Annotated in this window: 34 protein-coding genes and 1 pseudogene; 17 read left to right on the top strand and 18 right to left on the bottom strand. The window is 64.8% G+C overall.

What is annotated here, in order from left to right; genetic code table 11:
• Nucleotides 1-75 (bottom strand): annotated as a pseudogene (locus AS156_RS44320) (spermidine synthase); the annotation flags it as partial.
• A 208-nt stretch (nucleotides 76-283) separates the two neighbouring features.
• Here AS156_RS44320 and AS156_RS12925 point away from each other — a divergent pair.
• The gene (locus AS156_RS12925; RefSeq protein WP_430641795.1) at nucleotides 284-709 is read left to right on the top strand and encodes a nuclear transport factor 2 family protein; all 426 of its coding nucleotides are present in this window, start codon (nucleotides 284-286) and stop codon (nucleotides 707-709) included.
• 164 nt (nucleotides 710-873) lie between these two features.
• On the opposite strand, the gene AS156_RS12920 is transcribed toward AS156_RS12925, so the two are convergent.
• The 5 genes from AS156_RS12920 to AS156_RS12900 all read right to left on the bottom strand — a co-directional run bounded on the left by AS156_RS12920 (nucleotide 874) and on the right by AS156_RS12900 (nucleotide 7,940).
• Complete coding sequence (locus AS156_RS12920) at nucleotides 874-4,107, bottom strand: bifunctional cytochrome P450/NADPH--P450 reductase (protein ID WP_066504270.1); 3,234 nt, start codon at nucleotides 4,105-4,107, stop codon at nucleotides 874-876.
• Between the two features lie 159 nt (nucleotides 4,108-4,266).
• Nucleotides 4,267-5,262: an alpha/beta fold hydrolase gene (locus AS156_RS12915; protein ID WP_066504268.1), complete on the bottom strand. Its 996-nt coding sequence runs from the start codon at nucleotides 5,260-5,262 to the stop codon at nucleotides 4,267-4,269.
• Between the two features lie 12 nt (nucleotides 5,263-5,274).
• A complete protein-coding gene (locus tag AS156_RS12910; RefSeq protein WP_066504265.1) occupies nucleotides 5,275-6,825 on the bottom strand; it encodes a WS/DGAT/MGAT family O-acyltransferase in 1,551 nt (516 codons plus the stop codon).
• Between the two features lie 60 nt (nucleotides 6,826-6,885).
• Nucleotides 6,886-7,677 carry an esterase/lipase family protein gene (locus AS156_RS12905; protein ID WP_066504264.1) on the bottom strand — a complete coding sequence of 264 codons (792 nt, stop codon included), beginning with the start codon at nucleotides 7,675-7,677 and terminating at the stop codon, nucleotides 6,886-6,888.
• Nucleotides 7,678-7,685: 8 nt separating this feature from the next.
• Entirely contained in the window at nucleotides 7,686-7,940 is a 255-nt protein-coding gene (locus AS156_RS12900) for a DUF6489 family protein (protein WP_066504262.1), read from the bottom strand.
• Between the two features lie 411 nt (nucleotides 7,941-8,351).
• On the opposite strand from AS156_RS12900, the gene AS156_RS12895 reads away from it, so the two are divergent.
• From AS156_RS12895 to AS156_RS12840, 12 genes are all read left to right on the top strand, one after another.
• On the top strand, nucleotides 8,352-9,947 hold the full coding sequence (locus tag AS156_RS12895) for an ABC transporter substrate-binding protein (protein ID WP_066504260.1): 1,596 nt from the start codon (nucleotides 8,352-8,354) through the stop codon (nucleotides 9,945-9,947).
• A 103-nt stretch (nucleotides 9,948-10,050) separates the two neighbouring features.
• Nucleotides 10,051-11,031, top strand: a complete 981-nt coding sequence (locus AS156_RS12890) for an ABC transporter permease (protein ID WP_066504258.1) — start codon at nucleotides 10,051-10,053, stop codon at nucleotides 11,029-11,031.
• Between the two features lie 16 nt (nucleotides 11,032-11,047).
• A complete protein-coding gene (locus AS156_RS12885; protein ID WP_066504255.1) occupies nucleotides 11,048-12,019 on the top strand; it encodes an ABC transporter permease in 972 nt (323 codons plus the stop codon).
• Entirely contained in the window at nucleotides 12,016-12,999 is a 984-nt protein-coding gene (locus AS156_RS12880) for an ABC transporter ATP-binding protein (RefSeq protein ID WP_066504251.1), read from the top strand. Before AS156_RS12885 ends, AS156_RS12880 begins: the two co-directional genes overlap by 4 nt.
• Nucleotides 12,996-13,991 (top strand): ABC transporter ATP-binding protein, encoded by a 996-nt coding sequence (locus AS156_RS12875; RefSeq protein ID WP_066504250.1) that lies wholly within the window; start codon nucleotides 12,996-12,998, stop codon nucleotides 13,989-13,991. The genes AS156_RS12880 and AS156_RS12875 overlap by 4 nt, the downstream gene beginning before the upstream one ends.
• A 100-nt stretch (nucleotides 13,992-14,091) precedes the next feature.
• A complete protein-coding gene (locus AS156_RS12870; RefSeq protein WP_066504249.1) occupies nucleotides 14,092-15,897 on the top strand; it encodes a gamma-glutamyltransferase family protein in 1,806 nt (601 codons plus the stop codon).
• A 117-nt stretch (nucleotides 15,898-16,014) separates the two neighbouring features.
• Nucleotides 16,015-16,725, top strand: a complete 711-nt coding sequence (locus AS156_RS12865; RefSeq protein WP_066504245.1) for a DUF1028 domain-containing protein — start codon at nucleotides 16,015-16,017, stop codon at nucleotides 16,723-16,725.
• Nucleotides 16,722-17,711: an ABC transporter ATP-binding protein gene (locus AS156_RS12860; RefSeq protein WP_066504242.1), complete on the top strand. Its 990-nt coding sequence runs from the start codon at nucleotides 16,722-16,724 to the stop codon at nucleotides 17,709-17,711. The genes AS156_RS12865 and AS156_RS12860 overlap by 4 nt, the downstream gene beginning before the upstream one ends.
• On the top strand, nucleotides 17,708-18,814 hold the full coding sequence (locus AS156_RS12855) for an ABC transporter ATP-binding protein (RefSeq protein WP_066504234.1): 1,107 nt from the start codon (nucleotides 17,708-17,710) through the stop codon (nucleotides 18,812-18,814). The genes AS156_RS12860 and AS156_RS12855 overlap by 4 nt, the downstream gene beginning before the upstream one ends.
• Nucleotides 18,815-18,831: 17 nt before the next feature.
• A complete protein-coding gene (locus AS156_RS12850; RefSeq protein ID WP_066504233.1) occupies nucleotides 18,832-20,343 on the top strand; it encodes an ABC transporter substrate-binding protein in 1,512 nt (503 codons plus the stop codon).
• 112 nt (nucleotides 20,344-20,455) lie between these two features.
• Nucleotides 20,456-21,397: an ABC transporter permease gene (locus AS156_RS12845; protein ID WP_066504232.1), complete on the top strand. Its 942-nt coding sequence runs from the start codon at nucleotides 20,456-20,458 to the stop codon at nucleotides 21,395-21,397.
• Nucleotides 21,398-21,401: 4 nt separating this feature from the next.
• Complete coding sequence (locus tag AS156_RS12840) at nucleotides 21,402-22,292, top strand: ABC transporter permease (protein WP_066504231.1); 891 nt, start codon at nucleotides 21,402-21,404, stop codon at nucleotides 22,290-22,292.
• A gap of 125 nt (nucleotides 22,293-22,417) precedes the next feature.
• Here AS156_RS12840 and cnbZ read toward each other — a convergent pair whose 3' ends face one another.
• The 6 genes from cnbZ to AS156_RS12810 form a co-directional block, all read right to left on the bottom strand.
• Nucleotides 22,418-23,164, bottom strand: a complete 747-nt coding sequence (gene cnbZ, locus AS156_RS12835) for a 2-amino-5-chloromuconate deaminase CnbZ (RefSeq protein WP_066504230.1) — start codon at nucleotides 23,162-23,164, stop codon at nucleotides 22,418-22,420.
• Nucleotides 23,165-23,305: 141 nt separating this feature from the next.
• A complete protein-coding gene (locus AS156_RS12830) occupies nucleotides 23,306-26,407 on the bottom strand; it encodes a multidrug efflux RND transporter permease subunit (RefSeq protein ID WP_066504229.1) in 3,102 nt (1,033 codons plus the stop codon).
• An 84-nt stretch (nucleotides 26,408-26,491) separates the two neighbouring features.
• Complete coding sequence (locus AS156_RS12825; RefSeq protein WP_066504227.1) at nucleotides 26,492-27,685, bottom strand: efflux RND transporter periplasmic adaptor subunit; 1,194 nt, start codon at nucleotides 27,683-27,685, stop codon at nucleotides 26,492-26,494.
• 1 nt (nucleotide 27,686) lies between these two features.
• A complete protein-coding gene (locus AS156_RS12820; RefSeq protein ID WP_066504224.1) occupies nucleotides 27,687-28,382 on the bottom strand; it encodes a TetR/AcrR family transcriptional regulator in 696 nt (231 codons plus the stop codon).
• A 65-nt stretch (nucleotides 28,383-28,447) separates the two neighbouring features.
• Nucleotides 28,448-29,038 (bottom strand): thiamine pyrophosphate-dependent enzyme, encoded by a 591-nt coding sequence (locus AS156_RS12815; RefSeq protein WP_066504223.1) that lies wholly within the window; start codon nucleotides 29,036-29,038, stop codon nucleotides 28,448-28,450.
• On the bottom strand, nucleotides 29,035-29,568 hold the full coding sequence (locus AS156_RS12810; protein ID WP_066504222.1) for a phosphonopyruvate decarboxylase: 534 nt from the start codon (nucleotides 29,566-29,568) through the stop codon (nucleotides 29,035-29,037). Before AS156_RS12810 ends, AS156_RS12815 begins: the two co-directional genes overlap by 4 nt.
• A 208-nt stretch (nucleotides 29,569-29,776) precedes the next feature.
• Between AS156_RS12810 and AS156_RS12805 the strand changes: the two genes are divergently transcribed.
• Together AS156_RS12805 and rocD are read left to right on the top strand one after the other, a co-directional pair.
• Complete coding sequence (locus AS156_RS12805; RefSeq protein ID WP_066504221.1) at nucleotides 29,777-31,000, top strand: cytochrome P450; 1,224 nt, start codon at nucleotides 29,777-29,779, stop codon at nucleotides 30,998-31,000.
• A 117-nt stretch (nucleotides 31,001-31,117) separates the two neighbouring features.
• On the top strand, nucleotides 31,118-32,332 hold the full coding sequence (rocD, locus tag AS156_RS12800) for an ornithine--oxo-acid transaminase (RefSeq protein ID WP_066504218.1): 1,215 nt from the start codon (nucleotides 31,118-31,120) through the stop codon (nucleotides 32,330-32,332).
• 520 nt (nucleotides 32,333-32,852) lie between these two features.
• Here the strand turns inward: rocD and AS156_RS44315 are convergent.
• Nucleotides 32,853-33,350, bottom strand: coding sequence for a hypothetical protein (locus AS156_RS44315; protein ID WP_245312773.1), 498 nt, complete (start codon nucleotides 33,348-33,350; stop codon nucleotides 32,853-32,855).
• A 30-nt stretch (nucleotides 33,351-33,380) separates the two neighbouring features.
• Between AS156_RS44315 and AS156_RS44310 the strand changes: the two genes are divergently transcribed.
• Both AS156_RS44310 and AS156_RS12790 read left to right on the top strand, forming a co-directional pair.
• Nucleotides 33,381-34,289 (top strand): Spy/CpxP family protein refolding chaperone, encoded by a 909-nt coding sequence (locus AS156_RS44310; RefSeq protein ID WP_245312772.1) that lies wholly within the window; start codon nucleotides 33,381-33,383, stop codon nucleotides 34,287-34,289.
• Nucleotides 34,290-34,418: 129 nt separating this feature from the next.
• On the top strand, nucleotides 34,419-35,111 hold the full coding sequence (locus AS156_RS12790; protein WP_066504731.1) for a potassium channel family protein: 693 nt from the start codon (nucleotides 34,419-34,421) through the stop codon (nucleotides 35,109-35,111).
• A gap of 120 nt (nucleotides 35,112-35,231) precedes the next feature.
• On the opposite strand, the gene AS156_RS12785 is transcribed toward AS156_RS12790, so the two are convergent.
• The 5 genes from AS156_RS12785 to AS156_RS12765 all read right to left on the bottom strand — a co-directional run bounded on the left by AS156_RS12785 (nucleotide 35,232) and on the right by AS156_RS12765 (nucleotide 40,944).
• The gene (locus tag AS156_RS12785; protein ID WP_066504214.1) at nucleotides 35,232-36,095 is read right to left on the bottom strand and encodes a sugar phosphate isomerase/epimerase family protein; all 864 of its coding nucleotides are present in this window, start codon (nucleotides 36,093-36,095) and stop codon (nucleotides 35,232-35,234) included.
• On the bottom strand, nucleotides 36,095-37,303 hold the full coding sequence (locus AS156_RS12780) for a dihydrodipicolinate synthase family protein (protein WP_066504211.1): 1,209 nt from the start codon (nucleotides 37,301-37,303) through the stop codon (nucleotides 36,095-36,097). Before AS156_RS12780 ends, AS156_RS12785 begins: the two co-directional genes overlap by 1 nt.
• A 15-nt stretch (nucleotides 37,304-37,318) precedes the next feature.
• Nucleotides 37,319-38,470, bottom strand: coding sequence for a Gfo/Idh/MocA family protein (locus tag AS156_RS12775; protein ID WP_066504208.1), 1,152 nt, complete (start codon nucleotides 38,468-38,470; stop codon nucleotides 37,319-37,321).
• Nucleotides 38,467-39,867: an enolase-like domain-containing protein gene (locus AS156_RS12770; RefSeq protein WP_066504207.1), complete on the bottom strand. Its 1,401-nt coding sequence runs from the start codon at nucleotides 39,865-39,867 to the stop codon at nucleotides 38,467-38,469. Before AS156_RS12770 ends, AS156_RS12775 begins: the two co-directional genes overlap by 4 nt.
• A gap of 228 nt (nucleotides 39,868-40,095) precedes the next feature.
• A complete protein-coding gene (locus tag AS156_RS12765; protein WP_066504205.1) occupies nucleotides 40,096-40,944 on the bottom strand; it encodes an ABC transporter ATP-binding protein in 849 nt (282 codons plus the stop codon).
• Nucleotides 40,945-41,019 lie beyond the last annotated feature (75 nt).

The following is a 41,019-nucleotide window of genomic DNA, read 5'->3' as shown; positions in this document are numbered from 1 at the left end:
CCCCCGCCGCATCAGGCGCAGCTCGTCGTCGGTGCCAGGAATACGTGCCGTATCGATCTTTTCCCAGGGAATCATGCCTTCGCTTTTAGCACGGTCGATCAACGTGGGCGGCCCCGAACCCGGTCTCCTGGAGGTAACTTTGTGACCGAGGGGTACGCTCTTCCGGTCAACCGGCAGCCCGCCTATACAGGGCCCGCTGCGGGGCGCGAGACCAGCGCCGCCAGCCACCGGGAGCTTCCACATGAACTTCATCCGCCGGCCACAAATGGCCATCGTCGTTGCCATGCTCGCTGCGCTCGCGTCGTCCGCCGCGCTGGCCGCCACCAGCGAGGTTCAGCAGGAGGCCAACCGCAAGGCCGTGCTGGCGTTCTACGAGAAGGGACTGAACCAGAAGGATGCCGACGCCGCGCTCGCCTATGTCGGCGACCGCTATGTCCAGCACAACCCGAACGCCGCCGACGGCCCCGAAGGCTTCCGCAAGTTCATCGCCTTCCTGCGCGAGAAGTTTCCCAATTCGCACAGCGAGATCAAGCAGTCCTTCGTCGATGGCGACTATGTGATCCTGCACGTCCACGCCGTGCGCGAGCCCGGCACCCGCGGCAACGCCATCATCGACATCTTCAAGCTGGAGAACGGCAAGATCGTCGAGCACTGGGACGTGGTGCAGCCGATCCCGGAAACATCGGCCAACAACAACACGATGTTCTGAGCGAGCGTGCGTGCCGAAACTCTCCTAGTCGTCCCGGCGAAAGCCGGGACCCATAACCACCAAAGACAGTTTGGCGAAGGCTGGGGCCAAAGCGTCTTTCCACAACCCGCATTTGTGGTTATGGGTCCCGGCTTTCGCCGGGACGACACGTGGAAATAGCCGGCCTAGCCACCCACCCACACATCGAGCACGTAGCGGTTCTTCGCGCCCATCTCCTCGATCCAGCGCGCCCCAGCATCCGCGTCGGCACCGACCCGTTCGCGATAGATCGACATCAGCGTCGCCTTGACGTCGGGCTCCATCCTGCCGCCGTCGCCGCAGACATAGATGATCGCGCCCTGCTGGATGAGGTCCCAGACCCGCTCCTTCTCCGCGGCGACGAGATGTTGCACATAGGTCTTCGGCCCGTCGGCGCGCGAGAAGGCGGTGCGCAGCTCGCAAACGCCGGCAGCGGCAAACGCCTTCAACTCGTCCGCATAGATGAAATCCTGTTCCGGATGACGGCAGCCGAAGAACAGCATCGCCGGCCCCAGCGTTGCGCCCTGCGCCTTGCGGGCCGCGCGCTCCTGCAGGAAGCCGCGGAACGGCGCCAGGCCAGTGCCCGGCCCGATCATGATGATCGGCACTGCGTTGTCATCAGGCAGGCGGAAGCCCGCCTTGGTCTCTTTCACGGTGGCGTGGACGGTGTCGCCGGCGCGGCGCCGGGCCAAATAGTTCGAACAGACGCCCCTGTAGATGCCGTGACCGGAGCTCGCCGGCGCCTCCACCACACCGACCGTGACGCTGCAGCGCTGCGCCTCGCCCGCCGGCGACGACGAGATCGAATAGTAGCGCGGCGCGAGCAATGACAGCATCTCGAGGTAAAGATGGAACGGCAGCTCGCAGGCCGGATGTTCCTCCAGCAGGTCGAACACCGACTGGCGCTTGGCCAGCACCTCGGTGCGGTAGCGCTCGGCCGATGCGTCGTCATCGCCGACATACGCCATCAGCTTCGGCTTGGTCACCGGGCAGCGGGTCTGCTCGGCCATGATCTGGATCTGCTTGCGGGTCGCGACCTGCTGCAGTTCGACGAACTCGGTGAGCAGGCGTCCGACCGACACCGCATTGCCCACGGGCAGTTGTGCGCGGCGGCCTTCCGAGACCTGCAGCTTGATCTGGTCGGCCGGCAGGAAGCCGAAGCGGCGCGCGACGGAATCGACCAGCGTCGGGTCGTTGCGCGGCACGACGCTGAGGTGATCGCCGACGCGATATTTGAGACTTGCCGGCAGTTCGATCTCGATGTGCCGGGTCGAACGCTCCGACGGATTGGCGCCTTCCCTGTTCTGCAATTCGCTGTTGGCGAACACCTTCATCGGCACCGCGCCGCCTTGCGTGACGATGGTGTTGACCGCACCCTGCGCGACCGGCTCGATCGCGTAGAGCGGGTCGTCCTCGGCGGTGCGGGTGAAATTCCAGTCGATCCCGAATTCCCTGGTCGCGACCTTCGCGGCTTCCGGGAACCATTTCTGGAACTGGCCGTCGAGGTCACTGCGCGCATCGCCCTCGCCGCGCGGATAGACGGCGCGCGCACCATGCGCGGTCAATTGCTCGTCGATGAAGCGCGGCACCGACTGGTAGGTTGCTGCCCAATCACTGTTGCCGCAGCCGAAAACGGCGTAGCGCACCTTGGCGAAGGCATCCTTCGGCAGACCGTCACCGAGCCACTTCACGAATTGCGTGGCATTGTCCGGCGGCGCGCCGTTGTAGGAGGCGCAGATGATCAGCACGCCGCCCTCCTCCGGCAGCTTGCCGACATAGTCATCGAGCGGCCCAAGCCGCGTGGCAAAACCATTGATTTCGGAGAGGTCGGCCATGCGCGTCGCCAACTCCTCGGCCGAACCGAGGTTGGACCCGTAGAGCACGAGCATCGGTGTGTTGTGGCCCGGACGGGTGGTCGGTGTGCGCGGCGCCTTTGGCGCGGCAACCGCCTCGGTGGCGCCAGCAAATGCGCCGCGATCCTTGTCGTCGCGCGGCCGAACCTTGATCTTGAAGCCATCGGGCTTGACCGTCAGCGTCTCCTTCAGATGCATCTGGTACCGATGCACGTCGATCAGCTTGAACCGCTGCAGGATCATCCCGATCGCGAGCGCCGCCTCGTGCATCGCGAAGCCGCGGCCGATGCAGGCGCGCTGGCCGTTGCCGAACGGCTTCCAGGCATTGATCGGCCGCCTGGCCTCGGCCTCGTGGCTGAAATTCTCCGGATCGAACCTGTCGGGGTTCGGCCCCCAGACGCTGGGGTCGCGATGCAGCGCCATCACCAGAACGGTGATGAAGGTGTTCTTCTTGAGCTTGTACTTGCCGCCGATGGTCTCGTCGGCCAGAGGCGCGATGCCATAGGCCGGTGCCGGCGGCCACAGCCGCAAGGCCTCCTTCAGGCATTGCGTAATATAGGTGAGCTGCGTCACCTGCTGATATGTCGGCTTTGCGTTCACGTCAGGGCCGAGAACCCGATCGACCTCCTCATAAGCCTTCTTCAGCACGTCGGGATGCTTCAACAGCGCGTAGATCGTGCACGACAACAGGCCGCTTGTGGTCTCGTGGCCCGCGATCAGAAAGGTGTTGATCTGGTAGCGGATGTTGACATCGTCGAGCTGTTCGCCGGTGGCACGGTCGACGCCGGTCATCATCGCCGCCAGCATGTCCTTCTTGCCGTCGGCAGCAGCATCGGCGTTGCCGCGCCGCTCGGCGATGATCTCGTCGACCATCTTGTTCATGAAGGCGACGTCTTCGGTCAGCGTCTTGCGCCGCTTCTGCATCCACAGGCCTTCGAGCGGCAGGCCGCGGGTCATCATGATGGTCTCGAGCGAACGTACCAGCGACTCCACGAAGGGGTGATAGTCGCGGCGATAGAACGAATTGAACCGGTAATCGAAGCCGCAGAGGCCGATGGTGTCGAGGGTCAGCGCCGTCATATCGTGGACGACGTCGATCTCCTCGTCCGCGTTCATCCGCTCCCATTTCTTGACCAGCTGCTCGGCGATATCGACCATGCTTGGATGATAGGACTGCATGGCGCGGTTGCCGAACGGCTGCATCAATATGTTGTGCGCCTTGCTCCAGTTCGGCTCCTTGGTGTCGGCGGTGAACAGGCCGTCGCCGCCGACCGCGCGCACCCGGCGCAGCGAGCCGCGCACCGCCTTGTCGAACCGCTTCTCGTCTGAGAGCTCATCGACCAGGTCGTGGCCCGAGACGATGACGATCGGCGCGCCCATCATGTCGAGCCAGAAGATCGGCCCGAGCTCCTTCGAGAGTCGTACCAGGTGCTGCACCGGCGCAGTCGAATCCAGCGACAGCATGTTGCCGACCACCGGTTTCGTCGGCGGATGCGGGATCGGACTCAGTCTGTTGCCGGACGCCATCGTCGAATTGCCCCCTCTGCTTGCCCCGAACTACGCCGTCATTACGAGCGAAGCGAAGCAATCCATCGCGCCGCAAGGGGAGAGAATGGATTGCTTCGTCGCTTCAGCGCAAAATTGCTTTGCAATTTTGTCGCGAGCTCCTCGCAATGACGGCAAAAATTACCCAAATCTTCGTTTGCGCCACTCGATCAGCTTGGCACTGACCTCGTCCGGCTTTTCCTGCTGCGTCCAATGGCCGCTGTCGCGGACCAGGTGCTTCTCGAGGTCCGGCACCAGCCTCTCCATGCCGTCGGCAGCCGACGGCGGCAGCACTGCGTCGTTCTCGGCCATGATCATCAACGAGGGCACACGCACGGTATGGTCCAGCCCGGCCGAACGCTCCCAGTTGCGGGTGAAGTTGCGATACCAGTTGATGCCGCCGGTGAAGCCGGTCTTGGTGAAGGTGTCGACGAACACCTTCTTCTCGTCCGCCGACAGGATCGGCGTGCGGGGGTCATGTTTGGCATCGTAGTTCGCAATCATCTGCGGAAACGCCAAATTGGCCCGCGCCGATGCGCCGATACCGGCGATCGGCTGCTCGGCCGGCGTCCCCGCAGGGCGCGCCACCGGCTTGCGCATGAAGGCGTCGAAGGTCTGCTCGACGCGGCCACCGAAGATGCGGTCCGGCTCGCGTGCCGGATCCTGGAACTGGACGATGTACATCTGGTCGCCGAAGCGCTGGCGGAACAGCGCAATCGGATCCATCGGCGCGCGGTCCCAATGCGGCGTGTTGATGCCGACGACACCGGCGACCCGCGAGGGGTGCCGCAGCGGCATCTGCCAGACGACGAAGCCGCCCCAGTCATGGCCGACAAAGATCGCCTTATCGATCTTGAGGTGATCGAGCAGCCCGACAAGATCGCCGGTCAAATGCTCCATGTCGTAGGCCTCAACCGGCTCGGGACGGTCGGTCGCGCCATAGCCGCGCTGGTCCGGCGCGATCACCCGGATCCCGGCTTCGCCCAGTGCCTTGATCTGGTGGCGCCAGGAAAAGGCCAGCTCCGGCCAACCGTGGCACAACACCACAGGCGGAGTGTCGGTCCCGGGGCCCGCTTCGTAGAACCCCATGCGGATGCCGTTCGTCTCGGCGAACTGCAGCGTCGGCATTTCGATCATTGACAGGACCCCTTATTCGGCCGCGCCCTTGATATCCGCTGGCGGAGGCGCGAACGCCGCCTCGAGTGCATCGAATTCGAGCGGCAGCATGTCGCACATCACCTGCACATGAGGAATGATGTTGGCACCGACGATGAAGCCGAAATCGAGCTGGTCCCGGTAGCTCTGCACGGTAATGTTGAGCGCGACGCCATGGGTCGAGATCGACACCGGGAAGATGTGCAACAGCTCCGCGCCGGCGGCATACAGCGTCTGCCGCGGCCCCGGCACGTTCGACACGGTGATGTTGGTCGCCGGCGGCAGCACGTTGGACAAGTCGGAGCGGCTGTACAGCAGCGCCAGGATCTGCACCAGGATCGGCGCACCCAGCAACGAGATGTTCGAAACCTGCGGCATCAGGGCGCGCAGCGGATGCGACATCTCCTTGGACTTGGTGGATTGCGCAATGATGGTCTGGAGCCGCTTCTTGGGGTCTTCGATATCGGTGGCGATCGAGCAGATCATGCCGAACACCTGATTGTTGGATTCGGCATTGCCCTCTTCGCGCAGCGAGATCGGAACGCCCGCAGTCAGCGACTTGTTCGGCAGCGCACCCTGGCTGATCAGGTAGCGCCGCACCACGCCGGAGGCGAGCGCGAGCACGACGTCGTTGAGCTTGCCGCCGGACGCCTTCGCCAGCGCCTTGGCGCGCGACAGCGAGATCGAGGTGCCGGCAAAGCTGCGCTCCGACGAGATCGCCTTGTTGAGGATGGTCGGCGGCGAGGACATGGCCTGCAGGCTCTCGCGCGACTTGGGATCGGCGGCCTTGGCGACCACATCGGACAGACTCTTCAACACGGTCGGCATGCTGCCGGCGAACTTCACCGCGCTCTCGATCTGGAACATGGCGTTGTCGAACAGGATCGAGCCGAGGTCGCTCTTGCCCGAGCGCGGCAGCTCTATCGTTTTCTGCGCCGCGGCCGCCGCCTCGAACGGCTGGGTCCAGAGCTGCTGATAGGCGTCGATCAAATTGGCCGCGATGTCGCGCGGCTCCGGCGCAACCTTCTTTGCACCCGGCGGATCGACCTGCCGCGGCACCGGCGTCAAATCGTAGATCATGCTGGTCAGCGCTGCGCCTGCGCCGCCGTCGATGCAGGCGTGATGCATCTTGGAATAGAGCCCGATCTCGTTGTCCTTCATGCCTTCGAACACGTAGAACTCCCAGAGCGGGCGGGCGCGGTTCAACAGCTTGGCGTGCATCCAGCCGACGATGCGTTCCAACGTCGCGCGGTCGCGCGGCTCAGGCAGGCTGGCGCGGAAGATGTGGCGGTCGATGTCGAACTGGTCATCCTCGACCCATGACGGATGATCGATGTCGAGCGGGGCCTTCTGCAGCCGCGCCTTCAGGATCGGCGCGATGTGCAGCCGCGAGGCGAGCATCGCCTTGAATTCCTCGAAGAAGTCGCCCTTGTATCCTTGCGGCAGGCGAAAGATTGCCATGCTGCCGACATGCATCGGCATTTCCGGCGTTTCCAGATAGAGAAACGATGCGTCCAGCGAGGACAGCTTCTTGGCGTCGCCCATGATTCCCTCCCGAGGGCAAGAACTCGTACGGGCGCCCTGGCGGCGCTTCTCGTTATTCAGTCAGGATTGTGCCTGTTCTGCAGGTCCATAGGCAATGGCAAAGGGGCCGGACCGGTCAAAATGCCGGAATTCGCCCTCCGCCTGCGCCAAACGATCGGCAATCGCCCAGAGGGCGGCAGGATTGACGCCCAGCCCGACATGGCTGGCGAAATGCACCTCGATATTCTCTGCCGTCGCCGACGGGTGCACTTGGGTGGTCCGCCAGTTCACGATGCCGTCGGTGCGGGAATAAATCGAGGTCGCAGGCACCGGCATATCGCCGGCGATCGCCGCGCGGATCTCGGGAATGTCGCCGACCGCTTCGCCGGACAGCAGCTCATAGAGCCGCGTCGCGTTGGTCGCACGGATATCATTGGCGAACGGACTGCCCAGCGTGATGATCGACCGCACCAGTTCGGGCATCTGCACCGCAAGATCGCGGGCGTAGACGCCACCAAGGCTCCAGCCGATGATCGAGACCTTGCGCCCCGACGTCTCGTGGATCCGCTTCAAGAGGTCGCGCAACGCACCGCGTCTGCTGGCGATGCCGCCGAAGTTGCGGCCCATGTTCCAGGCATAGGCGTCGTAGCCGAGTTCCTTCAGATAACGTCGCATCGGCGCCATCGAAAGGTCGCTGGCGAGGAAGCCCGGCAGCGCCAGCACCGGATGGCCGTCACCTTTCGGCGCTTGCATCAAGAGCGGCGACAGCAACAGGCTGGAATTGAATTCGAGCACGCCGCGCGCTTCGGCAAACATCAGGAACAGGCTCGGCGGGCGCAACCGTCGTTCGGTCACATCAGCGCTCCTGTCCATGGCGGCCACTATTTCTTATCTTTCTTGCCCATGCCGCCGAGGCCGGCCATCGCCACGAACATGTCCTGGAAGCGTTCGGCGAGCTTTGGATCAAAGGTGAACCAGCTCTGCATCAGCGACTCCGGCGAGATCTTGTCGATGTTCGACGTCATCTGCTGCTGCAGCTTGTCCATGACGGCGGTTTGCATCGGCGATACGTCAGGCAAACCGAAGAACTGCCGCGCTTCGAGGGGCGTGCAATCTATCTCGACATTGACCTTCATATCCGCCTCCTCAAATGCGCCTTACCGGCGTCAGTATCGCCGCTATGGGGCGAGTCACGCAAGCGACCACAATTTGCCTCAGGACCCAGTCGGCCTCAATCATCTGTTATGGTCAACCAAATCGTTCCGCGGCAAAAGGGCCCGGGATCGGCAAACCGGGGGCTCGCCGGTCGTCATTTCCGCGAGCGTCCGGCCGGTGACCGGGGCAGGACGTCCGGCACTCCGAAAGTTGAATGTCACGCGCTCGCAGCTCCCGCCTATCCTCAAATCCCAGTCGTTGCGCCGCACCTTCGCAAGCCGATTAACCCTTTGGGAAATCGCGCTTGCGCGGCGGGCAAACTCTGGCAACATGGACGACAATATCAGCCGGACGTCAGCAACCGGCGCACAATAACGGGGGACCAGAATCACATGTCGGTACGTTGGAGTTTGTTTGCGGCAACGGTCCTCGCGCTGGCCGTCGCGACGCCGGCATCCGCGCAGACATTGCGCTACGCCAACCAGGGCGAGCTCAAATCGCTGGACCCCTACACGCTGAAGGAAACCACCACGATCGCGCATCACGCCCACGTCTACGAGGGCCTGACCGCGCGCGACAAGGACCTGAAGATCATCCCGGCACTGGCGGAAAGCTGGGAGAATCTGAGCCCCACCAAGTGGCGCTTCCATCTGCGCAAGGGCGTGAAATTCCACAATGGCGATCCCTTTACCGCCGACGACGTCCTGTTCTCCGCCGACCGCGTCCGCGCCAAGGGCTCCAATTTCCTCAGCAACGTTCCGGCCGACGCCAAATTCACCAAGGTCGACGATTACACCGTCGATGTGACGCTGGACTCGCCCAATCCCATCCTGATCTCGCAATGGGATAGCTGGTACATCATGGACAAGAAGTGGTGTGAGGAGAACAACTCCGTCGCACCGACGCCGGCCTCCGCAACCACGCCGAGCTACGCCGCGTTGCACGAGAACGGCACCGGCCCCTTTACGATCGAGAGCCACCAGCCCGGCGTGAAGACCGTGTTCAAGGCGTTTCCGGGCTACTGGAAGAAGCCGGAGCATAATCTCAAGGAGATCATCTTCACCTCGATTGGCTCCGACGCCACCCGCGTTGCCGCGTTGCTCTCGGGCGAGGTCGACGTGATCGAGCCGGTTCCGCTCCAGGACATCCAGCGTGTCAATGCGAGCGGCGTCGCCACCGTGATGACCGCACCGGAGATCCGCACCATCTTCATCGGCATGGATATGGCCCGCGACGAGCTCTTGTACTCGAACGTCAAGGGCAAGAATCCGTTCAAGGACATCCGCGTCCGCGAGGCCTTCCACAAGGCGATCGACGTCGATCTGATCAAGACCCGCGTCATGCGCGGCATGTCGACCCCCTCGGCGCTGATGATCGCGCCCGAGCTTTATCCGCTGTCGAAGGACTTCACCCGGCCGAAGGCCGACCCGGATGCCGCCAAGAAGCTCCTCACCGAGGCCGGCTACCCGAACGGCTTCGAAGTTACCATGGACTGCCCGAACGACCGCTACGTCAATGACGCCGCGATCTGCCAGGCGGTGGTCGGCATGCTGGCCCGCATCGGCGTCAAGGTGGACCTCCTGGCGCAGCCGAAGGCGCAGTATTTCGCCAAGGTGCTGAAGCCCGGCGGCTACCAGACCTCGTTCTTCATGCTGGGCTGGACGCCTGCGACCTCCGACTCGCACAACGTGCTGCATGACATCCTCGGCTGCCGCGACGATCCGAAGGATTCGACCCGGGGCGAGGCCAATCTCGGCGGCTATTGCAACAAGGAAGTCGACGCGCTGACTGACAAGGTCCTGGTCGAGAGCGACACGGCCAAGCGCGACCAGTTGATCAAACAGGCCTATGAGCTCGTTATCAAGGATTACGGCTACATTCCGCTGCATCAGCAGCCGCTGGTGTGGGGCGTGTCGAAAAAGGTCAAATTGGTCCAGCGCGCGGACAACCAGGTCTTGCTCTACTGGGCGACCAAACAGGGTGAATAGTGGCTTTGGCGAATTGGGTCCCGGAAGCGTCTGCTTCCGGGACTTCTCGTTTTCCCGCCGCGCAACGGCGCGCGCCGGATGTCAAAAGCAGTGAAAGGTAGAGATGCTCGCTTTCACTCTTCGTCGCATACTGCAGGCCATCGGCGTCATGCTCGCCGTCGGCGTCATCGCGTTCGCGATGTTCCGCTTCGCCGGCGATCCGGTGAACCAGATGGTCTCGATCGACACCTCCGCCGCCCAGCGGGCCGAAATCCGGCACTCGCTCGGCCTCGACGATCCCGTGCTGGTGCAGTTCGCCCACTACTTCATCAACGCGCTGCAGTTCAAGTTCGGCGTGTCCTACCAGTTCCGCCTGCCGGTCTCCTCGCTGCTCGCGGAGCGCATGCCGGCGACGCTGGAGCTTGCGATCTGCGCGACACTGTTGGCGATGGTGGCCGGCATTCTGATGGGTGTCTATTCGGCGCTGCGCCGTGACACCATCTTGGCCAAATTATTCCAGGCGGTCTCGCTGATCGGTATTTCACTGCCGACCTTCCTGATCGGCATCCTGCTGATCTATCTGTTCGCGGTGACCCTGGGCTGGCTACCCTCGTTCGGCCGAGGCGAGGTGGTGAAGCTCGGCTGGTGGAGCACGGGACTTCTCACCGTGTCCGGCTGGAAGGCGATCATCATGCCGGCGATCACGCTCGGACTGTTCCAGATGACCCTGATCATGCGGCTGGTACGTGCGGAAATGCTTGAGGTGCTGCGGACCGACTATATCCGCTTCGCCCGCGCCCGCGGACTGACCACGCGCGCGATCCATTTCGGCCACGCGCTGAAGAACACGCTGGTCCCGGTCATCACGGTCGCCGGCCTGCAGTTTGGCTCGGTTATTGCCTTCTCGATCATCACCGAAACCGTGTTCCAGTGGCCCGGCATGGGGCTCCTGTTCGTGCAGGCCGTGCAGAATGTCGATATCCCGATCATGGCCGCGTATCTGTTGATGGTCTCGCTGATCTTCGTCACCATCAACCTCGTGGTCGACATCCTCTACACCGTTGTCGATCCGCGGCTGCGCGCGACCGTCAGCCGTGCAACGTAAGGCGAGGGACTGATCCATGTCCGACGCCGTCGTTCCCCATCGCAGCGAAGACAACGCGCAAGCCCCGCGTGGAGGCGCAGGCTGGCTTAGGAGCGCGCTCGACAGCGACATCTTCTATTCGTTCCGGCGCTCCAAGCTGACCATGGTGGCTGCCGCGGTCACTGTGCTGTTCTTCCTGCTGGCGATCTTCGCATCCTGGCTTGCGGTGCAGAACCCGTTCGATCCTGCGCAGCTGCAGCTGATCAACTCGCGGATCCCGCCGCTGTGGGCCGCCGACGGCCAAAGCCCGTTCCTGCTCGGCACCGACGAGCAGGGCCGCGATGTCTTTTCGGCCATCCTCTACGGAATGCGTATTTCGCTCGCCGCCGGCGTGTCGGGCGTGGTCTTCGCCGGCGCGCTCGGCATCGTGCTCGGACTGATCGCGGGCTATTTCGGCGGCGTGATCGATACCATCATCATGCGGATCGCCGACGTGCAGCTCACCTTCCCGGCGATCCTGATCGCGCTCTTGGTCAACGGCGTCGCCAAATCGGTGCTTGGCAACCGGCTCGACGAGACCGCCACGCTCGGCGTGCTCGTGATCGCGATCGGCCTCAGTTTCTGGGTGCAATATGCCCGCACCGTGCGCGGCTCCGTCATGGTCGAGAAGAACAAGGATTACGTCGCTGCCGCGCAGCTGATCGGCCTGCCGGCGCCGAAGATCATGCTGCGGCATGTGCTGCCGAACACGATGGGCCCGATCCTCGTCATCGCCACCATCAATCTCGCGCTCGCGATCATCACCGAGGCGACGCTGTCCTTCCTCGGTTCCGGCATGCCCGACACGATGCCCTCGCTCGGCACCCTGATCCGGATCGGTAACAACTATCTGTTCGCCGGCGAATGGTGGATCGTCGCGTTTCCGGGCATTGCGCTCGCGGGCCTGATCTTGTCCATCAACCTGCTCGGCGACTGGTTGCGCGACGCACTCAACCCGAAGCTCCGATGACCCAGCCCGTTCTCTCAGTACGCAACCTCGAGGTGGAATTCGCCACCCGCCGCGCCACCCTGCGCGCCATCAACGGCGTATCGTTCGACATCGCCAAGGGCGAGGTGCTCGGCGTCGTCGGCGAATCCGGCGCCGGCAAATCGGTGACCGGGCTCGCCGTGATCGGGCTGATCGATCCGCCCGGCCGCATCTCAGGCGGCCAGATCGAGCTGTCCGGAACGCGGATCGATCAGCTTCCGCCCGAGGAGATCCGGCGCGTGAGGGGCAAGCGGATCGGCATGATCTTTCAGGATCCGCTGACCAGCCTCAATCCGCTCTACCGGATCGGCGATCAGATCATCGAGACCATCCGCACCCACACTAGCCTCAGCGAGAGCGCTGCGCGCCAGCGCGCGATCGACCTGCTCGCCGAGGTCGGCATTCCCGCGCCGGAGAAGCGCATCGACGGCTACCCCCACGAATTCTCCGGCGGCATGCGCCAGCGCGTGGTCATTGCGCTCGCGATCTGCGCCGAACCCGAGCTGATCATCGCCGACGAGCCGACCACGGCGCTCGACGTCTCGGTGCAGGCGCAGATCATCGCACTAATCAAGCGGCTCGGCCGCGACCACGGCACTGCCGTGATGCTGGTGACCCACGACATGGGCGTCATTGCCGAGACCTGCGACCGCGTCGCAGTGATGTATTCCGGCCGGATCGCCGAGATCGGCCCAGTGCAGGACGTGGTGCGCAACCCGCTGCATCCCTACGCCAAGGGCCTGATGGGCGCGATCCCAACGCTTGCGGGCGAAGACAAGCGGCTGGTGCAGATTCCGGGGTCGATGCCGCGGCTGTCGGCGATCCCGCCGGGCTGCCCGTTCAATCCGCGCTGCGCGCTCGCCTTCGACCGCTGCCGCGTGGAGCGACCCGAGCCCGTCAGGCACGGCGCCCAATCCGTCGCCTGCCACCTGTTCGAGCCTGCAAAGGAAACCGCGGCATGAGCGCGGCCCTGATAGACGTAAAGAACCTGCGCCGCGTCTTCGACGTCTCGAAGCCGTGGCTCAACCGCGTGCTCGAAGGCGGCCACCTCGAATTCCTCAAAGCGGTCGACGGCGTCAGCTTCGACATCAAGCGCGGCGAGACACTCGCCCTGGTCGGCGAATCCGGCTCGGGCAAGACCACGGTGGCGCGCATGGTGGTCGGCCTGTTGCCGCCGACCTCGGGTGAAGTCATCATCGACGGCGTTTCGATGACCGATCCCAGGCAGGCCCAGGCGCGCCGCCGCCTGCGCCGGCGCATCCAGATGATTTTCCAGGACCCCTATGCGAGCCTCAATCCGCGCTTCCGGGTCGATGCCATCGTCGCCGAGCCGATTCGCGCCTTCGAACTGATCCAGGGCGAGCGCGACATCAAGGCCCGCGTCGGCGAACTGCTGTCGCTGGTCGGCCTGCACCCCGATGACGGCCTGAAATTCCCGCACGAGTTTTCCGGCGGCCAGCGCCAGCGCATCGCGATCGCTCGCGCGCTGGCCTCGGAGGCCGAATTCATTGTCTGCGACGAGCCGACCTCGGCGCTCGACGTCTCGGTGCAGGCGCAGATCCTCAACCTGATGCGCGACCTGCAGGACAAGTTCGGCCTGACCTATCTCTTCATCAGCCACAACCTTGCGGTCGTCCGCCACATGGCGAGCCGGATCGGCGTCATGTATCTTGGCCGCATCGTCGAGATCACCGAGGGGCGACGTCTGTTCGACAATCCGCGGATGCCCTACACAAAGATGCTGCTCGGCGCGGTTCCCGACCTTGCGATGTCAGGCCGTCAGCGCATCCCGGTCAAGGGCGAGATCCCGAACCCGATCAATCCGCCGCCTGGCTGCGCCTTCAACCCGCGCTGTCCCCTCGCCTTCGAGCTGTGCCGCCGCAAGACGCCGGAACTGATCGACGGCGTCGCCTGCCACTCCGTCAACAATCCGGCCGCAGCCATTCCGGCCTGATCACGTGGATGGGAGCCGCCATGTCAACCAGACGGTTGGCATACCAGCCGGCCTGTGATCAAGTGCGCGCGCCACAAGATCCAGCTGGAAGTGAAGCCCTATGAGCAACATCAACCCCGATCCGTTCACGACAAGGCCCGAGATCGAAGGCACTTTCGGCGTCGTCACCTCGACGCACTGGATCGCCACCGCGGTCGGCATGGGGATCCTGGAGAAGGGCGGCAACGCCTTCGACGCCGGCGTCGCAACGGCCTTTACGCTGCAGGTCGTCGAGCCCCATTTGAACGGCCCGGGTGGTGACGTTCCGATCATCGTGCACGATATCAAGCGCGGCAAGAGCGAGGTGATCTGCGGCCAGGGTCCGGCGCCGGCCAAGGCGACGATCGCGCATTATCGCAGCGAAGGCCTGGAGATGGTGCCCGGCACCGGCCTGCTCGCAGCCTGCGTGCCCGGCACATTCGAATCCTGGATGTTGCTGCTGCGCGATTACGGCACGGTGAAGCTGCGCGACGTTCTGGAGCCCGCGATCGGCTATGCCCGCGACGGCTATCCGCTGGTCGAGCGCGCCGCGGCAACCATCAAGACCGTCGAACAGTTGTTCCGGAAGCACTGGACCACGTCCGCCGACGTCTATCTGCCGAATGGAGAAGTGCCGAGGCCCGGCACCATCTTCACCAACAAGCGGCTGGCGGAGACCTATGCGCGCATCCTGAAGGAGGCCGAGAGCGCCGGCAGCGACCGCGTTGCCCAGATCGAGCGCGCGCGACAGGCCTGGTCGAAAGGCTTCGTCGCCGAAGCGATCGACAAGTTCTGCCGTACCCAGGACGTGATGGATGTTTCCGGCTCGCCGCATCGCGGCGTGCTGAGCGCCGACGACATGGCGCGCTGGCAGCCGACCATTGAGGCGCCGCTCACCTACGACTACGGCCGCTACACCGTGCAGAAGGCCGGCGTCTGGAGCCAGGGTCCGGTGATGTTGCAGCAGCTCGCACTGCTGAAGGGTTTTGACCTCGACGGGCTCGATCCAGTCAGCCCGGACTTCATCCATCTGCAGATCGAGTGCGCGAAGCTCGCCTATGCCGATCGCGAGACGTTCTACGGCGATCCGAAGTTCACGGACATCCCGGTCGAGACGCTGCTGTCTGATGCCTACAATGACGAGCGGCGCAAGCTGGTCTCGCGGGATCATGCCTCGCTCGATTTCCGCCCCGGCTCGGTCGACGGATTTGGCGCCGTGGTCAAGCTGCGCCACGCCGAAGGGCACCGCGAGGCCGTCGGCGCCATGGGCGCCGGCGAGCCGACGGTCGGCCGGTTCGGCGAGGTGCGCGGCGACACCGTACATTTCGACATCATCGACAAGGCCGGCAACATGATCTCGGCGACGCCGTCCGGCGGCTGGCTACAGTCCTCGCCGGTGATTCCCGAACTCGGCTTCTGCCTCGGCAGCCGCGCCCAGATGTTCTGGCTGGAGGAGAACCACCCGGCCTCGCTCGCACCGGGCAAGCGGCCGCGCACGACGCTGTCGCCGAGCATGGCGCTGCGCGACGGCGAGCCGTATCTCGCCTGGGGCTCGCCGGGCGGCGACCAGCAGGATCAGTGGATCACGCAGTTCTTCCTGCGGCATGTCCACGCCAAGCTCAATCTGCAGGAGGCGATCGACGCACCAGCCTGGCACTCCGAGCATTTCCCGATCTCGTTCTGGCCGCGCACCGCGCGCCCCGGCGTGCTGGTGCTGGAAAACCGAGTGCCGAAGTCGACCATCGACGAATTGAAGCGCCGCGGCCATGTGGTGGAGATTGGCCCCGATTGGTCGGAAGGCCGGCTCACCGCCGCCTCGAAGGTCGGCCCTCGCCGCCGGGCAGCGGCCAACCCGCGCGGCATGCAGGGTTACGCCGCGGGCCGGTAAAGCGTTTTCGAGCGAAGTGGACCCCGGTTCGCGTGAAGAAAACGCGTCAAACAGAGATAGTAGACCGTGAAGCGATCCAGTCGGATCGCATCATGGTCTAGGACACGAAGGTTTGGGATGACCTGGTCGATCATCGCCCGCGACAGCGCCACCGGCCAGTTCGGCATCGCCGTCGCGACGCGGTTCTTCGCGGTGGGCGCACGGGTGCCCTATATCGCCGCCGGCGTCGGTGCGATCGCGACGCAGGCGATGGTCAATCCCTATTACGGCATCGACGGCATCGCGCTGCTGCGCGAGGGCAAGAGCCCGCACGACGCCATCACCGCGCTGCTCGCCACCGATCCCGGCCGCGACAGCCGGCAGGTGCATGTCATGGACGCCAAAGGCCGCATCGCGGCGCATTCCGGCAAGGACTGCATCGACTGGTTCGGCAACATCGCAGGCGGCGGCTTTTCCATCGCCGGCAACATGCTGACCGGCCCCGCGGTGCTCGACGAGACCGCGCGGGTCTATGCCGCCAATGACGCGCTGCCGTTCCCGCAACGGCTGATCAAGGCCATGCTCGCAGGCGAAGCCGCCGGCGGCGACAAGCGCGGCAAGCAGTCGGCGGCGCTGCTGATCCATGGCGCGGACGAATGGTCGGCGCTCGACCTGCGCGTCGACGACCACACCGATCCCTTACGCGAGCTGGAGCGGCTGGAAGCCGTCAGCCGCGAGCGCTGGGTGCATTTCCGCCGTTTCATGCCGACGCGGGACAATCCCGCCGGCATCACCGATCGCGCCACGATCGACGCCACAATCGAAGCTGCAACCGCGAGCCGGCAATGACGGCCCGTCCGCTGATCGAGATCGAGGGCCTGCGCGTCGTCTTCCAGGGTGACGACGGCCGCACTACCCATGCCGTCGACAGCGTCGATCTCAGCGTCGCCAACGGCGCCACGCTCGGCCTCGTCGGCGAATCCGGCTGCGGCAAGAGCGTGACCTCGCTCGCGATCATGGGGCTGTTGCCGAAGCAATCCGCCGCGGTCTCCGGCGCGATCCGCTTCGACGGTGTCGACCTGCTCGGCGTGCCGGACGAGACGCTGCGCGACCTGCGCGGCAACCGGCTCGCCATGATCTTCCAGGAGCCGATGACGTCGCTCAATCCGAGCTTCACGATCGGCGACCAGATCATCGAGACCATCCTGCGCCATCGTGGCGGCGGGCGGCGCAACGCGCGCGAACGCACCATCGAGCTGTTGCGCCGCGTCCACATCCCCTCGCCCGAGAAACGCATCGACGAATTTCCGCACAAGCTGTCGGGCGGCATGCGCCAGCGCGTGATGATCGCGATGGCGCTGGCCTGCGACCCGCAGCTCCTGATCGCCGACGAGCCGACCACCGCGCTCGACGTCACCCTGCAGGCGCAGATCCTCGATCTGATGCGCGAGTTGAAGGCGGCAAGCGGCGCGGCGATCATCCTGATCACCCACGATCTCGGCGTCGTCGCCGAAGTCTGCGACGAGGTCGCGGTGATGTATGCCGGCGAGATCGTCGAGCGGGCAGCCGTGGACGAGCTGTTCGCCAATCCGCAGCATCCCTATACGGTCGGGCTGCTCGGCTCGATCCCACGGCTCGACCGCCGCACGACCCATCTCGCAACCATCGAGGGCATGGTGCCGAACATGGCGACCCCGCCTGCGGGCTGCCGGTTCGCCGCGCGCTGCCCGTTCGTCGAAGATGCCTGCGTCAAAACCCCGCCGCCGCTCGCGATGCTGAACGCAACCCACGCCTCGCGCTGCATCCGGGCGCCGCTGGAACGGCTGGTGTCATGACCGCGCTGCTCGAGGTCGAAGGGCTGGTGAAGCATTTCGTCGCCGAGCGCTCGATATTCGGCCGGCCGACCGCGCATGTAAAGGCGGTCGACGGCGTCAGCTTCACGGTCGAGGCCGGCAAGACGCTGGCGCTGGTCGGCGAATCCGGCTGCGGAAAATCCACCGTCAGCCGGCTGGTGTTGCGGCTGATCGAGCCCGATGCCGGCACCGTCCGCTTCGAAGGCCGCGATCTCGGCGCGCTCAACGCCGAGCAATTACGCGCGTTCCGGCGCGACGCGCAGCTCATCTTCCAGGACCCCTACGCCTCGCTCAATCCGCGGATGACGGTTGCCCAGATCCTCGCCGAGCCGCTGGCGCTGCATGCGCTCGTGCCGTCTGCGCGCCGCCGCGAGCGGGTCGAGGAGCTGCTGCGCCTGGTCGGCCTCGAGCCGCGCTTTGCACGCCGCTATCCGCATGAATTCTCCGGCGGCCAGCGCCAGCGTATCGCGATCGCACGTGCGCTTGCGGTCGAGCCGAAACTGATCATCTGCGACGAGCCGGTGTCGGCGCTCGACGTCTCGATCCGTTCGCAGATCCTGAACCTGTTGCGCGATCTGCAGGATCGTCTGAAGCTCGCCTACATCTTCGTCTCGCACGATCTGGCCGTCGTGAAGCACATCGCCGACCGCGTCGCCGTGATGAATCTCGGCACCATCGTCGAGACGGCTGATGTGCAGACGCTGTTCGCCACCCCGCGTCATCCCTATAGCCGCGCGCTGCTGTCGGCGATCCCGGTGCCCAAGCCGCGCGCCAAGCGCAGCCGCATCGTGCTGGAAGGCGAGCTGCCGAGCGCGCTCAATCCGCCCCAGGGCTGTCGCTTCCACACCCGCTGCCCCTATGTGATCGCGCGCTGCCGCACCGAGGTGCCGCAGCTGCTGGCGGACAGCGCCGGCCACTCCACCGCCTGTCACCGCACCGCGGAGCTGCCGCCGCCGGAGAGCATCGTGCCTTCAGATGGCGCGCTCTCTCCCGTGCTGGAGAAACTGGTTGCCGCCTTCGGCGTCACGGCTGAAGGAACCGGACGCGCCGGGGTTGGTCAGGTCGAGACGATGCCACGGGCATGAAGATAGGGAGGTGTGTGATGAGGATGCTTCGTTTGGCCACGACCGCGGCGGCACTGCTGCTGTCGCTCGGTGCCACAGTCCAGGCGCAAACCACGCTGCGGATCGGGCTTGCCGAGGATCCCGATGTCCTCGATCCGACCATGGCGCGCACCTATGTCGGCCGCATCGTGTTTGCCGCGATGTGCGACAAGCTGTTCGACATCGACGAGAAGCTCAACATCGTGCCGCAACTCGCGCTGTCGCACGAAACCTCCGCCGACGGCAAAGAGGTGACGATCAAGCTTCGCCCCGGCGTCAAGTTCCAGGACGGCGAGCCCTTCGATGCCGAGGCGGCAAAGTTCTCGCTGGAACGGCATCTGACCTTCCCCGGCTCGTTCCGCAAGCCGGAGCTTGCGAGTGTCGACCATATCGACGTCGTCGATCCCCTGACCATCAAGCTGGTGCTGAAGGCGCCGTTCTCGCCGCTGATCGCGCAGCTCACCGACCGCGCCGGCATGATGGTGTCGCCCAAGGCCGCGAAGGCTGAAGGCGACAAGTTCGGCCTGCATCCGGTCTGCGCCGGCCCCTACAAGTTCGTCGAGCGTGTGCAGCAGGATCGCATCGTGCTGGAGAAGTTCGCCGACTACTGGAACAAGGATAACGTCTTCATCGACCGCATCGTCTATCTGCCGATCGTGGACGCCACCGTGCGGCTCGCCAATCTGAAGTCCGGCGGGCTCGATCTGATCGAGCGCGTGCTGGCGACCGACCTCAAGGATGTCCGCGCGGATTCCCGCCTGAAGGTGTCGAGCGCGATCGAGCTCGGCTATCAGGGCATGACGCTCAACATCGGCAAGGACAAGGCCAAAGGCCCGCTGAGCCAGTCGGCCAAGGTCCGGCAGGCGCTCGACCTTTCGATCGATCGCGAGGCCATCAATCAGGTCGTCTTCAACGGCGAGTTCAAACCCGGAAACCAGTGGGTCAGCCCGGACCATCCCTACTACCAGAAGGAATTTCCGATCCGTCCGCGCGACGTCGAGAAGGCCAAGGCGCTGCTGAAGGAGGCCGGCGTGAAGCCACCCGTCAGCGTCGACTTCATGGTGCCGAAGGGACCGGAGACGGAGGCCACCGCACAGGTGATCCAGTCGATGGCGGCAGACGCCGGCTTCGACATGAAGATCAGGGTCACCGAGTTCGCGACATCGTTGAAGCAGGCCGAGGCCGGCGACTATCAGGCCTACATGCTGGCCTGGAGCGGCCGCATTGATCCGGACGGCAACTCCTATGTGTTCCTGCACACCGATGCGCCGCAAAACTACAGCGCCTGGAGCAACCCCGAGGCGGACAAGGCGCTCGACGACGCCCGCCTCACCACCGACATGGCGCAGCGCAAGGCGATTTACGCCAAGCTGACCAAGCTGGAGCTCAATGACGAGGCGATCCTTTACCTCTACCATCGCCGCATCATCATTGCGCACACCACCAAGCTCGAGGGCTACAAGCAGATGCCCGACGGCCTCGTGCGCGTGGTCGGGCTGAAGCTGAAGTGATGAGCACCCGCATCGGTGCTCTTTCCGCTCCCTCCCCCACAAGGGGGGAGGGAGCGAGGACAGCTCGGCGTGTTGTCACGCGCGATTCTTCGCGCAGGGACGGGCACCGGCCATGCTGAACTTTCTCGCCAGGCGGCTGGTCCAGATCGTCCCGACGCTGTTCTTCGTCTCGGTGCTGATCTTCTCGCTGCAGCACTTGCTGCCGGGCGATCCGGCGCTGGTGATGGCCGGCGAGGAGCGCGATCCGGCGGTGATCGCGCAGATCCGCGCGCAGTACCATCTCGATCAGCCGATCCCGGTACAGTATGTCTACTGGATCAAGGGCGTGCTCTCGGGCGATTTCGGCGAGTCCCTGCGCAACAAGATGCCGGTGCTGGAGCTGATCGAGCAGAAGCTGCCGGTGACGCTGCAGCTTGCAGCCATGGCGATCGTGATCGCATTCCTGATCGGCATTCCCGCCGGCATCGTCTCGGCGGTGAAGAAAGGCACCGCCTGGGATTACGGCGCCAATCTGTTCGCGCTATGGGGCATCTCGACCCCGAACTTCTGGCTCGGCATCATGCTGATCTTCCTATTCTCGATTGAATTGGGCTGGCTGCCCGCCTCCGGCTATGTGCCGCTGACCGAGGACTGGCGCGCCAGTCTCGCCGCCACGATCATGCCGGCCTTCGTGCTCGGCAACGCCATCGCGGCGATCCTGATGCGCCACACCAGAAGCGCCATGCTGCAGGTGCTGGAGAGCGACTACGTCCGCACCGCGCGCGCCAAGGGGCTTTCGGAGCGCTCGGTGATCCTCAAGCACGCGATGCGCAATGCGCTGACGCCGATCATCACGCTCGGCGCGCTCGAGCTCGGCACGCTGCTGTCGGGCGCGGTCCTCACCGAGCAGATCTTCTCGATCCCCGGCTTCGGCAAGCTGATCGTCGATGCGGTATTCAACCGCGATTACGCGGTGGTGCAGGGCGTGGTGCTGACGACAGCGACGATCTACATCACGCTCAATCTGATCGCCGACATCGCCTACATCCTCGTCAACCCGCGGCTGAGGGGCTGACCGGATGACCGACACCGCGCTTCACACCGTTGCCACCCTCGCCGCCTCCGAGACGCTGGAGAGCCCGGCGCGGCGCGCCTGGCGGCGGCTCGTCAAGCGCAAGGGCGCGATGCTTGGCCTCGTCGTGATCGCGATCTTCATCCTGCTCGCACTGTTCGCACCGCTGATCGTGCCTTACGATCCGGTCGCGACGAGCTGGTCGCTGGTGCGGAAAGCGCCTTCCGCGCAACACTGGTTCGGCACCGACGAGCTCGGCCGCGACGTGCTCGCCCGCGTCGTGTTCGGCGCCCGCGCCTCGCTGCTCGCCGGCGTCATCTCGGTCGGCATTGCGCTCCTCATCGGCGTCCCGCTAGGGCTGCTCGCGGGCTATCGCGGTGGCTTCATCGATGCGCTGATCAGCCGCATCACCGATGCGATGCTGGCCTGCCCGTTCCTGATCCTCGCGATTGCGCTCGCGGCTTTCCTGGGGCCCAGCCTCGGCAATGCGATGATCGCGATCGGCGTCTCGGCGACGCCGATCTTCATCCGCCTGACCCGCGGCCAGGTGCTGAGCGTCAAGGTCGAGGACTATGTCGAGGCCGCGCGCGCCATGGGCAATCCGCGCTGGCGCATCGCGCTGGTCCACATTCTGCCGAACATCCTGCCGGCGCTGCTGGTGCAGGCGACGCTGTCGATCGCGGCCGCGATCATCGCCGAAGCCGCGCTCTCCTTCCTCGGCCTCGGCCAGCAGCCGCCGGCGCCGTCCTGGGGCAGCATGCTCAACGCCGCGCAGCGCTTCCTCACCAGCGCTCCGTGGATGGCGATCTGGCCGGGGTTCGCGATCTTCCTGGTCGTGCTCAGTTTCAATCTGGTCGGCGACGGCCTGCGCGACGCGCTGGATCCGAAGGCGCGGTGAGCCGGTCGACCCTCATGGTGAGGAGCGCGACACGCGCGTCTCGAACCATGAGGCCGCATCCGGGCCTCATCCTTCGAGACGCCGCTGCGCGGCTCCTCAGGATGAGGGGATAATACGTCGGCTGCCTAGATCACCACCTCTCGCAACACCCTTCGGCAATCCATCTCGTATTCGAGATCGACCACCGGCGGGCGGCAGAAGTGCCAGGTCAGGCCCGAGCGCGTGGCGCCGTGGCGGACCAGTTCGTCGACGATCACGGGATGCACGTCGTGCACGGTGTAGGCCTGCGCGCTCGTCGTGTCCTTCCAGCCGAAGCCGAACTCCGCAAGGCGGCGCTCCATCTCGCCGGTGGTGAAACGAACTTTTTCCCGCCACGCCTCGGGGCTGAGATCGCGGTAGCCCACGATGCGCTCCGGATAGCTGCCCGCGCCGCCCCGCGCCTCGGCGCCGCCCGCGATCACGAAGGACGGCGACGCGTTCGCACTCGGCCGCGTGAACGAGAATGCGTAGAATGACGGTTCGGATGGCGGATCGATCTCGGGGCAGACATTGCTGCGCGCCACCGGGTTGGTGCCGCCGCCGTCGTAGATGCCCCATTCCGCGAGCGTCTTGACGTAATGCTGGTTGAAGGCGCGGAAGCCGTCTTCGGTGAAGGCAGCCGGCGAACGCAATTCGCAGGCGCAGAACGACGTCAGCGGCCGGCCGGCGGCCTGGATATAGGCTGCGATCCGCGCAAACCCCTCCGCGAGCGGCACCAGCCGGTCGAAGCGCACCCGCTCGATCTCATAGCCGGGGCTCGCCTGCGCGCCGCTCGAATATTGGAAGACGGCGGGAATGAACCGGTAATTCCCGGCCCGAAAGTCGCTCACCATGTCTGTTCCTCCAGATCTTGTCGCGCGAGCTTACAGCGCGTTCGCACGAGCTGGCTACCGGAGCGGGATGTCGCGGACAAAGAAAAGGCGGCAGTGGCTTTCGCCAATGCCGCCTCTTCTGCGAGCATGAGCTTGGAGGGCTCAGGTCGGTTTCAGTGCGCCGCCGCGGCTCTCGAGTTCGTAGTCGGCGATCTGCTTGGCACGATCGGAACGGGCCGCGGCCTGGTGGTCGGTCGCGATAACCGTGTAGACCATCGGCAGCACGAACAGGGTGAACAGCGTACCGATCGTCATGCCCGCCACGACGACGAGCCCGATCGAGAAGCGGCTGGCCGCGCCGGCGCCCGAGGCCGTCAGCAGCGGCAGCAGGCCGGTGACCATGGCTGCCGTCGTCATCAGGATCGGACGCAGGCGGATACGGGCTGCCATCTCGATCGCCGAACGGCGGTCGAGCCCTTCATTGAGCTGCAGTTCGTTGGCGAACTCCACCATCAGGATGCCGTGCTTGGTGATCAGTCCGACCAACGTCAGCAGGCCCACCTGGGTGTAGATGTTCATGGTCGCGACGCCGAAGAACAGCGGAATCAGAGCACCGACGATCGCCATCGGCACACTGATCATGATCACGAACGGATCGCGCAGGCTCTCGAACTGCGCGGCGAGCACCAGGAAGATGATGATGATCGCGAACGCGAACGTCACCATGAGCTGATTGCCTTCGTGGACGTACTGCCGGGAGTCGGCCAGGAAGTCGTAGGTGAAGCCGGACGGCAGCTTCTTGGCTTCGCCCTGCAGGAACTCCACCGCCTGCCCCATCGACACGCCAGGCATCGGCACGGCCTGGAAGGTGGACGAGTTGAGCTGGTTGTAATGGGTCAGCGCGTTCGGATCGACGCCGGTCTCGACCGAGACAACGGTCGACAGCCGCACCAGCTTCCCGGTCGCAGTCGGAACATAGAAGTTGTCGAACGACTCCGGCGCGAGGCGATTAACGCGCGGCACCTGCGGAATCACCTGGTAGGAGCGTCCCTCCAGGTTGAACCGGTTGACGTAGTTGCCACCGAGCAGCGTCGCCAGCGCATTGCCGATCGACTGCATGGTGATGCCGAGATCACTCGCCTTGGTGCGGTCGACCTTCACGCGGACCACCGGCTGGTTGAAGTCGAGATCGCTGTCGGTCACGATGAACAGGCCGCTCTTGCGGGCAGCTTCCTTCAGCTTGTTCATCTGGTCGAACACCTGCTCGAACCCTGCGGTCGAGCTGATGACCATCTGCACCGGCAGACCGCCCGGACCGCCGGGCAGCGGCGGCAGACTGAACGCGAAAGCGTTGACGCCCTCGATCTTGGACAGCTCGTTCTGCACCAGCGGCTGTAGCGTTTGCGCGGAGCGCTTGCGCTCATCCCACGGCTTGAGCAGCATGCCGGCGAAGCCGCCCTGCGGACCGGTGATGCCGTTCAGGATGAACCGCAGATCGGTCTCGGGAAACTTCTGGAACGCCTTGTCCATCTTGTCGCCGTAGAAATCGATGTAGTCGATGTTGGCGTATTTCGGCGCTTTGGTGATCGCGAACACGATGCCCTGGTCTTCCTGCGGCGCCAGCTCCTTCTGGGTGTGCATATAGAGGAAGCCGACCAGGCCGAGAACGGTCAGGGCGAACAGGCCCGTGATCGGGCGGTAGTCAAGCGAGCGGTCGAGCTGGCGACCATAGGCGCGGGTCAAGGCACCGAACACGCGGTTGACCAGCCTGGCGAAACGTCCCTCGTCGGCATGCTTGAGGAACACCGAGCACATCATCGGCGACAGCGTCAGCGCGATGACACCCGACACGATCACCGAACCGGCCAGCGTGAAGGCGAATTCGCGGAACAGCGCACCCGTCACGCCGCCGAGGAAGCCGATCGGCGCATACACCGCGGCGAGCGTGATCGTCATGGAGACGACCGGACCGACAATTTCGCGGGCGCCCTTTAGTGATGCCTGGACTGGTGACAGGCCCTCCTCGAGATGGCGGTGGATGTTCTCGACCACCACGATGGCGTCGTCGACCACCAGACCGATCGCCAGCACCATCGCAAGCAGCGTCAGCAGGTTGAAGCTGAAGCCGGCCGCCAGCATCAGGATGCAGACGCCGATCAGCGACAGCGGAATCGTCACGACCGGGATGATCACCGACCGGATCGACGCCAGGAACAGGAAGATGACGACGACGACGATCAGAACCGCTTCACTGAGCGTCTTCTCGACCTCGTCGATCGACGATTGGATGAACTTGGTGGAGTCGTAGGCCACCTTCATCTTCATCGACGGCGGAAGGCTGCGCTCGAGTTCGGGGAACAGCGCGCGCACGCCCTTCACCAGGGTCAACGGATTGCCTTGCGGCGTCGCCTTGATGCCGATGAAGATCGCATGGTCGCCGTTGAAGGCGACGCTGGCATCCGTGCTCTGCGCCGCGAGCTCCACCGTCGCAATGTCCTCGATGCGAACGAATCCGCCGTCCTTCGACTTCACGATCATTCGCTTGAACTGATCGATGTTCTGAAGGTCGGTATTGGCCGAGACGTTGGAGACGATGAAGTAGCCCTTGGTCTGGCCGGCAGCCGCCTGGAAGTTGTTGGCCGCGATTGCAGCGGCGACATCGTTCGGCGACACACCGCGTCCGGCCATGCGGGTCGGGTCGAGCCAGACACGCATTGCGAAGGTCTGACCGCCGAGAATGTCGGCGGAGGCGACGCCATCGACCGTCGACAGCACCGGCTGCACGACGCGCGTCAGATAGTCCGAGATCGCCGATCCGGTCAGCTCCTCGCTGGAGAAGCCGAGATACATGACCGCGATGGTGTCACCGGTCGCCTTGGTCACGACCGGGTCGAACGCTTCCTTCGGGATCAGGTATTTGACCGAGTTGACCTTGGCAAGCACCTCGGTGAGCGCCTGGTTCGGATCGAAGTTCAGCTTGACGTAGACCTGGATCGTGGAGGTGCCGAGCACCGAGTTCGAGGTGATGTAGTCGACACCCTCGGCCGAGGCGACTGCCTGCTCGATCGGCGTGGTGATGAAGCCGTTGATCAGCTCGGGCGATGCGCCGGGATACGTCGTCGTGATCGTCACGACAGTGTTCGAAAGGTTCGGATATTGCCGGATCGGCAGCACCATCGCAGCGCGAAGGCCGATCAGCAGGATCAGCAGGCTGACGACGACCGACAGCACCGGCCGCTTGATGAAAATATCAGTGAAGGCCATCGCCAACTCTATTCTTGTTGTCTGCCTGCTCCGGCAGCGCGTGGCGGAGGGCCCGATGGCCCTCCGAAATCTAGCTAATGGTGGTTAGTAGCGCGGCGGCTGGGCCGGGACCGGCGGCGGCGGATCGGTCGAGATCGCGACCGGCATTCCCGACTGCAGCTTGATCTGGCCGACGGCGACGACGCGATCGCCGGGCTTCAGGCCCTTGAGGATCTCGACGCGGCCCTCGACGCGGTTGCCCGTCTTCACGAAGGTGCGGTCCGCGGTCAGGGTGGTCTTGCCGTCGTCGCCCTTCTTCTCGTTGATCAGGAACACCGAGTCGCCATACAGCGTGTAGTCGACCGCCGTTTCGGGAACGGTCACGACCGCCGGCTTCTCCGGCAGCACGATCGTGGTGGTCGCGAACATGCCGGGCTTGAGGATGTTGTCCGGATTCTGGATCGTCGCCTGAACGCGGATGTTGCGGGTATCAGTTGCAATCTGCGGCTCGATCGTCGTGATCTTGCCGTCGAAGGTCCGGCCCGGATAGGCGTCGACCGCGACCCGCACGGCCTGGCCGACCTTGATCTGCGAGCTCTGCTTCTCGGTGACGGTCAGGTTCGCATACAGCACCGACAGATCGGTCAGCGACACGATCTGTGTCCCTGCCGTCAGGTACTGGCCGACTTCGACCTGGCGAACGCCGAGATCACCATCGAACGGTGCGCGCACCAGCTTCTGCGAGATCACGGCTTCGGTCCGGGCAATGCCCGCCTTGGCCTGATCGAAGGTTGCCTGCGCCTGGTCGACGGTGGACTGCGGTCCGAACTGACGTGCCGCAAGTTGCTTGGCGCGGTCGAGCTGCAGCTCCGCCACGGTCGCCTGCGCCTTGTAATTGGCGAGGTCGCCCTGTTCAGGCGCGTCGAACAGTTGCACGAGCGGCGTACCCGCCTTCACATGGCTGCCGGCCGTGAACAGGATGTCGGTGATGCGGCCCGACACGTCTGACGTGACGTTGACCTGATGCACCGCGACGAGATCGCCGACCGCGGTCAGGAGATTCGGAATCACCTCGGACTTCGCGGCGACCGCGGTGACATTCGACGGCGGCGGTTTGTTGTTGGCAAAGAACTGAGCGATCATGTGGCTGCGGAAGGCATTGAAGCCGACCAGGCCGCCGACCAGCACGGCCAGCAGCAGCCCCACGATGATGAACCAGCGCACCATGCGGACCGGGCGCTTGACGGCCTTGTCCTTGATGGGTTGCCCCGAGATATGGCTTTCGGTCTGAATATTCATGTCATGCACTTTCTGCAGTTACCGACTGGCTCGGTGACGGCTGGCGGCCCAAATGCGTTGAGATTGCGGCGTCGGTAAGTCCGATACCGCGAAGGATGAACTGGCAAAGCTGGCGCTCGGCGGCGGCGTCGTCGCCGTAGGAGAGACATGGTGTCGCAGGGAGCTGCGTCAGCGCTCCCATCAGCACGGCGTGATGGGCAAACCAGAACAGGTTGAGCGGCTCGGCGCCGACCGGCACCGCGTCGCCTGCGGCGACCGCGCGCTCGATCGAGGCTGCGAAGGTCGGCCCGATCAGCTTGCCGACCTTGTCATAGAGCAGCCGCGCAAACTCGCCGTCGTCGAGATGGCTCGTCACCATCAGCCGCATCCGCTGCGTCTCTTCCTGGTCCGGCGCGTTGCGGAGCTGCATGAAGTGGCCGACTATGCCCTCCACCAGCTCGACCAGCGTGGCGGTCGACGGCTCCTGGCCAAGCAGGTGCGCAAGATCAGGATCCGCCTCGCATTCCTCGGCGAGGATCTCGGCATACAGCGCCGCCTTCGACGGGAAGTGCTTGAACAACAGCCCTTCCGAAATGGCAGCCGCAGCCGCCACGCTCTTGGTCGTGGTGCCGGCAAAGCCGTTGCGGGCGAAACACCGCTTCGCGGCACTCAGTATCAACTGACGCCGCAAGTCACTCGTCATGCGTAAGGTAGACATTTGGGGTCGTGAGTAATCACTCACCTTACCAGATGTCAAGGTTCTATTGCACCGCGAAGGACGTTTTATATCGGAGTGTGTCCGAGAGACCCGCGCATTCGATTCACGATGTACGTGCCGTCGCGGCTGGACAGCACGCGTTCCAGATTGGCACCGTCGATCTTGGCGTTGGCGAACCGAGGTCCCGCCGTAACATCTTGTAAAGACGAGGCAAAAGCCTCGATCTCGGCCATGGTCGTGATGTTCCTCGTATCCTTGATTCCGCAGGCTTTGGCAACGCCGACGAGGTCGGCGGTCGCCCCCGTGTGGCTGGCCTGGCCGCCGGTCTCGCCATAGGCCTCGTTGTCGAGCACGATGATCGAGAGATTTTTGGGCTGCTGCAGGCCGACGGTGGCAAGGCTGCCCATGCCCATCAGCATCTCGCCGTCGCCGGTGATCACGACCACCGGCAGCGTCGGCTGTGCCAGAGCGAGCCCGAGCCCGATCATGACGGCGCCGCCCATGCCGCCCCACAGATAGAAGTTGCGGTCGTGGTCGCCCGCGGCGGCGATGTCGTAGGTGGAGGCACCGAGGCCGCCGACGGCAATGGCGCCTTTGCGATCCTTGAGCAGTTGCGAAACGACGGCACGGCGGTCGAGGAGATTGGCTTTGCTCATTTGGTGAAGACCTTTGCCCCGATCAGGCGCTGTGACAGCAGGACGGCGGTTGGCGTGCAGGCGTTGTAGGCCTGGGAGGCGCCGGCTTCGACGACCTCGCGCACTTCCTCAGGATGCGATGCGCGCAGCACCTTGATGCCGGACAATTCGAAGACGGCCTGGGTGCTCGAACCCATCGGCACCTGCCATGGATTGAACTCGCCCCATTCGCCGCGCATCGTCACCAAAGTGAAGAACGGCAAGCGGAATATCTGCACCAGCGACAGCATGTTGATGCAGTTGCCGACCCCGCTCGACTGCATCAGCAGCGCACCGCGCTGGCCACCGGCCCACGCGCCCGCGAGCAGCGCCACGCCCTCCTCCTCGGTCGTGAGCGCGATGCCGCGCATCGACGGCTCGCCCAGCACGCGCTCGATCAGCTGCGAATGCCCGGCATCCGGCACATAGGGCACCTGACGGACCTCGAAGCGCTGCAATATCGAAAAGATCTCCTCGGGCCACGAGGCCCCGGTCTCGGCACGAGCATGCATTGGCGTTTCCGGTTTCAGACTGTTTGGCTGCGACTGTAGAAGGCCGCGCGCGCTTCATCAAAGCGCAAAACCGCATATGGCTCTGCGATTTACTCGCACCGAAAGAGATGCGGCGTAGTGTCCCGGACGCACCTCGAATTGTATTGCGCGGCGACGGGACGCGGCTTACGATAGTTGCAAATGAAACTAATAAGATTGGACATTCGGCATGGATGTGCAAGCGCGAGAGCTGTCCGATAGTTTCGACCTCGAAAGGCTGACGCCGGAATTCTACGCGGACCCCTACCCGACCTATCGGGCCCTGCGGGAGAACGCGCCGGTCAAGCGGATGCCGAACGGCTGCTACGTCCTGACCCGCTACGACGACCTCATTACGGCCTACAAGAACACCAAGACCTTCTCGTCCGACAAGAAGAAGGAGTTTTTGCCGAAATACGGCGACTCCCCGCTGTACGAGCACCACACGACGAGCCTCGTCTTCAACGACCCGCCGGCGCACACCCGCGTGCGGCGGCTGATCATGGGCGCGCTGTCGCCGCGGGCGATCGCCGGCATGGAGCCCGATTTGATCGCGCTGGTGGACTCCCTGCTCGACCGGATCGCCAGGAAGGAGCGCTTCGAGCTGATCGGCGACTTCGCCTCCGCGATTCCCGTCGAGGTGATCGGCAATCTGCTCGACGTGCCGCACGAGGAACGCGAGCCGCTGCGCGACTGGTCGCTGGCGATTTTGGGGGCGCTGGAGCCCGTGATCGGCAAGGAGGTCTTCGACCGCGGCAACAACGCGGTGAAGGACTTCCTCGCCTATCTCGAAACCCTCGTCGAGCGCCGCCGTGCCAGGCCGGGCAATCCCGATCGCGACGTCCTGACCCGGCTGATCCAGGGTGAGGACAATGGCGAGCGGCTGACTGCCAAGGAGCTGCTGCACAACTGCATCTTCCTGCTCAACGCCGGCCACGAGACCACGACCAATCTGATCGGCAACGGTCTCGTCGCGCTCGACAACTACCCTGACGAGAAGAAGCGGTTGATCGCGCAGCCCGACCTGATCAAGTCCGCGGTCGAGGAGATGCTGCGCTACGAGAGTTCGAACCAGCTCGGCAACCGCATGATCGTGGAAGACACCGAGCTCGGCGGCACCAAGATGCCGGCCGGCACGCTCGTCACGCTTTGCATCGGCGCCGCCAACCGCGATCCCGCACAATTCCCCGACCCCGAACGCTTCGACATCGCGCGCACGCCCAACCGCCATCTTGCTTTCGGCACCGGTGCGCATCAATGCGCCGGCATGGCGCTGGCGCGGCTCGAAGGCGCGATCGCGATCTCGCGCTTCCTGGCGCGCTTCCCGAATTACACGCTCGATGGCGAACCGGTACGCGGCGGCCGAGTCCGGTTCCGGGGCTTCCTCAGCGTGCCCTGCAGCATCAATGCGTAGGGCATTTCCGGCTGCATTGGCCGGCCGGGCACTTCCCCGCGGGCGGGCTGATGCCCACATCAGGTTCATGAGCGCGCCGGCGTTCTGTCCAGCGTGCCGCAGCGGGAGTGACGCAGGATGGATTCATCGGTCACCGATTTCCTCGCAACCGAAGCGCGCCTTGGCACCCACAATTACGAGCCGATCGGGGTCGTGCTGTCCCGCGGCGAAGGCGTCTGGGTCTGGGACACCGACGGCAACCGGTATCTCGACTGCCTCTCCGCCTATTCGGCGGTGAGCCAGGGCCACTGCCATCCGAAGATCCTGGCGGCGATGATAGAGCAGGCGCGCCGGCTGACGCTGACCTCGCGCGCCTTCCACAACGACCAGCTCGCTCCCTTCTACCGCGAGCTCGCGGAGCTGACCGGCTCGCACAAGGTGCTGCCGATGAACAGCGGCGCCGAGGCGGTCGAGAGCGCAATCAAGTCGGTGCGCAAATGGGCCTATGAGGTAAAGGGCGTACCGGACGGTCAGGCCGAGATCATCGTCTGCGCCAATAACTTTCACGGACGCACGCTCGGCATCGTCGGCTTCTCGACCGATGCGGCGACGCGCGACCATTTCGGGCCGTTCGCCCCGGGCTTCACGATCATCCCGTTCGGCGACGCCGCAGCACTGGAGAAGGCGATCACACCGAACACCGCGGCCTTCCTGGTCGAACCGATCCAGGGCGAGGCCGGCGTCATCATTCCTCCGCCGGGCTATTTCGCCCGCGTGCGCGAACTGTGCACCGCGCATAATGTGATGCTCGTGCTCGACGAGATCCAGACGGGGCTCGGCCGCACCGGCAAGCTGCTCGCCGAACAGCACGAAGGCATCGAGGCCGACGTGACGCTGCTCGGCAAGGCGCTGTCGGGCGGCTTCTATCCGGTGTCCGCCGTGCTTTCCAACAACGCCGTGCTCGGCACGTTGCGGCCTGGTCAGCACGGCTCGACCTTCGGCGGCAATCCCCTGGCCTGCGCGGTGGCGCGCGCCGCGCTACGCGTGCTGGTCGAGGAAGGCATGATCGAGAACGCCGCGCACCAGGGTGCACGCTTTCTCGAGGGATTGCAGGACATCCGCGCCAACGTGATCCGCGAGGTGCGCGGGCGCGGGCTGATGCTCGCCATCGAGCTTCACCCGGAGGCCGGCGGCGCCCGCCGCTATTGCCTGGCGCTGCAGGCGCGCGGCATCCTCGCCAAGGACACCCATGAGCACACCATCCGGATCGCTCCGCCGCTGGTGATCACGGCCGATCAGGTCGACTGGGCCGTTGAGCGGATCGCCCCGGCCCTCACGCAGGATGTCTCCTGACGGTTCCCTGCGTCGGAAGATCGCAAGGCCGGCTGAAGCCAACAACGAACGATTTCGACGTCTGTGCGTTGAAGCGCTGAGGGCGACTGGTGAACGGAGAGCTACGCTCATGCTTTCCCGTCGCGTTAGCTTTGCTGTGTTCTTGATTGGTGTTTCGGTGCTTGCGGCGAGCGGCGGCGCGTCCGCCCAGCCACAACGCGGAAGGGGTGGGCCACCGGGACTGGCGGCCAGACCAGCCGCACCGCCCGCGATGGCGCGTCCTGCCGCGCCGATGGTGCGCGCAGCCCCTCCCGCAATGGCCAGGCCGCCGGCGATGGCTCGGCCGGCCGCACCTGCATTCCGTCCCCCGCAGCGACCCGCGATGGCGCCGCGCGCGGCACCGCACTTCGCCGCGCCGTCGCCGCGCCAGGCTCCTCATATCGCAGCACCTCATATCGCGGCACCGCGCGTTGCAACGCCGCGGCCCGAAATCCGTCGCGGAGCAATCCCGCAGCGTCAGGCTCCGCATATCGCCGCGCCATCACGACCGAGCCCGTCGCCGCGCGTAAGCCAGCGGCCGTCGCCGACGGAACGGGTTCAACAGCAGGCGCAACAGCGTCAGCAGTTGATCCAGCAGCGCCAGCAGACGGCGCAGCAGCGGCAGCGCGATACGCTCTCGCGCCAGACCGCGGAGCGGCAGACCCGGATCGATCGGCTGCAGCAACACGTGCAGCAGTTGCAATCGCAAAAGGTCGAAGGCGCGCGGGCGCAACGCCTCCATGACCGGACGCTGCAGACGCAGAACCGCCTGCTGCAACGCGAGCAGCGCGCGCAGCAAGCCGACCTTGCTCGCCAGCAGCGATTGGGGCTGGCAGCGACAACGGTCGGGGCCGCCACCGCGGCCACCGCCGCAACACAGGCGGCCGCGCGCGAACGATTTGCCGCACAGTTCCGCGAGCAGGCAGGTGCGCAAGGTCAGGCCGCGCTTGCCGCGCGCCAGGGCGGCTGGGCGCCCCGGCATGCCTGGCGACGCGGCCACCGCGCAGCGTTCGTAGCGTGGCTTGGCCCTGTGTTCTGGCCCTACGCCTATTCCGACATTTTTGACTACACGTTCTGGTCCTATGCCTACGATCCCGGCTATTGGGCCTACGCCTATGACGACTTCGTCGACACCGTGTTCTGGGACACCAACAGTCCCTACTCCGCCTACGCCAGCATCAACCCTGGCGAGTATCCGGCGACCACGGGCGGGTATCGGCCTCGTCAACGCGCCGACACGAGCCCGCAGGCAATCAAGCAGTTGTGCGGAGAACCGGACAAGGGCGTCACGGCCTGGCCGCTTGCCGACATCACGCGGGCGGTACGGCCGGACCAGCAGCAGCGCGCCCTGCTCGACGACTTGAAGACCGCCGCGGCGAAGGCGGCCGACGTCTTCAAGGACTCGTGCACCGACAGCTATGCCATGACACCAACCGGCCGCCTGCGGTCGATGCTGAACCGCATCGATGCGACGCTCGAGGCGATCAAGATCGTGCGGCCCGCCCTGGAGAATTTCTACAACTCGCTCAGCGACGAGCAGCAGGCCCGCTTCAATGCGCTCGGTCCACATGTCGGCGAGCGTTCGCCACAACAGCAAGAGGCGAACGCGCAATCCGGCAATTGCGGCGATTCGAAATCCGCCCTGGCCCAACTGCCGATCAACAGGATCGAGGCCTCGCTGCATCCGGCGGGCAAGCAGAAGGACGCGCTCGACCTCCTGAGCGATGCGACCACAAAGGCGATCGCGGACCTGCAGGCGGCCTGCCCGAACGACGTGCCGCTGACGCCGGTCGGTCGGCTGGAGGCGATGCAGCACCGGCTCGAGGCCATGCAGAAGGCCGCCACGCTGATCGAACCTGCGCTGGACAAGTTCTATGCCACGCTGAGCAGCGAGCAGAAAGCACGCTTCAACACGCTGCAGCAGGTCGCGAGCCCCTGAAGCGCCGGCCTGGCATCCGGATCGCCGGACGCGCCCGCGCGATGCCGGTTCCCCATCTTGCCTTTACCGCCGCTGCGCAGCAATGTTTGGCATTGGCATCCTGATGCCATGCCGAATGACGAGACCGGAATGAAGCGTGGTTGGAGGAACATCGGTGAGCTGCGTGAACGCTGGGGCGATTCCCTGCTGACGGTGCTCACCGTCCTGATCGTGGTCATGATGTTCGTGGTGGCGCCGCTACAGGCGCTCGGCCTGTTCGAATTCCAGATCTTCGAGCTGCTGCTGGCGCTGTTCCTGGTCGCCGGCGTGTTCTTGATGTCAGGCAGCGCGTTCGCGATGGTCGCGATGCTGGTCGCGCTCACGATGATTGTGGTCGGTGCGGTCCTGCGGCTGCATTCGCCCTCGATCCTCGACCTCAACCTGTTCGCCGGATCCTGGCTGATCGTCGGCATCACCATGGCGGTGACGGTGGCGCGCGCTACCTTTGCACCGGGACGCGTGACCTATCACCGCGTGATCGGCGCGGTTCTGCTCTATCTCACGGTCGCGGTGATCTTCTCGGCGCTCTACACCTTCGTCGGCACGCTGGTGCCGAAGGCCTTCTCCGGAATGAAGGTGGAAGACAGCCCGGCGCTGGCAAGCCAGTTGATCTATTTCAGCTTCGCGACGATGACGACGACAGGCTATGGCGACGTCGCGCCGCTGCACCCGATTGCGCGCAGCCTGTGCAATGTCGAGGCGATCTTCGGCCAGCTCTATCCCGCGACGCTGCTCGCGCGATTAGTCACGCTGGAGCTCGCGCATCGGGATCAGGATTCTTGAAGCCTGCGCCAGGCCGTCCCTCATGGTGAGGAGCCGCAACGCGGCGTCTCGAACCATGAGGCCCCCGCCGGTGGCTTCATCCTTCGAGACGCGGCAGGGATGCCGCTCCTCAGGATGAGGTCAAACGACCGTCCGATGCCGTTCGATGCAGGTCCGCAGCACCTCGTCCATCGACCGGCCCCACCAGTCGTTGGAAAAGATCTCGATCTCCGAGTAGCCGGCAAAGCCCTGCGCCTCGACGGAAGCGCGGACCGATTTGATGTCGATCACGCCGTCGCCCATCATGCCGCGGTCGTTGAGGATGTCCTTGGTCGGCACCAGCCAGTCGCAGACATGGAAGGCGAGCAGCCGGTCCTTGCCGGCGCGCGCGATCTGGGCGTTCAGCTCCGGATCCCACCAGATGTGATAGACATCGAGCGCGACGCCGATCGCACCGGTTCTGCCCGGATCGAGCGCATCGCAGATGTCGAGCGCCTGCCTGGTGGTATTCACGCAGGCGCGATCCGCCGCATAGGCCGGGTGCAGCGGCTCGATCGCGAGCGGAAGCTCGGCCTGCCTTGCATAATCCAGCATCTCGGCGATGCCGTCATGCACCTGCGCCCGCGCCGCCGCGATGTCCTTCGATGCCGCGCTGCCCGGCCGCGAATATTGCGGCAGGCCGCCGACCACGAGCACGATGCAGGACGCGCCGAGCGCCTTGGCTTCATCCACCGCGCGGCGGTTGTCGTCGCGCGCCTCGATGCGATGCGCGGCATCTGCCGTGAACATGCCGCCACGGCAATAGCCCGACATCTCGAGCCCGGCGTCCCTGACCGCGCGCACGGCACGCTCGAGCCCGACGCGTGCGACCTGGTCGCGCCAGGGGTCGATGGCACGGATGCCGTGCCGCGCGCAGGCCTCGATGATGGCGACGAGATTGCCCTGCTTGCGGACCGTCGCCGTGTTCAGCGACAGCCAGCGATGATCGTTGGAAAAGTCGCGCATCAGGCCTCGATGCCACGGGTCGCGAGGATCGTCGTCATCCGGCGCGTCGCAAGTTCCGGATTGGCGAGCAGCCCGGCCTTGTCGGCGAGCCGGAACAGTTCGGCAAGATGCAAGGTCGAGCGCGCGCTCTCCTGTCCCCCGACCATGGTGAAATGATCCTGGTGCCCGTTGAGATAGGCCATGAACACGATCCCGGTCTTGTAGAAGCGGGTCGGTGCCCTGAAGATGTGCCGGGACAGCGGCACCGTTGGTCCCAGCACGTCGTGGAAGCCAGCCTCGTCACCAGCCGCGAGCCGCGACAGCGCGTAGGACGCCGCCGGCGCGATCGCATCGAAGATGCCGAGCAGCGCGTGGGAGAATCCCTTGTCGTCGCCCGCGATCAGTTCGGCATAGTTGAAGTCGTCGCCGGTATACATCTTGACGCGCGAGTCGAGCCGCCGCCGCATGTCGATCTCGCGCTGCTTGTCGAGTAGCGACACCTTGACGCCATCGACCTTGGCCGCGTTGGCGTTGATGATCGCAACCGCCGTATCCATCGCCTTGTCGAGATCGGCGGTACCCCAGTAACCGACCAACGCCGGATCGAACATGTCGCCGAGCCAGTGGATGATCACGGGCTCGCGGACCTGCGACAGCACGCGGTCATAAACTCTGGCGTAATCCTCCGCGCTCTTGCCGAGCTTTGCGAGTGCGCGCGAGGCCATCAGGATGATGCGGCCGCCGGCCTTCTCGACGGCCGCGATCTGCTCCTCATAGGCGCGGATCACGTCATCGACCGTCTTCGCGTCTTCCACCGCCAGATGATCCGTGCCCGCGCCGGAGAACACCAGCGAATTGCCCCTCGCCTTTGCGGCCTTCACCGAGCGCTGGATCAATTCCAGCGAGGTCGCCCAGTCCAGGCCCATGCCGCGCTGCGCGGTGTCCATCGCCTCGGCGACGCCGAGGCCGAGGTCCCAGACATGCTCGCGGAATGCGATCGTCCGGTCCCAGTCGATCGCGGCCGTCAGCCACGGATCGACATCGGCACGCGGATCGGCCACCACATGCGCCGCCGAGAAGGCCACACGGTTGAGCGTGCCTTCAAGCTTCGCCGGAAAGGTCCGCGACGCCGCGAGGCGATAGGTCTCGAGGCCTCCATCAGCGGTCGGCAGCTTTAGCGACAGGGATGACTTCGGAGCAACAGGCTTGGGCAGGACCGGCTTGTTCATGGCAAATGTCCTTCCTCAGACGACGATCGGGGCGACGTCGATCCAGCGCCGCTCCTTCCAGCTCTTCAGCGCGCATTCTGCAAGCTGCACGCCCTTGGCGCCTTCGAGCAGCGTGTATTTGTAAGGCGCATCCTCGCAGACATGGCGGATGAACATCTCCCACTGCTCCTTGAAGCCGTTGTCGTAGACGACGTTCTCAGGGAGTTTCTGCCAGTCGGCGTAAAAGTCGTGCAGCCGCTTCTCATCCGGATTCCACACCGGCCGCGGCGTCGCCTGGCGCGCCTGGATCACGCAATCGGTCAGACCAGCGACCGCCGAGCCGTGGGTGCCGTCGACCTGGAAGGTGACGAGATCGTCGCGATAGACCCTCGTCACCCAGCTCATGTTGATATGTGCGATCACGCCGCCCTTGAGCTTGAAGGTGGCATAGGCGGAATCGTCGGCGGTCGCCTGATACTTCTTGCCCTTCTCGTCGTAGCGCTCGGGAATATCCGTAGTCCCGATGCACACCACGCTTTCGACCTCGCCGAAGAGATTGTCGAGCACGTAACGCCAGTGGCAGACCATGTCCAAAATGATGCCGCCGCCGTCCTCGGCACGGTAGTTCCATGACGGCCGCTGCGCCTCCTGCCAGCCGCCCTCGAACACCCAGTAGCCGAACTCGCCGCGCACCGAGAGCATGCGGCCGAAAAAGCCGGAGTCGCGCAGGAAGGCGAGCTTCTTCAGGCCGGGCAGGAACAGCTTGTCCTGCACCGTGCCGTGCTTAAGACCTTTTGCATTGGCGAGCTTCACCACCGCAACCGCCTCTTCCAGATTGGTCGCGATCGGCTTCTCGCAATAGACATGCTTGCCGGCGTTGATCGCCTTGGTCAGCAGCGAGGGCCGCGCCTGCGTGGTCGCGGCGTCGAAGAACACGGTGTCGCCCTTGTCGGCCAACGCGCGGTCGAGGTCAGTGGTGTGGCGTTCGATATCGAAGCGCTTGGCAAGCTCAGCGACCTTCTCGGCGTCGCGGCCGACCAGGATCGGATCGGGCATGATGCGGTCGCCGTTCGACAACAGCACGCCGCCCTGCTCGCGGATCGCGACGATCGAGCGGATCAGATGCTGGTTGAGCCCCATCCGGCCGGTGATGCCGTTCATGATCAGGCCGAGGCGTTGGGTCGTCATACTGCTTGCTCCTGCAAAACGCGTGGTGTCGGCCGCCGCAGCGGCTGCATGGTGGACCAGTCCGGATGAACCGAACTGGCAAAGCCCGGCGTAGCAAGCGATCCCGTCAGGAGATCGCCGTCATGGATCGCGAGGCGCACCTTGCCGCCGTCGCGCGTGTAGAGGTCGGGATGTGCGGCGAGGAAGGCGTCGGCTTCCACCTCCGGAGTATCGGCAAAGCCGTCGACATAGTGATGCCCGTTGCGCTCGGCATGCGTAACGCCGATCAGCGCGCCGAGCGCAAGATCCTGCTGCACGGCAAGCCCGGCCTGGCAGGTCAGGTCCTCGCCGCTAATGAAGTATTGGCCGCCATCGGCGCTCCACGTCGCGGCACGGGTGGCGTTGATGATCGCCTTGTAAATGCCCTTGCAGGATTTCGAGGAGATGCCGCGATAACCGAGTGCGCGCGCCTCCGGGAACGCATCGTAGAAATCGTCGGCCTCGTCGATGATGAAATTGCGCGCAGCGAGGGCTCCGAGCGGCGAGGCCTTCGTGATGTCGCGCGGCATCGGCTGCTCGATATAGAGCAGGTTCGAGGCAATCGGCGCGAGCGCCGCGTCATGGTCGAGCCGGTCGACCAGCGCGTTCAGTGCGGCGAGATCGGCATATTGCTCGTTAGCATCGAGCGTGATCTTGGTGGCGTAAGGCAGCCCAGCCAGTTCCTTGCCGATCCGCGTCAGGCGCGCCGCGTCATGCGCGGGATCGCCATTCAGCTTGAGCTTGAAGTAATGTGCATCGGCGTTGTCTTTGGGATCGGCGACACCGCCCGCGCCTTCGATCGGATCGTCCATCCCGACGGTATGCCTGACGGCGACGCGATCGAACCGCTTGCGCGTGGAGAGGAAGCGCGTGATCGCGGCATCATCGAGGTCGGGTGTCAGCCGCGCATCGATACCGGCGATGTTGGCGGCCATACCGTCGAAGACGCCGAGGCCGGCGGCGCGCAGCAGCGCATCCAGGATCGCCTTGTCGATCTCGGCCGGGCCGAAGGCTGCCGCAAGCGGCGGGATATCTTCCCTCGCACAGGCCGTCGCCTGCGCACCGATGCATCCGGCGTGCAGGCCGAACGCGGTGACGAAGTCGCTCTGCGACAGATACAGTTCGCGCGCGAGCAGGAGCGAGCGGCGGAGTTGGTCAACGGTCTCGTCCGGCGTCAAATGCGGCCGCTTGTCGAACCATTTCGGCGCCATCATCTCGGCACTCGCGCCGGTCGCGCGCCCCCTGCCTTCCACCTCTATCTCGACCCGCACGAACATCTGCGACGCCGCATTGATGGTGACCGCGCCGAAGCGGAACGGCCGGGCGAACACCAGCGGTCGTTCAAAGAATGCAATATCGTTGACGGTGAGACGAAGCATCAGAATTTCAACACCAAGGTTCGATGTTGTTTGACCATGCCGGTCCCTCAAACAGCACCTCTCCCCACCGGGGAGAGGTCGGCGCGAAGCGCCGGGTGAGGGGGCGCAGGTCCCACGAGGGAGCGCAACCCCTCACCCGGATCGCATCTGACCATGCGATCCGACCTCTCCCACAAGGGGAGAGGTGGACCGTGGATGCGGTGGCAGCGTAACTCAAAGTCTTACTTCCTAGTCCAGCGTCCCTTGCGTGAAGAAGTGCTTCCGGATCTGCTGCACCAGCGCGGTGAAGACGGGATCGGACATCGAATCCAGCGAGCGCGGCCGCGGCAGCGGCACGTCATAGATCGCAGCGATCGCGCCCGGCCGCTCTGTCATCACCAGCACGCGGTCGGCGAGGAATACAGCTTCCGGAATCGAATGCGTGATCAGAAGCACTGTCTTGCCGGTCTCGCGCTGGATCCGCATCAGCTCGACATTCATACGCTCGCGCGTCATGGCATCGAGCGCGCCGAACGGCTCGTCCATCAGCATGATCTTCGGATCGTGCACCAGTGCACGGCAGATTGAAGCGCGCTGCTGCATACCGCCCGAGAGCTGCCACGGCAGCTTCCTCTCGAAGCCTTCGAGCCCGACCAGCTTCAACAGCTCCTTGGCGCGGTCGAGATATTTGTTTCGCGGCAGCTGCTTCATGTCGATCGGCAGCATCACGTTGGAGAGGATGTTGCGCCAGGGCAGCAGCAGGGCGTTCTGGAACACTATGCCGACATTGCCATGCGGCTTGGTCACGGCCTCGCCGTCGACCAGCACCTCGCCGGTCGTCGGCGGCAGCAGGCCCGAGATCATCTTCAGGAGCGTGGACTTGCCGCAGCCGGACGGGCCGACCACGACGAAGAACTCGCCGTCATCGATGGTGAAGTCGAGCGGCCGCAGCGACGGCACGTCGCCATCGCGCGAGCGATAGGTCTTCGAGACGCCGGTGAGCGTGATGCCTGCCGCAGCGCCGTCGGCGCGGTCCGACACCAGGCGCAGATGCGCGGCGGGTTGGTCGGCAGAGCTTATTTTCGTCGCTGGCTTCATGCGGCTAGGCCCGATTGAGGGAGGTAGTTGAATTCGTCATTGCGAGCGAAGCGAAGCAATCCATGTCACGGCAGG

The organism is Bradyrhizobium macuxiense, from assembly GCF_001542415.1.
Taxonomy (GTDB): Bacteria; Pseudomonadota; Alphaproteobacteria; order Rhizobiales; family Xanthobacteraceae; genus Bradyrhizobium; species Bradyrhizobium macuxiense.
Note: the sequence above shows the minus strand (reverse complement) of the source record. Positions and strands in the feature narration are given on the sequence as shown.

Excerpts from the sequence above, each read along its gene's own strand:
- AS156_RS12925 (WP_430641795.1), top strand. The coding sequence starts at position 284 with ATGCTCGCTGCGCTCGCGTCGTCCGCCGCGCTGGCCGCCACCAGCGAG.
- AS156_RS12920 (WP_066504270.1), bottom strand. The coding sequence starts at position 4,107 with ATGGCGTCCGGCAACAGACTGAGTCCGATCCCGCATCCGCCGACGAAA.
- AS156_RS12915 (WP_066504268.1), bottom strand. The coding sequence starts at position 5,262 with ATGATCGAAATGCCGACGCTGCAGTTCGCCGAGACGAACGGCATCCGC.
- AS156_RS12910 (WP_066504265.1), bottom strand. The coding sequence starts at position 6,825 with ATGGGCGACGCCAAGAAGCTGTCCTCGCTGGACGCATCGTTTCTCTAT.
- AS156_RS12905 (WP_066504264.1), bottom strand. The coding sequence starts at position 7,677 with ATGGACAGGAGCGCTGATGTGACCGAACGACGGTTGCGCCCGCCGAGC.
- AS156_RS12900 (WP_066504262.1), bottom strand. The coding sequence starts at position 7,940 with ATGAAGGTCAATGTCGAGATAGATTGCACGCCCCTCGAAGCGCGGCAG.
- AS156_RS12895 (WP_066504260.1), top strand. The coding sequence starts at position 8,352 with ATGTCGGTACGTTGGAGTTTGTTTGCGGCAACGGTCCTCGCGCTGGCC.
- AS156_RS12890 (WP_066504258.1), top strand. The coding sequence starts at position 10,051 with ATGCTCGCTTTCACTCTTCGTCGCATACTGCAGGCCATCGGCGTCATG.
- AS156_RS12885 (WP_066504255.1), top strand. The coding sequence starts at position 11,048 with ATGTCCGACGCCGTCGTTCCCCATCGCAGCGAAGACAACGCGCAAGCC.
- AS156_RS12880 (WP_066504251.1), top strand. The coding sequence starts at position 12,016 with ATGACCCAGCCCGTTCTCTCAGTACGCAACCTCGAGGTGGAATTCGCC.
- AS156_RS12875 (WP_066504250.1), top strand. The coding sequence starts at position 12,996 with ATGAGCGCGGCCCTGATAGACGTAAAGAACCTGCGCCGCGTCTTCGAC.
- AS156_RS12870 (WP_066504249.1), top strand. The coding sequence starts at position 14,092 with ATGAGCAACATCAACCCCGATCCGTTCACGACAAGGCCCGAGATCGAA.
- AS156_RS12865 (WP_066504245.1), top strand. The coding sequence starts at position 16,015 with ATGACCTGGTCGATCATCGCCCGCGACAGCGCCACCGGCCAGTTCGGC.
- AS156_RS12860 (WP_066504242.1), top strand. The coding sequence starts at position 16,722 with ATGACGGCCCGTCCGCTGATCGAGATCGAGGGCCTGCGCGTCGTCTTC.
- AS156_RS12855 (WP_066504234.1), top strand. The coding sequence starts at position 17,708 with ATGACCGCGCTGCTCGAGGTCGAAGGGCTGGTGAAGCATTTCGTCGCC.
- AS156_RS12850 (WP_066504233.1), top strand. The coding sequence starts at position 18,832 with ATGAGGATGCTTCGTTTGGCCACGACCGCGGCGGCACTGCTGCTGTCG.
- AS156_RS12845 (WP_066504232.1), top strand. The coding sequence starts at position 20,456 with ATGCTGAACTTTCTCGCCAGGCGGCTGGTCCAGATCGTCCCGACGCTG.
- AS156_RS12840 (WP_066504231.1), top strand. The coding sequence starts at position 21,402 with ATGACCGACACCGCGCTTCACACCGTTGCCACCCTCGCCGCCTCCGAG.
- cnbZ (WP_066504230.1), bottom strand. The coding sequence starts at position 23,164 with ATGGTGAGCGACTTTCGGGCCGGGAATTACCGGTTCATTCCCGCCGTC.
- AS156_RS12830 (WP_066504229.1), bottom strand. The coding sequence starts at position 26,407 with ATGGCCTTCACTGATATTTTCATCAAGCGGCCGGTGCTGTCGGTCGTC.
- AS156_RS12825 (WP_066504227.1), bottom strand. The coding sequence starts at position 27,685 with ATGAATATTCAGACCGAAAGCCATATCTCGGGGCAACCCATCAAGGAC.
- AS156_RS12820 (WP_066504224.1), bottom strand. The coding sequence starts at position 28,382 with ATGTCTACCTTACGCATGACGAGTGACTTGCGGCGTCAGTTGATACTG.
- AS156_RS12815 (WP_066504223.1), bottom strand. The coding sequence starts at position 29,038 with ATGAGCAAAGCCAATCTCCTCGACCGCCGTGCCGTCGTTTCGCAACTG.
- AS156_RS12810 (WP_066504222.1), bottom strand. The coding sequence starts at position 29,568 with ATGCATGCTCGTGCCGAGACCGGGGCCTCGTGGCCCGAGGAGATCTTT.
- AS156_RS12805 (WP_066504221.1), top strand. The coding sequence starts at position 29,777 with ATGGATGTGCAAGCGCGAGAGCTGTCCGATAGTTTCGACCTCGAAAGG.
- rocD (WP_066504218.1), top strand. The coding sequence starts at position 31,118 with ATGGATTCATCGGTCACCGATTTCCTCGCAACCGAAGCGCGCCTTGGC.
- AS156_RS12790 (WP_066504731.1), top strand. The coding sequence starts at position 34,419 with ATGAAGCGTGGTTGGAGGAACATCGGTGAGCTGCGTGAACGCTGGGGC.
- AS156_RS12785 (WP_066504214.1), bottom strand. The coding sequence starts at position 36,095 with ATGCGCGACTTTTCCAACGATCATCGCTGGCTGTCGCTGAACACGGCG.
- AS156_RS12780 (WP_066504211.1), bottom strand. The coding sequence starts at position 37,303 with ATGAACAAGCCGGTCCTGCCCAAGCCTGTTGCTCCGAAGTCATCCCTG.
- AS156_RS12775 (WP_066504208.1), bottom strand. The coding sequence starts at position 38,470 with ATGACGACCCAACGCCTCGGCCTGATCATGAACGGCATCACCGGCCGG.
- AS156_RS12770 (WP_066504207.1), bottom strand. The coding sequence starts at position 39,867 with ATGCTTCGTCTCACCGTCAACGATATTGCATTCTTTGAACGACCGCTG.
- AS156_RS12765 (WP_066504205.1), bottom strand. The coding sequence starts at position 40,944 with ATGAAGCCAGCGACGAAAATAAGCTCTGCCGACCAACCCGCCGCGCAT.